The sequence below is a fragment of the Bacillus sp. Cr_A10 genome, from assembly GCF_029222665.1.
GTDB lineage: Bacteria > Bacillota > Bacilli > Bacillales_A > Planococcaceae > Psychrobacillus.
The window spans coordinates 115,344-173,014 of sequence record NZ_JARHXR010000013.1 but is presented as its reverse complement, the minus strand read 5'-3'; the positions used below and the strand labels follow the sequence as shown (position 1 = coordinate 173,014).

At 35.3% G+C, this 57,671-nt stretch carries 56 protein-coding genes and 2 other RNA genes (2 of these 58 cut by a window edge); 34 read left to right on the top strand and 24 right to left on the bottom strand.

Translation table 11 applies throughout. The features are described from left to right. On the bottom strand, nt 1-318 hold the 5' portion of the coding sequence (locus P2Q73_RS14950; protein WP_275788682.1) for a PucR family transcriptional regulator. It extends 576 nt beyond the left edge of the window; 318 of the gene's 894 nt are visible here — the first part of the coding sequence; the start codon lies at nt 316-318; its stop codon lies beyond the left edge, outside the window. Nucleotides 319-534: 216 nt separating this feature from the next. Here P2Q73_RS14950 and P2Q73_RS14945 point away from each other — a divergent pair, with 216 nt between their 5' ends. The 3 genes from P2Q73_RS14945 to ssrS (P2Q73_RS14935) all read left to right on the top strand — a co-directional run bounded on the left by P2Q73_RS14945 (nt 535) and on the right by ssrS (P2Q73_RS14935) (nt 1,643). After that, complete coding sequence (locus P2Q73_RS14945) at nt 535-1,068, top strand: YhcN/YlaJ family sporulation lipoprotein (protein WP_275788680.1); 534 nt, start codon at nt 535-537, stop codon at nt 1,066-1,068. Nucleotides 1,069-1,121: 53 nt separating this feature from the next. Then, nucleotides 1,122-1,316, top strand: a non-coding RNA gene (ssrS, locus tag P2Q73_RS14940) — 6S RNA. 132 nt (nt 1,317-1,448) lie between these two features. Beyond that, nucleotides 1,449-1,643, top strand: a non-coding RNA gene (ssrS, locus tag P2Q73_RS14935) — 6S RNA. 126 nt (nt 1,644-1,769) lie between these two features. On the opposite strand, the gene P2Q73_RS14930 is transcribed toward ssrS (P2Q73_RS14935), so the two are convergent. Continuing rightward, nucleotides 1,770-2,375 carry a TetR/AcrR family transcriptional regulator gene (locus P2Q73_RS14930; protein ID WP_275788677.1) on the bottom strand — a complete coding sequence of 202 codons (606 nt, stop codon included), beginning with the start codon at nt 2,373-2,375 and terminating at the stop codon, nt 1,770-1,772. Nucleotides 2,376-2,574: 199 nt separating this feature from the next. Between P2Q73_RS14930 and P2Q73_RS14925 the strand changes: the two genes are divergently transcribed. From P2Q73_RS14925 to P2Q73_RS14900, 6 genes are read left to right on the top strand one after another with little or no spacing between them, the layout of a single operon-like run. After that, a complete protein-coding gene (locus tag P2Q73_RS14925) occupies nt 2,575-3,261 on the top strand; it encodes a CoA transferase subunit A (protein WP_275788676.1) in 687 nt (228 codons plus the stop codon). Next, the gene (locus P2Q73_RS14920; RefSeq protein ID WP_056828661.1) at nt 3,245-3,898 is read left to right on the top strand and encodes a 3-oxoacid CoA-transferase subunit B; all 654 of its coding nucleotides are present in this window, start codon (nt 3,245-3,247) and stop codon (nt 3,896-3,898) included. Before P2Q73_RS14925 ends, P2Q73_RS14920 begins: the two co-directional genes overlap by 17 nt. A gap of 35 nt (nt 3,899-3,933) precedes the next feature. Next, nucleotides 3,934-4,896 (top strand): 3-hydroxyacyl-CoA dehydrogenase family protein, encoded by a 963-nt coding sequence (locus tag P2Q73_RS14915; RefSeq protein ID WP_056828658.1) that lies wholly within the window; start codon nt 3,934-3,936, stop codon nt 4,894-4,896. Continuing rightward, nucleotides 4,893-5,648, top strand: a complete 756-nt coding sequence (locus P2Q73_RS14910) for a 3-hydroxybutyrate dehydrogenase (RefSeq protein WP_275788671.1) — start codon at nt 4,893-4,895, stop codon at nt 5,646-5,648. The genes P2Q73_RS14915 and P2Q73_RS14910 overlap by 4 nt, the downstream gene beginning before the upstream one ends. Nucleotides 5,649-5,667: 19 nt before the next feature. Continuing rightward, nucleotides 5,668-6,846, top strand: a complete 1,179-nt coding sequence (locus P2Q73_RS14905; protein WP_056828655.1) for a thiolase family protein — start codon at nt 5,668-5,670, stop codon at nt 6,844-6,846. 56 nt (nt 6,847-6,902) lie between these two features. Then, entirely contained in the window at nt 6,903-8,210 is a 1,308-nt protein-coding gene (locus P2Q73_RS14900) for an MFS transporter (protein WP_275788668.1), read from the top strand. Between the two features lie 215 nt (nt 8,211-8,425). On the opposite strand, the gene P2Q73_RS14895 is transcribed toward P2Q73_RS14900, so the two are convergent. Continuing rightward, nucleotides 8,426-9,307: a LysR family transcriptional regulator gene (locus P2Q73_RS14895; RefSeq protein ID WP_056828651.1), complete on the bottom strand. Its 882-nt coding sequence runs from the start codon at nt 9,305-9,307 to the stop codon at nt 8,426-8,428. A 128-nt stretch (nt 9,308-9,435) separates the two neighbouring features. On the opposite strand from P2Q73_RS14895, the gene hutG reads away from it, so the two are divergent. Beyond that, nucleotides 9,436-10,398, top strand: a complete 963-nt coding sequence (gene hutG / locus P2Q73_RS14890; protein WP_275788665.1) for a formimidoylglutamase — start codon at nt 9,436-9,438, stop codon at nt 10,396-10,398. Next, nucleotides 10,395-11,585 (top strand): sodium/glutamate symporter, encoded by a 1,191-nt coding sequence (gene gltS, locus P2Q73_RS14885; protein ID WP_275788662.1) that lies wholly within the window; start codon nt 10,395-10,397, stop codon nt 11,583-11,585. The genes hutG and gltS overlap by 4 nt, the downstream gene beginning before the upstream one ends. 116 nt (nt 11,586-11,701) lie before the next feature. On the opposite strand, the gene P2Q73_RS14880 is transcribed toward gltS, so the two are convergent. Continuing rightward, entirely contained in the window at nt 11,702-13,225 is a 1,524-nt protein-coding gene (locus P2Q73_RS14880) for a solute symporter family protein (protein ID WP_275788659.1), read from the bottom strand. Next, nucleotides 13,222-13,611 carry a DUF485 domain-containing protein gene (locus P2Q73_RS14875; protein WP_082355274.1) on the bottom strand — a complete coding sequence of 130 codons (390 nt, stop codon included), beginning with the start codon at nt 13,609-13,611 and terminating at the stop codon, nt 13,222-13,224. Before P2Q73_RS14875 ends, P2Q73_RS14880 begins: the two co-directional genes overlap by 4 nt. A gap of 223 nt (nt 13,612-13,834) precedes the next feature. Between P2Q73_RS14875 and P2Q73_RS14870 the strand changes: the two genes are divergently transcribed. Then, on the top strand, nt 13,835-17,653 hold the full coding sequence (locus tag P2Q73_RS14870) for an AAA domain-containing protein (RefSeq protein WP_275788653.1): 3,819 nt from the start codon (nt 13,835-13,837) through the stop codon (nt 17,651-17,653). Next, nucleotides 17,646-18,404 carry a hypothetical protein gene (locus P2Q73_RS14865; RefSeq protein ID WP_056828642.1) on the top strand — a complete coding sequence of 253 codons (759 nt, stop codon included), beginning with the start codon at nt 17,646-17,648 and terminating at the stop codon, nt 18,402-18,404. The genes P2Q73_RS14870 and P2Q73_RS14865 overlap by 8 nt, the downstream gene beginning before the upstream one ends. A 145-nt stretch (nt 18,405-18,549) precedes the next feature. Here P2Q73_RS14865 and P2Q73_RS14860 read toward each other — a convergent pair whose 3' ends face one another. From P2Q73_RS14860 to P2Q73_RS14850, 3 genes are all read right to left on the bottom strand, one after another. Continuing rightward, nucleotides 18,550-19,356 carry a S1C family serine protease gene (locus P2Q73_RS14860; RefSeq protein ID WP_275788649.1) on the bottom strand — a complete coding sequence of 269 codons (807 nt, stop codon included), beginning with the start codon at nt 19,354-19,356 and terminating at the stop codon, nt 18,550-18,552. A 112-nt stretch (nt 19,357-19,468) separates the two neighbouring features. Further along, complete coding sequence (locus P2Q73_RS14855) at nt 19,469-19,642, bottom strand: hypothetical protein (RefSeq protein ID WP_275788646.1); 174 nt, start codon at nt 19,640-19,642, stop codon at nt 19,469-19,471. Between the two features lie 77 nt (nt 19,643-19,719). After that, entirely contained in the window at nt 19,720-20,103 is a 384-nt protein-coding gene (locus P2Q73_RS14850; protein ID WP_275788643.1) for an SLAP domain-containing protein, read from the bottom strand. A gap of 640 nt (nt 20,104-20,743) precedes the next feature. On the opposite strand from P2Q73_RS14850, the gene P2Q73_RS14845 reads away from it, so the two are divergent. The 3 genes from P2Q73_RS14845 (at nt 20,744) to P2Q73_RS14835 (ending at nt 27,236) form a co-directional block, all read left to right on the top strand. Further along, nucleotides 20,744-25,201, top strand: coding sequence for a S8 family peptidase (locus P2Q73_RS14845; protein WP_275788641.1), 4,458 nt, complete (start codon nt 20,744-20,746; stop codon nt 25,199-25,201). 203 nt (nt 25,202-25,404) lie between these two features. Further along, nucleotides 25,405-26,868: a hypothetical protein gene (locus P2Q73_RS14840; protein ID WP_253278868.1), complete on the top strand. Its 1,464-nt coding sequence runs from the start codon at nt 25,405-25,407 to the stop codon at nt 26,866-26,868. A gap of 134 nt (nt 26,869-27,002) precedes the next feature. After that, nucleotides 27,003-27,236 carry a hypothetical protein gene (locus P2Q73_RS14835; RefSeq protein ID WP_053590801.1) on the top strand — a complete coding sequence of 78 codons (234 nt, stop codon included), beginning with the start codon at nt 27,003-27,005 and terminating at the stop codon, nt 27,234-27,236. A gap of 22 nt (nt 27,237-27,258) precedes the next feature. On the opposite strand, the gene qoxD is transcribed toward P2Q73_RS14835, so the two are convergent. From qoxD to qoxA, 4 genes are all read right to left on the bottom strand, one after another. After that, nucleotides 27,259-27,540, bottom strand: a complete 282-nt coding sequence (gene qoxD / locus P2Q73_RS14830) for a cytochrome aa3 quinol oxidase subunit IV (protein WP_053590800.1) — start codon at nt 27,538-27,540, stop codon at nt 27,259-27,261. A gap of 1 nt (nt 27,541) precedes the next feature. Beyond that, nucleotides 27,542-28,138 carry a cytochrome aa3 quinol oxidase subunit III gene (qoxC, locus tag P2Q73_RS14825; protein ID WP_056828636.1) on the bottom strand — a complete coding sequence of 199 codons (597 nt, stop codon included), beginning with the start codon at nt 28,136-28,138 and terminating at the stop codon, nt 27,542-27,544. After that, nucleotides 28,135-30,084 carry a cytochrome aa3 quinol oxidase subunit I gene (gene qoxB, locus P2Q73_RS14820; RefSeq protein ID WP_056828634.1) on the bottom strand — a complete coding sequence of 650 codons (1,950 nt, stop codon included), beginning with the start codon at nt 30,082-30,084 and terminating at the stop codon, nt 28,135-28,137. The genes qoxC and qoxB overlap by 4 nt, the downstream gene beginning before the upstream one ends. Nucleotides 30,085-30,145: 61 nt before the next feature. Then, a complete protein-coding gene (gene qoxA / locus P2Q73_RS14815) occupies nt 30,146-31,069 on the bottom strand; it encodes a cytochrome aa3 quinol oxidase subunit II (protein WP_053590797.1) in 924 nt (307 codons plus the stop codon). A gap of 345 nt (nt 31,070-31,414) precedes the next feature. Here qoxA and P2Q73_RS14810 point away from each other — a divergent pair, with 345 nt between their 5' ends. Further along, nucleotides 31,415-32,104, top strand: a complete 690-nt coding sequence (locus tag P2Q73_RS14810; protein WP_275788633.1) for a YqjF family protein — start codon at nt 31,415-31,417, stop codon at nt 32,102-32,104. Between the two features lie 39 nt (nt 32,105-32,143). On the opposite strand, the gene P2Q73_RS14805 is transcribed toward P2Q73_RS14810, so the two are convergent. Beyond that, nucleotides 32,144-32,818 carry a hypothetical protein gene (locus P2Q73_RS14805; RefSeq protein ID WP_275788630.1) on the bottom strand — a complete coding sequence of 225 codons (675 nt, stop codon included), beginning with the start codon at nt 32,816-32,818 and terminating at the stop codon, nt 32,144-32,146. A gap of 140 nt (nt 32,819-32,958) precedes the next feature. Between P2Q73_RS14805 and P2Q73_RS14800 the strand changes: the two genes are divergently transcribed. Beyond that, entirely contained in the window at nt 32,959-33,885 is a 927-nt protein-coding gene (locus tag P2Q73_RS14800) for a serine hydrolase domain-containing protein (protein ID WP_275788628.1), read from the top strand. Between the two features lie 149 nt (nt 33,886-34,034). Continuing rightward, entirely contained in the window at nt 34,035-34,607 is a 573-nt protein-coding gene (locus P2Q73_RS14795; RefSeq protein ID WP_056828628.1) for a hypothetical protein, read from the top strand. A 47-nt stretch (nt 34,608-34,654) separates the two neighbouring features. On the opposite strand, the gene P2Q73_RS14790 is transcribed toward P2Q73_RS14795, so the two are convergent. After that, complete coding sequence (locus tag P2Q73_RS14790; RefSeq protein ID WP_275788624.1) at nt 34,655-34,864, bottom strand: small, acid-soluble spore protein tlp; 210 nt, start codon at nt 34,862-34,864, stop codon at nt 34,655-34,657. 187 nt (nt 34,865-35,051) lie between these two features. Here P2Q73_RS14790 and P2Q73_RS14785 point away from each other — a divergent pair, with 187 nt between their 5' ends. The 3 genes from P2Q73_RS14785 (at nt 35,052) to P2Q73_RS14775 (ending at nt 36,712) form a co-directional block, all read left to right on the top strand. Continuing rightward, complete coding sequence (locus P2Q73_RS14785) at nt 35,052-35,312, top strand: hypothetical protein (protein WP_275788622.1); 261 nt, start codon at nt 35,052-35,054, stop codon at nt 35,310-35,312. A 94-nt stretch (nt 35,313-35,406) separates the two neighbouring features. Continuing rightward, entirely contained in the window at nt 35,407-35,688 is a 282-nt protein-coding gene (locus P2Q73_RS14780) for a DUF3219 family protein (RefSeq protein ID WP_053590792.1), read from the top strand. A 19-nt stretch (nt 35,689-35,707) separates the two neighbouring features. Then, a complete protein-coding gene (locus tag P2Q73_RS14775; protein WP_275788620.1) occupies nt 35,708-36,712 on the top strand; it encodes an LLM class flavin-dependent oxidoreductase in 1,005 nt (334 codons plus the stop codon). On the opposite strand, the gene P2Q73_RS14770 is transcribed toward P2Q73_RS14775, so the two are convergent. After that, nucleotides 36,709-37,068, bottom strand: a complete 360-nt coding sequence (locus tag P2Q73_RS14770; RefSeq protein WP_231687580.1) for a hypothetical protein — start codon at nt 37,066-37,068, stop codon at nt 36,709-36,711. The two genes, P2Q73_RS14775 and P2Q73_RS14770, sit on opposite strands and share 4 nt — an antisense overlap. A gap of 117 nt (nt 37,069-37,185) precedes the next feature. Further along, on the bottom strand, nt 37,186-37,488 hold the full coding sequence (locus P2Q73_RS14765; RefSeq protein ID WP_275788617.1) for a YunC family protein: 303 nt from the start codon (nt 37,486-37,488) through the stop codon (nt 37,186-37,188). A gap of 333 nt (nt 37,489-37,821) precedes the next feature. Between P2Q73_RS14765 and cax the strand changes: the two genes are divergently transcribed. The 7 genes from cax to P2Q73_RS14730 all read left to right on the top strand — a co-directional run bounded on the left by cax (nt 37,822) and on the right by P2Q73_RS14730 (nt 45,939). Then, nucleotides 37,822-38,877 carry a calcium/proton exchanger gene (cax, locus tag P2Q73_RS14760; protein ID WP_053590788.1) on the top strand — a complete coding sequence of 352 codons (1,056 nt, stop codon included), beginning with the start codon at nt 37,822-37,824 and terminating at the stop codon, nt 38,875-38,877. A gap of 142 nt (nt 38,878-39,019) precedes the next feature. Further along, nucleotides 39,020-39,958 carry an MBL fold metallo-hydrolase gene (locus P2Q73_RS14755; RefSeq protein ID WP_275788613.1) on the top strand — a complete coding sequence of 313 codons (939 nt, stop codon included), beginning with the start codon at nt 39,020-39,022 and terminating at the stop codon, nt 39,956-39,958. A gap of 134 nt (nt 39,959-40,092) precedes the next feature. Beyond that, the gene (locus P2Q73_RS14750; protein WP_275788610.1) at nt 40,093-42,120 is read left to right on the top strand and encodes a Na+/H+ antiporter; all 2,028 of its coding nucleotides are present in this window, start codon (nt 40,093-40,095) and stop codon (nt 42,118-42,120) included. 195 nt (nt 42,121-42,315) lie between these two features. Next, nucleotides 42,316-43,413: a hypothetical protein gene (locus tag P2Q73_RS14745; protein ID WP_275788607.1), complete on the top strand. Its 1,098-nt coding sequence runs from the start codon at nt 42,316-42,318 to the stop codon at nt 43,411-43,413. A 1-nt stretch (nt 43,414) separates the two neighbouring features. Next, nucleotides 43,415-44,641 carry an amidohydrolase family protein gene (locus P2Q73_RS14740; RefSeq protein ID WP_275788605.1) on the top strand — a complete coding sequence of 409 codons (1,227 nt, stop codon included), beginning with the start codon at nt 43,415-43,417 and terminating at the stop codon, nt 44,639-44,641. A 153-nt stretch (nt 44,642-44,794) separates the two neighbouring features. Further along, complete coding sequence (locus tag P2Q73_RS14735) at nt 44,795-45,586, top strand: VLRF1 family aeRF1-type release factor (protein ID WP_275788601.1); 792 nt, start codon at nt 44,795-44,797, stop codon at nt 45,584-45,586. Between the two features lie 143 nt (nt 45,587-45,729). Then, nucleotides 45,730-45,939: an alpha/beta-type small acid-soluble spore protein gene (locus tag P2Q73_RS14730; protein WP_053590783.1), complete on the top strand. Its 210-nt coding sequence runs from the start codon at nt 45,730-45,732 to the stop codon at nt 45,937-45,939. Between the two features lie 36 nt (nt 45,940-45,975). Here the strand turns inward: P2Q73_RS14730 and P2Q73_RS14725 are convergent, their stop codons facing one another. The 4 genes from P2Q73_RS14725 to sda all read right to left on the bottom strand — a co-directional run bounded on the left by P2Q73_RS14725 (nt 45,976) and on the right by sda (nt 47,928). Further along, nucleotides 45,976-46,752, bottom strand: coding sequence for an alpha/beta fold hydrolase (locus tag P2Q73_RS14725; RefSeq protein ID WP_056828605.1), 777 nt, complete (start codon nt 46,750-46,752; stop codon nt 45,976-45,978). Nucleotides 46,753-46,859: 107 nt separating this feature from the next. After that, entirely contained in the window at nt 46,860-47,150 is a 291-nt protein-coding gene (locus P2Q73_RS14720; RefSeq protein ID WP_275788596.1) for a DUF2653 family protein, read from the bottom strand. Next, nucleotides 47,138-47,584, bottom strand: a complete 447-nt coding sequence (locus tag P2Q73_RS14715; protein WP_056828603.1) for a hypothetical protein — start codon at nt 47,582-47,584, stop codon at nt 47,138-47,140. The genes P2Q73_RS14720 and P2Q73_RS14715 overlap by 13 nt, the downstream gene beginning before the upstream one ends. 212 nt (nt 47,585-47,796) lie before the next feature. Then, nucleotides 47,797-47,928 (bottom strand): sporulation histidine kinase inhibitor Sda, encoded by a 132-nt coding sequence (gene sda, locus P2Q73_RS14710; protein WP_082355375.1) that lies wholly within the window; start codon nt 47,926-47,928, stop codon nt 47,797-47,799. Between the two features lie 672 nt (nt 47,929-48,600). Between sda and P2Q73_RS14705 the strand changes: the two genes are divergently transcribed. The 3 genes from P2Q73_RS14705 to P2Q73_RS14695 are packed head-to-tail and all read left to right on the top strand — an operon-like array spanning nt 48,601 to nt 51,366. Next, nucleotides 48,601-49,818, top strand: a complete 1,218-nt coding sequence (locus P2Q73_RS14705) for an ATP-grasp domain-containing protein (protein ID WP_275788591.1) — start codon at nt 48,601-48,603, stop codon at nt 49,816-49,818. Between the two features lie 17 nt (nt 49,819-49,835). Further along, complete coding sequence (locus tag P2Q73_RS14700) at nt 49,836-50,276, top strand: CotY/CotZ family spore coat protein (RefSeq protein ID WP_053590778.1); 441 nt, start codon at nt 49,836-49,838, stop codon at nt 50,274-50,276. A 49-nt stretch (nt 50,277-50,325) separates the two neighbouring features. Further along, nucleotides 50,326-51,366, top strand: a complete 1,041-nt coding sequence (locus P2Q73_RS14695; protein WP_053590777.1) for a YheC/YheD family endospore coat-associated protein — start codon at nt 50,326-50,328, stop codon at nt 51,364-51,366. Between the two features lie 32 nt (nt 51,367-51,398). Here the strand turns inward: P2Q73_RS14695 and P2Q73_RS14690 are convergent, their stop codons facing one another. From P2Q73_RS14690 to hutH, 3 genes are all read right to left on the bottom strand, one after another. Then, nucleotides 51,399-52,118: a YwaF family protein gene (locus tag P2Q73_RS14690; RefSeq protein WP_275788586.1), complete on the bottom strand. Its 720-nt coding sequence runs from the start codon at nt 52,116-52,118 to the stop codon at nt 51,399-51,401. Between the two features lie 340 nt (nt 52,119-52,458). After that, nucleotides 52,459-52,704, bottom strand: a complete 246-nt coding sequence (locus tag P2Q73_RS14685) for a hypothetical protein (protein ID WP_275788583.1) — start codon at nt 52,702-52,704, stop codon at nt 52,459-52,461. A gap of 165 nt (nt 52,705-52,869) precedes the next feature. Beyond that, nucleotides 52,870-54,366, bottom strand: coding sequence for a histidine ammonia-lyase (gene hutH / locus P2Q73_RS14680; protein WP_275788581.1), 1,497 nt, complete (start codon nt 54,364-54,366; stop codon nt 52,870-52,872). 243 nt (nt 54,367-54,609) lie between these two features. Between hutH and P2Q73_RS14675 the strand changes: the two genes are divergently transcribed. After that, nucleotides 54,610-55,500 (top strand): DUF4349 domain-containing protein, encoded by an 891-nt coding sequence (locus tag P2Q73_RS14675; protein WP_275788577.1) that lies wholly within the window; start codon nt 54,610-54,612, stop codon nt 55,498-55,500. Nucleotides 55,501-55,548: 48 nt separating this feature from the next. On the opposite strand, the gene P2Q73_RS14670 is transcribed toward P2Q73_RS14675, so the two are convergent. Further along, nucleotides 55,549-55,722, bottom strand: coding sequence for a hypothetical protein (locus tag P2Q73_RS14670; protein WP_275788574.1), 174 nt, complete (start codon nt 55,720-55,722; stop codon nt 55,549-55,551). Nucleotides 55,723-55,928: 206 nt separating this feature from the next. On the opposite strand from P2Q73_RS14670, the gene P2Q73_RS14665 reads away from it, so the two are divergent. After that, nucleotides 55,929-57,671 carry the 5' portion of a PrkA family serine protein kinase gene (locus tag P2Q73_RS14665; RefSeq protein WP_275788571.1) on the top strand. 153 nt of this gene lie beyond the right edge of the window, so the window shows 1,743 of its 1,896 coding nt (coding positions 1-1,743); its start codon is at nt 55,929-55,931; its stop codon lies off the right edge, out of view.

Here is a 57,671-nt window from a genome sequence, read left to right as displayed (position 1 = left end):
AGCTTCATTAACATTTTTCTTAAAATGAATTTGAATGACTCGAATATCAGTTTCAGTTTTTACAGGAGCAAGACCATCTCCAAGTAGAAAATTCATCCATTTCATGGAAACAGTTTGATTAGTTGATAGATCTAAACTTACTTCTGAATAGAGAGATGCAAGTAATGAATATTCACGTCGGGAGACTTCCGATTTGTTTATTTGTAACCAATTATTCAAATACGGATTGTGGAAAATATACACTTCTTCTTCTAATTTAGTAGGATATTCGGACAGAATTTGAATGGATGGAAATAGTATAGTTAGTTCGTTTTTCAATTAGTTGAATCTCCTTTCTTAAAAGTATTAGAGTAATTTCAGGGATAAAAAAAGAGATTTAGATTATATTATCATTTAATCATAATGAGAAAAATAACAAAAGACGATTAGCGAAAACGTAAATAAGCACTTTATAAAAATACTTTATTCTCCTAAGAATATCTCGGTTAAAAATACTCATCCTATCGTTATGACATGATGAAGGAGGATTTAAAAATGAATAAAATATTACAAGTAACGATGACTTTGCTTTTAATTAGTTCTTTAGTGGGGTGTGGAACGGCTAATAATGACGACAATAATGCAAATGATGATAATAATGATGTAACAACTAACGAAACGGTAGATACAAATACTGCTAACGATGAAACAGGTACTGAAACTAATGAGGATAACGGAACAAATGGAAATAATGGAGATCAACAGCTAGAATTAGCAGATGACGTTGCGAGTAAAATTGCAGAAATGGAAGAAGTGGAAAGCGCCAATGTTATTGTGACAAATAACAATGCTTATGTTGGGGTCCTTTTAAAAGAAGGAGTTAATGAAAATGACGATCTTAAAAGTAAAATTGCCGATCAAGCAAAAGCAACAAATGGAAACTTCGATAATGTATATGTGTCAACAAACCCAGACTTTGCTCAAGAAATAACTGAATATGGAGATAAAATTAGAGCAAATGAGCCTGTAGAGGGATTGATGGAAGGATTTACAGATACAATTAACAGAGTGTTCCCAGAAGCAAAGTAATTACTGGAATGCATTACCGTTGAAAAAAGTAATAAATAGGTTTAGTATATAAATACAAGCTGCGTTGTACGTATGGATATTAAGTTTTAACCTTTATGCTGTAACAGGGAGTTTTATATAGAAACTGGAATGACAGGCCTCATTCTCTTTAGACAATGAGGACATGCAGGATAGTTTTTGCGAACACCCACTTTGAGGAGTGGTGGTTTAAAACTTTCTTATGTAAGTACGGCAAAGGCGGCTTCCTTAAATGTACATTTCAAACACCATCTTAACGGATGGTGTTTTTTGTTTTATTGACTTAGGGACTCAGAAGGCTAGCATAATGTGTTGGTAGCAATTACCGTTGAAAATAGTTGAGAATAGGTTTATTATATGTATACAAGCTGCATTGCACGTATAAATATTAAGTTTTAACCTTTATGCTGTAACAGGGAGTTTTATATAAAAACTGGAATGACAGGCTTCATTCTCTTAAGACAATGAGGACATGCAGGATAGTTTTTGCGAACACCCACTTTGAGGAGTGGTGGTTTAAAACTTTCTTATGTAAGTACGGCAAAGGCGGCTGACTAATTATAAATAGTAATGACCGGTTCCCATGGGAGCCGGTCTTTTTGTATTCCTCTATGGATAGAGAGAAAAAAGAAAGAATTTTCCTTTCCATTTCTTTTTGATTGGCAATCAAGAGATTCCTCTTTCTAACTTTTCATCGTTAATCCGTCAAGAACTGCTTTAGTAATTGGGATGGAAAACGATTCTAAGCTACGATCGGTATTTTGTAAACCCCAATGATAAATTGTGCCCATATAGGATTGGGTGATTATTGTCGAAACATCATCTAAGGAAAGCTCAAGATGGAGTTTTCCCTTTGTAATAGCTTCTTCTAATAATGAGCGGATGATTTTAAAGAGTGAACGATTTGAATCTAGAAAATATTTATGCTCGTTGTTTTCTAATGCTGCACTATAAATTACTTTCATCAAGTCTTTTCCCATTTCTTCGTCTAGAAAGCGCATTAACTTTTGAGAGAAAATAGACAACTTTTCCATCGGATCCATGTCGTCGGGAAAGGATTTATAAACTTCCTCATAATAATGATCCACTTCGGTAAAACGTACTAAAAAAATATCGGATTTTGAACGGAAATGCTGATAAAAAGAGCCTTTAGATGTTCCGCTTTTTTTCACAATATCATCTACTGTTACCTTGGTGAACCCTTTTTCCGCAAAAAGTTTTAGTGCAACTCTTAGAATTTTTTCCTTTGTTTCTTCCCCTCTACGCTGTTTTTTTACACGTTCAATCATAAATTACCTCCAACTATTATTGACAGAATACTCACAAATATTTTAATATTAGACTGCGGTCTAATTTTGTGTATCTCATTATATACTAAAACAATTCGATTAAATTTTTTGTACAGTTAAAACTTATTTAATTCTATTTTAGTTTTCTAAAAAAAGAAAGCGCTTTCTATTAGTTGAACTATAAAGTGGAGGGATAACATTGAACAAAATAATTGATTCAAAGGAAATTCGAAAGTTATTTAAAAGTGGCGATCAAATTTTAACTGGTGGATTTGGTTTATCAGGAACACCTCTTACGATTATCGATGAATTATTAGAAACAGATATAAAAGATTTGACAGTTGTCAGTAATAATTTAGGAGACTTGGGGCAAGGACTTCATAAGTTGTTCATGCAAGGAAAGATAAAAAAAGCAATCGGTTCCTTTTTTTCTATTAATAGAGAGGCAGTAATTGCTTGGTCTAAAGGTGAATTAGATATTGAGTTATTACCACAAGGTACACTTGCTGAGGCAATTCGTTGTGGCGGGGCCGGCATCGGGGGGTTCTACACAAAAACGGCAGTAGGAACTGAATTAAGTGAAGGTAAAGAGGAACGTGTAATTGATGAAGAAAGATATATTTTTGAGAAGGCTATTAAAGGCGATGTTGCCATTATTAAAGCAGCAAAAGCAGATCGACTTGGAAACTTAGTATATTACACCACTGCAAGAAACTTTAATCCGATGATGGCAACTGCTGGTAAGATTGTCATTGCAGAAGTTGATGAAATTGTAGAAGTAGGGGAATTGGATCCTGAATACATTGTGACCCCTCATGCTTATGTCGATTATGTCATCCAAAGTAAATATTCCAAAGTAGGGAGTGAGTATGTTGAGTCTAGATAAAAAACATATCATTGCAAAGAGAATTGCGGAAGAGCTAGAAGATGGTCAAATCGTGAATTTAGGAATTGGTATTCCTACAATCGTATCCGAGTATTTAGAAGATAAAGAGGTATTTTTACAAACGGAAAATGGATTATTAGGAATGGGACCACCTGCAACAGAAGATAATTTGGACATTGATTTGATTAATGCTGGAAAAGAGCCTGTAACGTATTTAAAAAGTGCCTCTTTTTTCAGTAGTGCAGATTCATTTGCATTAATTAGAGGCGGTCATGTGGATGTTGCAGTACTTGGTATTCTCCAAGTTGATGTCCATGGAGAAATTGCTAACTGGGCAGTACCCAACCAACCCATTTTAGGTGTTGGGGGAGCAATGGATTTAGTGACAGGTGCAAAAAAGGTAATAGTAGCGGCTACATTGTTTGCGAAGGATGGAACTTCAAAATTAGTGAGGGAACTTACGTATAAAACGAGTGGGATTCGAAAAGTAGATTTGTTTGTATGTGAATATGCTGTTATTAAATTCACGGAAGAAGGTCCTAGAGTAGTAGAGTTATTGGGAGATATGTCTTTAGAACAATTGAGTGAAAAGGTAGGTATTTCATTAGATTATTTAAATAGTCCAATAGAGATTTAATAGTGAGCGAAACATTCAACGAGGGGGATAAACGGTTGATAAATCATTTAGGAGTTATTGGTGCTGGAACGATGGGGTTTGGAATTGCTTTTCAATTTGCTATTAATGGAGTGCAAACAACGCTAACGGATATTTCTGAAGAAATGCTTGAAACAGCAAAGGGGAAATTTCACATTTACTTAGATTTATTTCGTGCGGAAGGATATGACATTAGATACAGCGATCATGAAGTGTTATCTCATATTTCTTTTACAACGAACATTAATGATTTAGCGGATGTCGATTTAATAATAGAAAGTGTATCAGAAAATTTAACTTTGAAACAAAAGCTTTTTAAACAATTAGATGACATTTGCGCAGAACATACAATTTTAGCATCCAATACGTCAAGTTTAAAACTTTCAGACATTACGGTTGACGTTAAGAAACATAAGGATAGAACAATATTGACTCATTTCTTCAACCCTGCACATATTGTTCCGCTTGTGGAACTTCTAAGGTCAAATGAGACAAGTGATCATGTGTTTAATGAAGTAAAAGATTTTTTAGAATCAAACAATAAGGTGACGATTGAAGTGAAAAAAGAGATCGATGGTCTTGTAGCAAATAGAATCCAAGTAGCTATTGTAAGAGAGGCACTGGCTTTAATTGAAGATGGGATTGTAAGTGAAGAAGATTTAGATACAGCAATCTTCCAAGGACCTGGGTTCCGTTTTTCCTCTAGCGGTCTGTTGAAGATTTTAGACTTTGGAGGATTGGACATTTGGAAGGCTGTATTAGATGGCCTTCAATCGAAAATTGAATCGAATGTTAGAGAGTTTAAAGCAATTGAGGAAAGGGTTGAATCAGGAGCAATTGGTGTTAAAGCAGGTAAAGGATTTTATGAATATCCTGGTAAAAGTTTTGATGGATATGTAAAAGAAAGGGACTCTCAACTGATTAAACATCTTCTTAACACCCAATCCGAGTTAAAGGCAAAAGAGGAGGTCAACTTATGAGTAAGCAACGAGTAGTTATCGTGACGGGTGGTGCCGGGGGAATGGGATATGCCATCGCCCAAAAATTTGTTACTCAGAATGACTTCGTATACGTTGCCGATCTAAATCAAGAAGCAGCAGAAAAAGTAGCGAAAGAATTAGGAGAAAACACGAAAGGGATAGCACTAGATGTAACAAATGAAGAAAACGTTCAAGCTGTTATACAAGCAATTGTAGAGGAAAAAGGCTCCGTCGATGTTCTAATAAATAATGCTGGACTACAGTATAGATCAGCAATTGAGGAGTTTCCGTTAGATAAGTGGAATCTACTTATCAACGTTATGTTAACCGGAGTATTTTTAATGACGAAACATGTTTTTCCTTACATGAAGAAAAATCAATTTGGAAGGATTGTCAATATATCCTCTATTCATGGAAGGTTGGCGAGTCCTGAAAAAGTAGCATATGTTGCAGCAAAACATGGTGTGATAGGCGTAACAAGTGTGACAGCATTAGAAGGTGCACCATTTAATATTACCGCTAACTCCATATTACCAGGTCCAGTACTTACTCCTTTACTTGAAAGACAGTTAAACGATTTAAAAAGTGTTGGAAAAACAGAACAAGAAGCATTAGAGACTATTATGTATCCAAGACAAGCGATGAAACGCTTTATCTCCCCTGAAGAGGTTGCTTCAGGTGTGGCGTATCTTGCAGCAAATGAGGCAAGTGGAATTACAGGTGAACATTTAAGTGTTTCAGGTGGAATGTAAAGACAAAGGGGGATATTAAATGACAACTTATATTATTGATGGTGCAAGAACAGCTTTTGGAACTTTTGGAGGTTCACTAAAAGATGTGAGTGATATCGATTTAGGTGTAGCAGCTACAGGAGAAGCTATTAAAAGAAGTGGAATACCAGCTTCTGATATAGATGAAATCATCTTCGGAAATATTATCCAAACAAGTGGTAGCTCTGCTTACCTAGCAAGACATATTGGACTAAAAAGCGGAATGAAAGAATCCTCTAGTGCACTAACACTAAATAGACTTTGTGGATCGAGCTTACAATCCATTGTCTCAGGAGCACAGGCAATTGCGGTCGGGGATGCAAATGTAATAGTTGCTGGAGGAACTGAAAGCATGAGCTTAGCTCCGCATGTATTAAGGGGAACCCGTTTCGGCTCGCCTAACAAAGCGCCGTTAGTAGAAGATATGCTTTGGGATACTTTAACAGATAAATATGTTGGTTGCGGGATGGGGATGACAGCTGAAAACTTAGCAGTACAATATGATATTTCCCGTGAAGAACAAGATGCGTTTGCAGTTCAATCCCAGGAGAGAGCAATACAAGCGAGAGATAGTGGCCGCTTCGCGGAAGAAATAGTGCCGATTACGATAAAAGGTAAAAAAGGAGAAGTAACATTTGATACTGATGAGCATATTCGAGAAGGTGCAACAATAGATGGATTGGCGAAGTTAAAGCCAGCATTTAAGAAGGATGGCACGGTAACTCCTGGGAATGCAAGTGGAATTAATGATGGAGCTGCAGCTGTATTACTTGCTTCTGAGCAATATGTAAAAGAGCATAACTTAAAGCCATTAGCAAAGATTGTTTCTTGGGGAGTGGCAGGTGTTGATCCAAAAATTATGGGTATTGGTCCTGTTCCAGCAAGCAAAAAAGCATTAGAAAAAGCTGGTCTAACTTTAGATGATATAGGATTGTTTGAATTAAATGAGGCATTTGCTGCACAATCATTAGCGGTGATTAAAGAACTAGGCTTGGATACATCAAAAGTAAACGTGAATGGTGGCGCAGTTGCACTTGGACATCCTGTAGGTGCTAGTGGTACGAGAATTACTTATTCATTAGCAATTGAAATGAAGAAAAGAAATGTCCGTTATGGGCTAGCTTCGCTTTGCATTGGTGGGGGACAAGGTATTGCGATGATTTTGGAAAACGTGAACTAAAAAGCTGCGACGGGGAATGAGAATGTAGTAAAAGATCACACAAAGGGGAGAAAAAAATGACTCAAACAGTTAATGCACTTGAAAAAAGAACGATAAATAAAACAATGCTTCGCATTTTACCATTTATATTAGTTTTGTATATTGTAGCCTACTTAGATCGAGTGAATTTAGGTTATGCAGCGTTGCAAATGAACGCGGAATTAGCATTAACAGCGGAAGTTTTCGGACTTCTTTCAGGTATTTTCTTTATTGGTTATTTCTTCTTTGAAGTTCCAAGTAATATGATTATGCACAAAATTGGCGCAAAGGTTTGGATTGCACGTATTATGTTTTCATGGGGTATTATAGTTGTCTTAACTGGTTTTGCACAAACAACAACTCATTTGTACATTCTTCGTTTTTTATTAGGTGTTGCTGAAGCTGGGTTCTTCCCAGGTATTATATTGTATTTAACTTATTGGTTTAGAGCCCGTGAAAGAGGAAAAGCAACGGCCGTATTATTACTCGCTTTACCAGTTGGGGGACTCATTGGAGCACCTGTATCGACATGGATTCTAGATAATATCTCTTGGCTATCTATGTCTGGGTGGAGATGGATGTTTATTTTAGAAGGTATTCCAGCAGTTATTCTAGGATTCATTGTTATATTCTATTTAACAAACAGACCAGCAAATGCTAAATGGTTGTCTCAAGAAGAAAAGGATTGGTTAGAAGGAGAACTAGAGTCTGAAAGACAACAAAGCTTAATGGTAAACAAAGTTTCAAAACGAGAAATGTTAAAAGACTCAAAAGTTTGGAAGCTGTCGTTACTTTATTTCGCAGCATATACAGGAATATATGGATTATCTTTCTGGATGCCAACTATTATTAAATCTCTATCTGCAACAGCGACTACTAACTTAGAAATAGGTTGGTTGGCTATGATTCCTGCTGTTGTCGGTATACCTGCTATTCTATTTGTTGGTTGGAGTGCTGATAGAACGAATGCACATAAATCACATTTACTTGTATGTTTCCTTATTTCGATCATAGGATTTATAGGTTGCGGATTTTCCAATAGTGTATTTATGATGGTCCTTATGTTAGCCATAACTTCTGCTGGGCTATATGGATTTACTGGTTGTTTCTTTGCATATTTAACTTTCTTCTTTACAGAATCTACCGCACCTGTTGGAATTGCTTTAGTTAATTCATTTGCAGCTTTAGGAGGATTTGTTGGTCCGATGATTCTAGGAGCTGTAGCGTTTACTTCAGGTATGTTTATTATTGCAGGGCTGCTTGCAATAGGAGGAGTAACATTAATGTCATTAAAATTAGCTTCAGAAAGAAAGTTAGAAAAGCTAAAAGAAGTCCAAGCTAATTAAATTTCCATTATAAAAACCGGTTCCTTTTTGGGACCGGTTTTTTAATTTGTATTTGCGCCTTGCAAGCCAAACACAAGGACGTGCAGTCAGCGCGAGTCCATTCGTCGCACTCTTGCGGCGTGTAATGCGCATATCTTGGATACTTCCTTAAAGTGGTGCAATTTTACACACTGAAGCAGTTTAAGTGGAAGTAATAACATTTAAGACTCATAAATCTAATTAAAATAAGAGTTAGTTCGGTTAATAAAATCATGTATAGCAGGGGATACATAACGATTTTTTAAATAGGTCAAATAAACGGTCCGATCTATTTCTATAGAATCAATGGTTCTTTTAACTATTGAGTAATCATAAGGTCCTTGCAAATAGTTTTCAGGTATTAGTGTAATGCCTAAGTTTTCACGAACTAAAATTAATGCAGTTTCAAAACGTTCAATCTCATATTTTATGGTAGGTATAATATTTTCAGTTTTAAAGAAATTTAAAACATCATGCCTAGTTTGAAACCCCTCGCTACTTATTATAAATGGTTCTCCTACCAAGTCTTTTAGCTCTATATATTCAAGCTTTGCAAGTGGGTGGTTAGTATGAAGTAATAAAACAAGCTTTTCGTGATATAAAGGAATGGTTGTAATATCGTCTTCCTCGATAAATTGATTGGTAATAATAAGGTGTGTTTCATAGTTTCGTAAGGAGCTTTTTACATCAGCTCCACTTAATACTTCCGTTAATTTAATTCGAATATCTGGAAACTCTTTTATATATGGCCGAATCACTTTTGGTATCCAATGTTTTGCGGATTCTATCATTCCTATTTGAAGTTCTCCACTCCCGATAAGTTTGACTTCTCCCATTTCTTTTTTTGCAATTTCCATCTCGGATAAAAGATGCACGGCCCTTTTATATAAAATATGTCCCGCTTCAGTTATTCCTATATTCCTAGTACTCCGTTCAAGTATTTGAAATCCTAATTCACCTTCTAAGCTTTTAATTGCATTACTTAGAGAAGGTTGTGAAATATGAAGTATTTGAGCAGCTTTGGAAAAGCTCATTTGATCTACTATTGTTACAAAATAAGAGAGTTGTTTTAAGTCCATTTGGATTTCCTCCGTACATATATAGTTTAAAGCTATAGATTTATAACAATTATATATTAGAAATAATAAATGAGTTCTTATATAATTTAGAAAATATAAATAGAAAGAATTAAGAAGGGACGTGCAGCATGTTAAATAAAGTGAAGGACGGTATTTGGTCTGGTCGGACCGATCATCGTGAAAATAGATCTAGCTTTCGATATCACCAAATCATAGAGTTACCTCAGATGGATGATTATAAACCTAACAAAGAAACTTGTGTCATTATCGGATTTGAAAGTGAGGAAGGGGTTAGACGAAATAAAGGTAAAGTTGGTGCAGCAAAAGCTCCAGACGCTCTTCGATCTGAACTAGCAAACTTACCGTGGTTATTTCCCTCACACAAGCAACTTGCGGATATCGGGTCAGTTACGTGTATTGAAGAAAACTTAGAAGATGCTCAATGTCAACTTGGAGAAACAATTACAAAAGTTTTAAACAAACAAATGACTCCAATTATTTTAGGTGGCGGACATGAAACCGCTTACGGACATTATCTCGGTGCACGTAACTATATTGGCTCACAAGCAAAGCTAGGAATTATAAATATCGATGCTCACTTTGATTTAAGATCATATGATGAGCAACCCTCTTCTGGTACTATGTTTAAGCAAATATTGGATCAAGATTCAAACAGTAGTTATTGTGTTGTTGGCATTCAGCGTTTTGGGAATACGCAGGAGCTTTTTGACCGAGCGGATGAATTGAACGTTCAGTATATCCTTGAGGAAAGTATGAATGTAAGTCAAATAGACAAAGTAAATGAAACACTAAACGATTTTATAGAAGAAAATGATTATATCATTCTTACTTTGTGCGCAGACGTTCTGAACGCTGCTTTTGCCCCAGGTGTAAGTGCTCCATCACCATTTGGTTTAGATCCAAGTATTGTGCGATCTATTATAAGGAATGTAACAGCACATAAAAAAACATTATCCTTTGATATTTCAGAGGTGAATCCTCTTTTAGACGAACATAACCGTACTGTAAAACTAGGTGCGTATTTAGTAAATGAAGCAATCACAAGTTTTCTTAGGAGGGATATTAAATGACACTAGCATTAGATCAAGTTACTACTATCTTTCTTGCCATAGCTCTATTAGTGCTAGGTACGTTTTTAGTAAAAAATATTGGTTTCTTAAATAAGTTTTGTATACCTGCTCCGGTAGTAGGAGGATTACTTTTTGCTTTAGTTGCAACCATAGCGAAAGCTCTAGGGTTATTAGAAATTACTTTGGATACATCATTACAAGGAATATTTATGCTCACATTTTTCACAACAGTTGGGCTAGGTGCAAGCTTTAAGCTAGTAAAATTAGGAGGGAAATTACTCGTTATTTATTGGCTGGCATGTGGTTTTTTAGCCCTTGCCCAAAATACAATTGGAGTTTCGATGGCCTATTTATTTGATATTCATCCGCTTATCGGTATGATGGCAGGAGCAGTTTCAATGGAAGGTGGTCATGGAGCGGCTACAGCGTTTGGCCAAACTGTGGAAGATCTCGGTATAAACTCAGCGTTATCTATCGGGGTAGCTGCAGCAACATTTGGGCTAGTTGCTGGAGGGCTGGTAGGAGGACCTGTGGTGAAGTTCCTCGTTTCTAAGTATGGTTTGAAATCTACAGAACTTGAGGAAGTTGAGGAAGTAAACCCATTGGAAAGTAACAAGCCAATACAAACGAATACGTTTTTTACACAATTATTCCTCATCACTTTCTGTATGGCATTAGGAACTTATTTAGGTAGCTTGTTCTCTTCGGCAACTGGATTTGTACTTCCAGGATATGTGGGTGCAATGTTTGTGGCAGTAATAGTCAGAAATATAGTAGACAAAGTAAATCCTAAAATAGTAGATATGCAAAGTATAGGTTTAGTAGGAGATATTACATTAGGTATTTTTCTTTCGATGGCTTTGATGAGCATCAAACTATGGGAGGTAGCTGATTTAGCTTTACCTATTTTAGCTATTGTTTTTGTACAAGTTGTTTTCATCGTCCTTTTTGGTATATTCGTATTGTTTCGCTTATTGGGAAAAAATTACGATGCAGCTGTAATGGTTGCTGGTTTTACTGGACATGGACTTGGTGCAACACCAAATGCAATGGCAAATATGGCAGCTGTAACGGAAAGGTTTGGTCCTTCTAAAAAAGCATATTTGGTTGTACCGATTGTAGGTGCATTCCTAATTGACGTTTTTGCAATGCCAATCATTATCACGACTATAAATCTTTTTCAATAACAATAAAAGAAGCAAAGAGCCGAATTGCTCTTTGCTTCTTTTTATTTTATGTTTTAGATTATAGGGAACAAGTTTAACGCCACTTTCATTCTTAATTACATAAAACTATTCAGTAATTATTTTAAACCAATGTTTGCTTTAACATCAACTTCTGCATATTTCTTTTGATCAGCACGAGCACCGACTAGAGAACCAACCCAACCGCCGATAAAACCGGCTGGAACAGATATAATCGCAGGATTTGTTAATGGAAATAATGCTTCACCTGTAAAAGTCATAGAACCATCCGCTGCCCATAAGTTAGGGCTTAATGCTACTAAGATAAGGGCAACGACAAGTCCAGTAACAATTGCTGTCAATGCACCTGTCGTATTGAAGTTTTTCCAATAGATTGTATAAATAATTACAGGTAAATTTGCACTTGCTGCAATACAGAAAGCAAGTGAAACTAGGAAAGCTACATTCATGTTTTGTGCACCTAATGCTAATATAATGGAAATTACAGAAACACTAACTGAAGCTAAACGTGCTGCTTTCATTTGTTCTTTTTCTGTTACTTTACCTTTTTTGAAGATTTGTCCATATAAATCATGGGCAAAAGCAGAAGCGCCTGATAATACTAGTCCTGCAACTACTGCTAAAATAGTTGCAAATGCTACCGCAGAGACAAAAGACATTAAAATGTCGCCACCTAAGGCTTGTGCTAGAAGCGGGGCGGCCATATTTCCAGCTGCATTTGCTCCCATTATTTTTTCAGAACCTACTAAAGCTGCTGCACCAAAACCTAGGAAAATCGTTAAAATGTAAAAGATTCCTACGATCCAAGTAGCGTATATAACTGAGCTACGAGCAGTCTTCGCATCTTTTACTGTAAAGAAACGCATTAATATATGAGGCAATCCTGCAGTACCTAACACTAATGCAATCATCATAGATATCGTGTCTAAACCATTTGTATATTTTACCCCAGGATGTAAGTATGCTTCTCCGTGAGATGTTGCGCCTTTCATTTCTGTAAACATACCAAATATATTGAAATTGAAATGCCATAAAACTAAGAAAGAAATAATGACAGTACCAACCATTAATAGAACAGCTTTGATAATTTGAACCCAACTGGTAGCTGCCATTCCTCCCCATAAAACATAGACAGTCATCATAACTCCAACGATTAGAACAGCAATCCAATAATCAATACCTAATAATAATTGAATAAGTGCGCCAGCCCCAACAAGTTGAGCGATCATATAAAATAAAACAATTGTTAAAGTACTAATTGCTGCAGCCCCACGGATTTTCTTCTGATTAAAACGGGCAGTAATCATATCTGCGAGTGTATATCGACCCAAGTTACGTAAAGGCTCGGCAACAATATATAAAACAACTAAATAAGCTACTAAATAACCAATACTATAGAAGAAACCATCAAATCCGAAAAGTGCAATTGCACCAGCAATTCCAAGGAAGGATGCGGCTGATAAATAATCTCCAGCAATTGCGATTCCGTTTTGCCATCCAGACAAACCACCACCAGCAGTGTAAAACTCACTAGCTGAATTAGTACGTTTAGAAGCGATATACGTAACGTATAAAGTTAATGCCACAATACCTACAAAGAATGATAAACCAATTAGACTCATTTATATCCACCAGCCTTTTCCTTCTCTAAAATGTCATTTGCTTCTTGATCGAACGTGTTTGCCTTTCTAACATAGATCATACATAACGTCCAAGTCATAATGAATAGTGCAATCGAATAAACCCATACCCAAGAAACGTCTCCAAAAGCATTAACGTTTAAAATTGTTGTGTAGGAAGTCAAAATTGGTAGGGTGATATAACATACAAAAAAGAATAATGACATTGGTAATATGAATCTGTTCTTTTTTCTTTTTAATTCTTTGAATTCTGGACTTTGTGCAATAGCTGTGTAATTTGTTGATGTTTTTTGAGCATCATCTTTTGAAAGAGTTTTACTGTTTCTGTGGTCATCTGAAATGTAAACGCTTTCTAAATTCTTTGCCATTTTCCATACCTCCATTAATTCCGAATCAGTTTTTGGAAAATTCTGTCCTAAACTGTAATTTAATAATATGAAACTATTAAAAAAATATCAAATAAAAGTTCACAAAATATTCAATTTTAACAAAAACTTAATGATGAAAATTAAAATCCAACCTTCTCCATTCAAGATTTGCTCAAAAAGTGCTAACATAGATAGGTTGATTAATTTGTAAGGAGGCATGTGCATGGAGAAGGAATTAACTAGAATAGAAACGTTCCGAAGCAATCTTATTGTGACGAATAATGCACGTAAAGGTATTCTAGAATGGTCTACAGATGAACATGCCTTTTTTAAAATGCAGGAATCGTTTGCTATATATATGGAGAAGAGACCGGTCAATTCTCATGGAAACACGTCGCTTTCTCTTTACTTTGATAATGAAATGAATAGAATTCTATCAGATAAGTTAAATGGTAAAGTTGCTGTAATGGAATGTGTACTTCAGAATGATGGGTTTCTAGCTACTGGTTTTCATGTAAGAGGAGAGAAAACTAGAATCAGAACAAATCGCCGTTTAGCTGTAAATTTGAAGTTTGTTACAGCTCGAAATAATGGAGCGGGCCTACCAATTCAACTCCACACTAAAATTCGTGAATTGCCTATTGCTGAGGAAAGATCAGAATATGTAAAAAAACGAATTACAAGTTGGGAAGGATATTTAAAAATACAAGAACGAAATGCTGATATTGCAGATATTACTACAGAATTTTCTAAAATAATGTTAAATGAAGATTTTTCTAGAATGACACTCATTGGTACTACCTTAAACGGAAATGAGTGGAATAAAATAAAAGGTCTTAGCGTTGCGTTGAAGGGATATCAATATGATATTGGTGACGTTTTGAAGGTCGATCGTTCTAAGAAAACGATAGAAATTGATTTAAAGCCAAAGATCAGAGATATGGCAAGAAGAAATCAATTGAACCCCAAAACAAAAGAAGCTGTATTTAGTAATTTTGCTACACTGAGCCAAATTAGAAGACTTCGCAAAGGATTTGAAGATTTACAAAACGGGCTTGCAGCAAATGCTAATCTTGAAAAAATATTATTTGAAGATAGACCCGCTATACGTATTACAAATAAGACAGAGAAACTGAAATTTCATAATCAATTGAATGAGTTTCAACAAGAAGCTGTTACAGGTGCTATGTCAGCGAAAGATTTATATGTAATACAAGGTCCACCAGGAACAGGAAAGACCACCGTTATTTCCGAAATCTGTCAACAAAATGCAAAGGCGGGACTCAGAACTTTAGTTGCTTCTCAGTCCAATTTAGCTGTTGATAACGCACTTAGTAGATTACTCTCAAATAAAGACATTCGTATTTTGCGCTTCGGCCGTACTGAAAGCATTGAAGAAGAAGGTAAGAAGTTCATAGAGGAAAATGTAGGGCAATATTGGAAAGACCAGACACTTAGTGCACTACAAAGAGAGTTAAACTCTCATCCCGTAAAAAAAGAACAATTATCAATTGAAATTACTACCCTTGAACAACAAATTGATTCTCTTCAAACTCAATTGGTTTTATTAAAAGAAAAGATAACACAAAAAGAAAATGCCAAGATTGAGCATACGTCAATAATGGAAGAGATAAAAGGGCTTAAAAGAAGTTTGATACTTTTAAAGAAAGAACAAGAAGAATTAGAAAAAACTAAAACCACTTTAGAAAAAACGCTACAAGGACTGCAGATGGAAATTACCAAGATGGAAGAATTTATTCATGCCAATCCATCTGGTGAACAATTAAAAGAAAAACTAAAACTTTTAGAAGCTGAATTAGAGATTATTAAAAATCAGCTTTATTATCAGCAAATAATGCAAGAAGTTAGTGAAGCCGAAAAATTAGTAAATGACACAAGACAAAAGTTTAAAATGCGGCAGCTTAAAATAGACAGTTTCAAACAGTTTTTGACGGAGATACCTTCTACGCGTAAATTCGAACAGTTAAAGAGTTTGATAAAACACTATGAGTTTACACCACTTTCTATGTTAGAGAAGCAAATAGAAGAATTGGACAAATTAATAGAAAAAATACAGTCATTTGAAGACTGGGAAGAACTAAACAACAGGTTACAATCAGCTATTGTTTACATAGAGAGTATATTCAAAAAAAACAATATATCATTACAAAATGTAGGTAGTAGCGGAGTGTTTTTTGATTCATCTTACTCAGTAAAAGAAATTCATCAATTCATAGATATCATGAAACGAATGCTTACGTCAGGAGAAATCGATTTAGAGAAGCTAAAAGTGTATTGGGAAGGATTGAACGTAAGGAAAAAATTTGTTTGGAAGCAAGGAACAATTTTAAACAACTCAAAATCAGACTCAACTAAACGTTTTCAAACGATTAAATTAGAATTGGAAGAGCAACTTAAAAGAGCAATCATTCAAGCAGAACGAGATATATATGAATTAAAAAACAATGGTACAGCCAATAGCGAAAAGTTAAATGTATTAATGGAGAAAAGTAAAAATATTAAAATAAAACTTGAAGATATAGAGAATATACAGTCACCACAAAAACTAGAAGAAGAACTACAACAAAAAGAAATTTTATTTAATGACTTAAAGAAAACAGAAGAAACTTTAAAACAGTATATAAATCGACTAGAACTTAAAAAGAATGAAAAGCGGGTTAGCTCCGATCAATTGGAATCCTATAAAGATACTCTCTCAAAATCAGAGATAGAAGGTAAACGAATTAATTCCGAAGGATTAGAACAGGAAAGAAAGCTTAAAGCTTTAGATGAATTATTAAGGCAAAATTTAGAGGAAGAGCGCGAGCTAGTGGTAGTTGAAATTGAAAAACTATCTGAAAAGAAGCTCTCTTTAACGCGTGAAAAAGAACGTTTACCTATTACACAGGAACTTCAAAACGAATGGTTTTCTCTACTAAGTGAAGCAAATGACCATGATTTAGATGAAATTCGAAAGCTTTATGTCAGACATGCAAATGTAATTGGAACAACTTGTGTAGCTTCCGCAAGAAAAGAGTTTATGGACAACTATCCTGTCTTTGATGTTGTGATAATCGATGAAGTTTCAAAAGCTACACCTCCAGAATTGTTATTACCAATGCTAAAAGGTAAAAAAATAATTTTAGTTGGAGATCATCATCAGTTACCTCCACTTGTTGGGGAAGATACGCTGGATGAAACTTTAAAAGTAATTCTAGAAGAAAGTGATAGTTTTGAGGAAAAGGACGAACTGAAGAAACTCTTGAAGGAGTCTTTATTCGAAAGACTATTTAAAAATCTACCTAAGAGTAATAAAACGATGCTTGCCATTCAGTATCGCATGCACGAAAGTATTATGGAGACGATTACTCCCTTTTACGCAGAGGAGAATTATCGATTGCAATGTGGATTAGTCGATTCTGATACAGTACGTGATCATTTACTAGATTCACACTACGTTAAAAGAAGTGATCATTTAATTTGGATGGATATACCTAACGAAAGATCCTACTTTGAAGAAAAAGTAAAGGACGGAAAAAGTCGTTTTAACCAAGGTGAATTGAATACTATACGTGACGTTTTGATGGATTTAGACAAAGCTACAGAGTCTGCGAAAAGTGAAGGAAGAATGGGCTTAGATGAAAGAAAGAGTATTGGGGTAATTAGTTTTTATGGAGAGCAAGTGAAAAGAATTGATCGATTAATTCAACAAGAGACAAACTTTAAAAATTTGACTTTCCGAACAGGGACGGTAGATAAATTTCAAGGGATGGAAATGGATGTTATCATTTTAAGCATGGTACGTAATAACAAAGATAATAATGCCGATATAGGGTTTGCGAATGATTATAGACGTTTAAATGTAGCCCTTTCCAGAGCTAGGGAATTACTAGTTCTAGTAGGAAGTACTGAAATGTTCACTCAACGTGCTAAAAGAAAAGATGCTAGAGAAATGTACAGTGGCTTGCTAGAGGTTGTAAAAAATAAAGATGGACTAAAAGATATAAAAGGAAATGTAATAGGAGTTCTAGAAAATGCGTGAGTTGGAAAACCGATTAAAAAGAGAACTGCAACAGAATTTGAACGTCAAAATTATGCATTCATCTATGTGGAGCATACCAGTTCATTCGATTGAGGCTGAATTTATATGTGTGAAGCGAACAAAAATGGACGTGCTTATGAAGATGATGCTCATTGCTTTTCAAAAGACTACAAAGATAAATGCGGAAGAATTAAGTGAATTATTACTTGTAGAGCAACTTTTTATACAGGATTTAATTGATTTAATGCAAAGAACACTTCTGCTAGAAAAGATAGAGAGCGGATATAGGCTTACAGATAAAGGAAACCAACAATTAGCAAATGGCATATTTGAAGAGGAACAGAAGCCTGAGACTAACAATATACTATATAGCCCTTCTCATGAGGCATTCTTGGAAGGTGAACTTAAGGAAGCAACGGGTGAAGAAGAATTAGAAGTTTATAGATATGTAAAAGAAGGATATCTGGATGAAGAATTGTCTTTTGAGGATGAGACATTGATAAATGCACTCCGTATAAACGGTGCTGAATCAGGAGAAGGAGACGTTCAGACGGTACTATCTGAAATTGTCTCATCGACGGATTTATATATCGATGATATTCCTTGTATAGAATTTATTTTGTATGATAAAAAACAAGACATCATATATGCACGAGTATGGAATACATTATTAGAGCGGTGGGATGAAAAACTCGAAAACCAACTGAATGAGAAAGAACGCTTGGATTGGCGGAAAACTTATTTAGAATAGTATTTTACATTAAGTGGCAGAAAGAGACGAATGTAAATGTAAGCGAGACAAGTTTTCCGGTAACCGAGACCAAATTTCAAAAATCGAGACCAATTCTCACACAACCGAGACCCTTTAGTTTCCTGCACTAAGGGGTCTCTTTGTATTATTTTGTATTAAGATACTCATCTATAGGCACAAATAATCCGACCCTGCCATGTTCATCATGATCTAATGTGGCGAAAATAACCCCAATTACTTTACCATCTTTATTCAAAACAGGGCTTCCGCTATTCCCTCGATAAACCGGTGCTTTCATCATGACTACAGGTACGTCCCAATCACTTAACTGAGTATAATCAATAATTGTTCCTTCATTTGCAATACCAGTAAAACCTAGTGGATTACCAATAAAGTATATAGATTCATCAGCTTCAAAAGTAGTTCTCTCCGCAAGCTCCAAAAATGGGAGATCCTCCTCCTTAATATCTAATACAGCAAGATCGACAGAAGGATATGTATCTATTACTTTAGCACGAAAACGCCTGTCATCAGGAAAACCAACTGTTACAGTTTCATTACCTTCCACAACATGATAGTTAGTCAAAATCATACCATCGCTTGATATAGAAAAGCCGGTTCCTTTGCTATCATCTGTTAATATGACTACGACAGACTTTTTATAAACTGCTATCTCTTCCTGAGCAGACAATTTTGCAGACGTTTTAATAAATTCAATAGCTGGAATAGAGTAAATTTGAAAGATTGATGCAAATGTACTGACAAACAGAATAGAAGCCATCAAATAGAATACCCATTTTGGAAAAGGTCTCTTTGGTCTATTACTCTTATTTTCAAGAGCTTCTTTCTGAAGTGCTTCCCTCTGTGCCTCTAATACAAGTTCGAGAAACTCTTCTTCGCTTAGCTCTTCCTCTTTCCAATCATCCTTATGTTGTTTTTCATTTGGATCCATACGCACCCGCCTTTGTTTCAAACACATGTTAAGAAGTATTATACACAAAGTTTAGCTCTTTCTACATAACACAAAGCAGCCCATTCTTATAGGACTGCTTTGCATGTTGTAGTTAGTATGATTTTTCTCTCTCGCTTTTTTCACGTTGATTTGGGGTCATTGGTTCATGCTTTGGTTTTAAGTTTCCGAGTTCAGCTAATTCTAGAGATATCTCTTCTTTCTTACTACTTGGATTTTTTGCCATAGAACCGTTATTGTTGCTAGCGCCCCTGCGATTTTCACTCATAAAGTAACCTCCTTTAAAATTTTTCATACCTCTTTAACTTGGTTCAATAGGAGTAAAAGATGTATATCAAATATGGACTAATTATTAATAATGACTAAATGACCGTTTTGAAATGTAGCATAATTCTTTAGGCTCTCAACGGGAAATATGAAAGTCCATGGCATACTAACTTTGGGTTTAATTTTCAATGTTTGTAGTGTAAAAGTATGCTCAACAAGAAAATTTTCATTTTCCATATAAGCTAATTTTTTATTATAAAAAGTAATCTCTTCTTCAGAAAAATTATGTACAAGTACAGTAATCAATAATTCACTCTTATGATTCACTGCTTGCCAAATTGGTGTTAGAAGAATATCTTGAGACTCCGTTTTGTATGTTTGGAGGAAAATTTCTTCGATTTCTTTTCGATCCTTACTGGATAAGGACTTATCCCATGATGCTTCAAACTCAAGCTTTTGCATTCGTGAAACCTCCTTATATTAGTATTGGCCTATTATCGAACAGTTAATTAAGACTACATTAATAACTATAATAATTTTGGAAAAAATAACCTAATAAAACAATCCATTACTATCCAATATATGAATAATAGCAGATTTTTAAGTGTATGTTCTATAATTACTAATTCCTTCTAAACATAAATTAGAAATATGGATAAAAAGAACTAAATAATGATTAATAAAATTAGTAGTCAATATGACTACAATGATTAAATAGGATGAATGAAGTATTTTTAGAAAAAATAACCAAAAATTGTAGTTATGATAAAAATTTGATATTCTCTATAATGCCAATGATACCAATGCTCTATTAAACTAATATTAATTTTTCATAGATAAATAGAACTATTGATAATTTAGTGTAAAATAGTAAACAGTTATTATTTCCGAAAATTCTGAAAAATAACGACAAAGTACGACAAATTTCACACTTCATTTCAAATATAGTGATACTTAACAACAAGAGATTCACGAACGACACCATTGATTCTGTTTGCCTAAGTAACTTAGGAAAGGAGGTAAAGGTGTTTTTTATTTAGTCTTTTTTAAACAAGGGCGAGCAGCGGACGTTAATTTAATTTTTGTGAAATTCAAAGGAGGAATGAAGTTGAGGAAGAAAAGTAGTTCAGTCAAAGCTCTTAGTGTTGTAGCATCTTTACTCATGACGTTTTCGCTAGTAGCACCAAATGTTGTAAGCGCAGAAACAACTAGTAAGCTTCATCAATCGTTCAGAGATTCAAGCTCTAATAACATTTCTGTGAAAGACAAATTAAATAGCCGTCTGCTTGAAAACTTTAAAAACGATGAGAAGGTTACATTCCTGATTAAATTCAAGGAAAAATCTGACTCTCTTCAAGTGGCTGAAGAAGCAAGAAAAAATGCAGATGAAGCAAACCTATCAGCTCATAATACAAAGCTTATTCAACGCTCTGCTGTTGTGTCTGAGTTAAAGGCAACGTCTATTGAGTCTCAACAAACGGTTAAACAATTTTTAGAACAAGAAATAGCGAAAGGAAATGCCGAAGATCTTACCTCCTACTACATCGTAAATGGGATGGCAGTTACTGCGACACAGGAAGTAGCTGAAAAGATAGCAACTTTCGCAGAAGTAGAAAAAATATTGCCAAATGAAACTCGTCAACTGTTTACAACAAAAACAGAAAATGCGGTCGTTCCTAAAGCAGAAACTGCAAATATCGAGTGGAACATTGAGCGTGTGAAAGCACCAGATGTTTGGGCGATGGGCATTGATGGTTCAGGAACGGTAGTAGCAAGTATCGATACAGGAGTTCAGTGGGATCACCCAGCTTTAAAACAAAAATATCGTGGTTACAATGCAGCAACTGGACAAGTCACACACGACTATAACTGGTTTGATGCAACAGCTGGACGAGCTACTCCATATGATGATATTGACCATGGGACGCACGTAACAGGAACAATGGTTGGTAGTGAACCAAATGGTGCAAACCAAATTGGTGTAGCTCCGGGAGCAAAATATATTGCAGTAAAAGCTTTCTCAGCAGCTGGTGGTACTGATGTCGACTTGTTAGAGGCGGCACAATGGATTTTAGCACCAACTGATGCAGCTGGAAACGCACGTGTTGATATGGCTCCGGACATTGTTAATAACTCTTGGGGTGGCGGTCCTGGTCTTGATGAATGGTACCGTGACGTAGTTATTAACTGGCGTGCAGCAGAAATTTTCCCTGAATTCTCTGCAGGTAACACAACGCTTTCAAATCCAGGTGGTGCAGGATCGGTTGCAGCACCAGCAAACTATCCTGAATCATTTGCGACAGGTGCAACTGATATTAATAACAAAGTGGGTAGCTTCTCACTACGTGGTCCTTCGCCTTATGCGGAGATTAAACCAGATATCTCAGCACCAGGTGTAAATATCCGTTCATCCGTACCGGGTGGTGGCTATGAAGGTGGTTGGAATGGGACATCTATGTCAGGTCCAGCGGTATCTGGTGTAGCGGCACTTCTTCGACAAGTAAATGCGAACTTGACGGTTGATGAAATGGAGGAAATTTTGCTTAATACAGCTAATCCTTTGACAGATGCTCAATATCCAGCAGTTCCTAACCATGCATATGGATATGGGTTAGTGGATGCTTATGAAGCAGTATCCTCGATTATTACTGGATTAGGAACATTAAAAGGACAAGTAACCCAACAAGGTGATGACAATGAAGCACCAACATTCGAACATACAGCTCCAAGCGAGACGTATGCGGGAATGGATTTAGAATTGACGATAGATGTTAATGATAACATTAGCGTTGCTTCAGTTATTCTAAACTATAAAGATGCAGATGGAGCTTGGCAAGTAATTGAAGCTGGTCGCAAATCTGGTGATTATAAAGCTGGAGAGTTCGGTGTAGTAGTTCCTGGTGAATTAATCACAGGTAACTCATTTACGTACAAATGGATTGTAAACGATTTTGGTAATAATGAAGTAAGCAGTGAAGAATATGTTGTTCAAGTGAAACCAGGAATTACGGTTGGATACTTTGAAGACTTTGAAGGACAGCCAACGGGTTGGTATTCATTTGGAGAACAAAACAGTTGGGAATGGGGCGTGCCTACATCTGGACCAGGAAATGCTGCATCAGGTGAAAAGGTATATGCAACAAACTTAGCTGGATTATACGCGAATCGCATGAACGCGACACTTGTTGCACCTCCAATTGACCTGCCAGAAGGAAACTCATACTTGCAGTTCAAACATTGGCACAATTTTGAGCAATCTTCCTCAGGAAGAGCTTGGGATTATGGACATGTATTTGTTTCGACTGACCAAGAAAACTGGACGCAATTACTAATGGTTCAAGGTCAATCGAATGGATGGGTAAGTGCAGAGGTTGATCTGTCTGCTTATGCTGGTCAACGTATTTACATTGGATTTAATGCATTCTCTGATGGAAGCGTTCAAAGAGATGGCTGGTATATCGATGATGTATCTTTAGCTAATATCTCACAAACTGGAAAAGTATCAAAAGGAAATAAAGGAACAATCGTAAATAACGGAAATAATGGAAATACAAATAACGGAAATAACAAGGATAAAGACAAAGATGCATTAAAAGAAGCGGTTGATCCAAAGACAATCAGACCTGTATTACCTGTAAAAGAAGCACCACCAGTAGAAGAAACAATTGTTAATCCTACCCTTCTACCATTAGGTGCTCAAGTTAGTGTACTAGAATCAGGACGCTCGGTTTATTCAAATCCAGCTGATGGTTCTTATTCATTAACACATGGTGCAGGAACGTTCACCGTAAAAGCGGAAGCTTATGGATTCACCTCAGAAGAACAATCTGTAACGATTGAAGCTGATGGTACAACAACTGCTAATTTCACTTTAGATGAAGTAGCACAAAATACAGTAAGTGGTACAATTACGGACCAATCGACAGGTGAAGGTGTTGCAGGAGCAACAATTTTACTTGTGGAAGATGCAAACATCACCCCTGTGGAAACGGATGCATCGGGTAACTATTCACTTACAGCATACGAAGGTGATTACACATTAAAAGTAGTTGCTCGAGGCTACCATAGCCAAGAAGTTTCCATTACTATTGGTGATGAAGCAATTACGCAAAATATTGCACTAGAGCCATTCTACACGTATCCTGGTGGAGAAATAGGTTATGATGACGGTTCAGCTGAAAATGCTCGTGCTTTTAATGCAGCAGGAAATGCATGGGCGGTAAAAATGTCTCTACCTGAAGGCAAAGAAAACGGTATCGTGACAGATGGCGTATTCCGATTCTGGGACACTGAATGGCCAGTCCCTGGTGGAACTGCATTTGCTGTTGAAGTTTGGGATGCTACAGGTGCAGATGGTGCACCAGGTAAGATGCTTGCAGGCCCGATAGATGCAACAGCTTTACGTAACGGTGAATGGACAGTTGTGAATTTAACTGAACACAACATTGTCGTAAATGGCGACTTCTTCATGGTATACCGCCAAACTTTTGCAAACCCAAATACACCAGGTTTAGCAACAGATGAAAATGGAACAAATGCAGGAAGAAGTTATCAAGGAGTTTCTGGTGCTTGGTCTCCATCACCAACTGCTGAAGGTAACTATATGATTCGTGCTCGAGTAAGCTATGAAGTAAGCGCGCCAGTCATCACATCTCCTGCTGCTAATTTGACAACAAGTCAAGAAGCGTTGACTGTTGAGGGGACAGCATCACCGACTGCTACTATAGAGTTGAAACAAAACGGTAAAGATTCTGGATCTGTTATTGTAGGCAATGACGGTAAATTTGCAATCCCTGCGACACTTACGGAAGGTGCTAATGAGTTCAAAGTGGTTTCAGTGTTAGATGGCAGAACTACAGGTGAATCTGAACCAGTTACAGTGATTTTAGATACAATAAAACCTGAAATGACTATAACAAGCCCAAAAGATGGTGATAAAACTAATCGTGAATCGGTAACTGTCGAAGGTACCGTTACAGACGCAAACCTTGACTTCGTAAAGGTTAACGGTCAAACTGCACAAGTTGTTAATGGAAAATATTCAAAACGTATACTTCTTGAGAACGGTGCGAATGAAATTACAGTCATCGCTCAAGATAAAGCTAAAAATAAAACTTCCAAAAAAGTGACAGTAACTGCACAATACGATGCACCTGTCATTGAGAACTTAAAACCTGCACAAGACCTTCAATTGACAACAGGTAAAAGCGTTAAAATTGAATTTGATAGTGAGCCAGGATTGAAGACAACATTTGTCATCCATATGCCACTAACAAATGTTGGAGATGTTCAAAACGCTACGGAATTACCAATGATGGAACAATCTAATGGTCACTATGTCGGATACTGGACAGTACCAGCAGATACTGTTGCCAACGGAGCAGTTATCGAAGTAAAAGCTGTTGACAGCTTCGAAAACGAAACACGCGAAAGAGCAGCGGGTAAATTATACATCAATGTAGCAGCGCCTTCAGCTCAACCATCAGTTGAGACACCTGCAGAGACTCCTGTGGATGCGCCTGCTGAAACGGAAACACCTGCTGAAAAGATGGCGGAATAAACGATTCTATTGAATGCCGAAGAGGATAAAAATCCTCTTTGGCATTTTTTAGTTTTATAGTTAGTTGAAAAATAAAAACTTTAGATGGAATAAAAGAGCTTTTAGTTGGAAAAATGACCCTCTTTGTTGAAAATAAAACTCCTATAAAAAACTAGTGTAGTCCTTTCATTACTCCGCATATGATGTGTTGAAAGGGGTGTGCGATGAATTATTATGTAAATGTGTTTAAGAACTTTTTGCCTCTAAATGCAGAGATTCTAGAGTTACCGGAACCCCAAGATATACCGGCTGTAATTCTAGCAGATATCGATGGAGATCGTTTGGAAGAATTAATTGGCGCATATAGACATGAAGAACAAAACTATCTCTTAATATTAAAGAACAATCATGAACAATGGCTTCCATTAATTCATATTCAAGGTAATGGTTATGGCATAGCAAATTTAATGGCAGCGCCAATAACAGATAGTTGGATCAATACATTGATAGTAGGTTGGCAAATAGGTAGTATATGGTCTCAATTAGATCTGTTGCAATGGACAAATAGTGGATTTGTACAGCTATCTACTGAGGATCTTGTATATAGTAAGTTGGAAGTAGAAGATATGCCAGGTACTTATGGAGAGGATGGTCAATATGAAATGGCGGTTTGGACTCATGATACTGGAGAAGCCTATAAAGTAGAAGTATATCGATTCACCGATAGTGGACTAGTACGAGCAAAGGATGTCTATCCTTATTACTTTAAAAAAGTGGGGGACTACTACAAGAGATTATTACAAACGAATGATTTCTCCTATTACTGGTACTATTTGGCTGATGCACAGAAGAAAGCTGGTGATTTGGAACAAAGTTTAGCTTCCATTGATAAAGATTTGTCCTTTCGCTCCCCATACCCTTCAAGAGATATGTTGCTAGATAAAAAACAACAGATTCTTAGACTCTTACAAGATAATAAATCTAACGGTCAAGGTATTATTACACATACTAGAGGAGATGTGACAGGTGATGGTATTATGGATACCATCTACCTTACGGGTGAGAAGAGAGAAGATAGCCCGTTTTGGCAAAACATTACGTTAAATATTCTATATGGAAAAGACAATATAGTAGAGAGAATTTCACTAAAGCAAAATGCTGGCTATAATCCTACCTTATTTCTCGGAGATTTTACTGGAAACCAGGTATATGACATTTTGATTGTCATAGATACAGGTGGAAGTGGTGGTACGATTTACGCTTATATTTTTTCTTATATGGAAGGGAACATGCGTCAAGTGTTTGATGTAGAAGAATATAACGAACAGTCAAAATATGAGGTTAACTATCAAAATCAATTTAAAGCGACTGTAACTAGTAGTTATCCTTTGAAGAAATATACATTGGATTTAACTTATAAGGGGGAAGAATATTTATCGGAGATCTATAACGAAAATGGAACATTAAAAGAGCCGATTGAGGGTTGGGTAGATCCCGTGAGTGGTTTATATCCAATCGATTTCGCTAGAGACGGAACTTACGAGCTTACTGCATTTCAAAGAATCGCGGGAAGATATCATGCGGATGCATTAGGGTATGTTCAAAATGTATTAAGCTGGAATGGAAGCGAATTTATCACCGAAAGACAAAGTGTATCTATTTTTGGCGAGGATTTATCTAATAGATAATAGGATAAAGAACTACTACAAGTGACATTTTTGTAGCAGTTCTTTTTTATTACCGATTGTTCATATAATTGACAAAAAGTATTTGACAAATTTGTGAACACGTTGAATAATATAGAGTAAGAGGGGTGTTTTAAATGGAATCATACGTGAAAATGTTACATGCTACAAAATTTGTAGGTGCAATTTTGTTAACTGTAGGAATAGCTACCTTTTTATATGGATCATTAATAAGCGAATATAGTACTGTTATGGGTGTAGGTATTGGAATAGTAATGGGAGCAGTCTTTATTTTTCTAATAGGGATGATTCTAGTTGCTTCGGAAGAAATGGTATTAAACTCTAAAGAATATAGAAAAGAGAGCGTCTAAAATGACGCTCTCTTTTTTCTGTTTACATATCCCAAACCAACGTCAGCAAGGTGCCTAGTATGGTTAATATAGCAAGGATTAAACCATAATATATATTTACATAAATAGAATTTTTATCGTTGGTCTCACCTGCGTGCATAAATACTACCAGCTGAAGACCAGCCTGTATAAATGCCGTAAGGAGAAGAACAGTCATACCAATTGAGTAGGACATATCAGTAAAATACACTAATAGTGCCACTGCTGTAAGAACTAATGAGAATGCAAAGCCCATTACTTGTTTAAGAGGGAATAATTCTTTCATATTACATCATTCCTTTCAAGTAGATGAAGCTGAAGATGAAAATCCAAATAATATCTAAGAAATGCCAATAGAGAGAGAAAATAAATGATTTATTGGCTGTTTCCGGAGTCAAGCCACGTTTTTTGATCTGCAATAGGATAAATAATCCCCAGAAGAAACCAAGTGTAACGTGTAATCCGTGTGTTCCTAAGGTCGTTAACAAAATGGCAGTAAAAGCACTAGTTTGTAACCCTGCTCCAACATGCACATAGTGAATGAACTCATAAATTTCGAAGCTTACGAATGCTGCCCCAAGTATAAGAGTAACCGCAAAGAATGCCATTGTCGCTTTTTTATTGTTCATTCGCATAGCATGAATGGCAAGTCCAATCGTAAAGCTACTTGTTAATAGTAAAATCGTTTCAACTAATACTGGTGTAATTTCAAAAATTTCTGCCCCAGAAGGTCCATTGCCAATACGATTTTCTAAAGTAAAATAAGATGCAAATAGTGTCGCGAAAAGCATAATTTCCGCACCAATGAAAATCCAAAAACCTAAGATTTTTAAGCTATTTTCTTCCGTGCTGTATTCAAGTGGAAGCGAGTTATCTACCTTCATTTTTTAGCACCTCGCAATTTTCTTTCAGTTTCTTCGATGTCCTCTACAGAAATATATCTTCCATGGTCTTTCTCGAATGAACGATAAGTCAAACAAGCTAAAATACCGATCAATGACACTATGGCAAGTGGCCAAATGCTGAATATCATCGCAAATCCAAAGACAAAGAAGATACAGCTCATGATAAATGGTAAACCACTGTTATTTGGCATGTGAATTTTTTCAATTTTTCCATTGAATAATTCATGACCATTTTTCTTTGAATCCCAAAATGCTTGTGTCGATGCAACTTGTGGTGTAATTGCAAAATTATATTCTGGTACTGGAGTATGTGTTGCCCATTCAAGTGAACGTGCATCCCATGGGTCACTAGCAATATCCCTTGAAGCATAACGAGTACTATAGTAAATATTGTAGACAAGAAGGACAAAACCTACTGCCATAATTGCTGCACCAATGAAAGAAACCATATTTAACGCACTAAAACCGGTTGATTCAGAGTAAGTGTACATGCGACGTGCCTGACCATCTAAGCCTGTAATATACATTGGAATGAAGGCTAGGACAAATCCGACTGATAAAATCCAAGCTGTCCATTTACCAAGCTTTTCGTTTAACATGAAACCAAATATTTTTGGCCAATAGAATGTAAGACCAGCTAGCATAGCGTAAACCACACCTGGAATAATTACGTTATGGAAATGAGCTACTAAGAACATCGTATTGTGATATTGATAGTCAGCAGCTGACATTGCAAGCATTACTCCGGTAACTCCACCTAATGTAAATAGTGGGATAAACATTATGGAATAAAGCATTGGGGTAGTAAATTCAATTTTCCCTTTCCAAAGGGTGAACAGCCAGTTAAATATTTTAACCCCGGTCGGAACAGCTATTGCCATCGTTGTGATGGAGAATATACTATTTGTTAACGCACCTTGGCCCATTGTGAAGAAATGGTGAGCCCAAACTACAAATGATAGTAAAGAAATGACTACCATTGAAGCAACCATGGACTTATAACCATAAAGGTTGCGTCGTGCAAAGGTTGAAATAATCTCACTATATAGACCGAATGCAGGTAAAATCAAGATATATACTTCAGGGTGTCCCCAAACCCAGAACAAGTTAGCCCAAAGCATATCCATACCACCATTGGTGGTTGTAAAGAAGTTTGTTCCAAATAATCTATCCATTGTCCCCATTGCAAGCAATACTGTTAATACAGGGAAAGCAAAAACAATGATGACGTTTGCGATAAATGCAGACCAAGTGAACATTGGCATTTTCATAAGAGTCATGCCAGGAGCTCTCATTTTTAAGATAGTCGTTATAAAGTTAATACCAGTCATTAATGTACCAATTCCGGCGATTTGAATAGCAATCATGTAATAATTCGAACCAACGGATGTACTAAATTCATTCCCTGCAAGAGGGAAGTAAGAAGTCCAACCAGCATCAGGTGATCCACCCACTATAAATGAAATGTTGAATAATCCCATTCCCATAAAGAATAACCAGAAGCTCAATGCATTTAGACGAGGAAATGCAACGTCACGTGCTCCGATTTGTAATGGTACTAGGTAATTAAAGAAAAATATAATGAACGGCATAGCCATAAACAGAATCATTACGACCCCATGTGTTGTGAAAACTTCATTATAATGCTGAGAATCTAGAAACGTGTTCTCCGGCATTGACAGCTGATAGCGCATCATAATTGCATCAACGCCACCTCGGAACAGCATAAGTAAGGCTGATAGCAAATACATGATCCCTATACGTTTGTGATCAACAGTTGTGATCCATTCGCGCCAAAGGTATCCCCATTTCTTAAAGTAGGTAATTCCTACGACTATAGCAATCATCGTAAGACCAATACCAACCATGGATGCGTATATTAAAAAGCTTGGATGTGGTACGGCAAAGCGATCAAAGAAATCCATACTTTTGTAACTCCTTTCAGGAATCTATAGCTTGAACTATAGTAATCTAATAAACTTCTAATTAATGATGAGCGTGACTTGATTCCTCATCGGTATTAGTTGATTCGTGATTTTCGTGTTCTGATTCTTCTGCGTCCGTTTCAGTAGAGCCATGGTCATGGTTAGGCGCAGGTGAGAATTCTAAATGTGTTCCTGTGTAAGTAGAACGTCCAAGATGGCCTGGTTCTAATAATTCCTCAAACTTTTCTTCGGTTAGAGGTTTTGCTGTTTCATGTACTTCTTTCACCCAATCATCGTAGTCTGCCTGAGACATAGCTGTAACTTCAAATGTATTTTCTGCAAATCCTGCTCCACTGAAGTTAGCATTTCTTCCAACAAACTCACCTTGTGTATCTGCTGCTAAGTGCAAGGTGGTGACCATATCAGCCATGGCATATTTTTGTCCACCTAATTGTGGAATCCAAAAACTAGTAATTGGTCCATAAGAATATAATTTAAACTCAATTGCACGGTCTTCAGGGATGTACAAGTAGTTAACAGTCTCGATATCTTCTTCTGGATAACTAAAATGCCATTTCCAGTTAGAAGAAGAAGCATAAATTATTAACGGCTCTTGATCTTCATATCCTGCTGGAGTCGCCTCTACTTCATAATTACTTTTTACAGAAACGATTGAAAGAAAAATGACGATCAAAATAGGAATACCGATACAAATTGCTTCAACGATTGGACTTCCTTCTATATGAGGTGGCTCGTAATCTTTACTTTGATTAGAAGCGCGATATTTTATTAGCACAAATACTAAAATAGCTAAAACGACAATAACTATACCTGACATCAGCCAGATAGAAAGCATAATATCATCAGCCTGAGTTTTAGCCTGAGGACCTTTCGGGTCTAAAACTAGTAATGGTTCACAACCTGTTAACACAGTGGCAATAGTGAAAACCATCGTCATTAGAGCCCACTTCATTTTTAATTTCATAGTTGTACCCCTTTCAATTCTGTTTATAAAAAGTTGTGGTAACTAATTCATGCGAATACTGATTGGAGGAATTCCTATCCGTGCCTCTATCTTATTACCGCAACTTTAAAAAACAAACTAATAGAATCGGGCTTCACAAAATGTTCATGAAGATATGAACAAATTAAAATAGTTCCGTAACACAATTGTGAAAACAGAGGTAAAATGTCAAAAAGTATTCATTATTGTGGATAATCTTGGTTCAAATCAAAAAATTAATAATATCAAACTTTTGCAAGTTTGAAGGTTCACCTATTTGGAAATAATTCTTAAAAGATCCTAGGCAGAAAGGAGACGAATTTTGGAATGAGACCATGGGTTATGACGCAGGAATGGCGGGATGTCCTTTTCCTTCATTGGCCAGTTTCGGCAAAGGATATACGTGATCACATACCTTCGGAGCTAAAGTTAGATCTATATGACAATATGGCTTGGCTTGGTTTAGTCTCTTTTCAGGTAAAAGGTAATCGCCCGAGACTTGTCCCCCCTATTCCAGGATTGAGTTCTTATTTAGAACTAAACGTTCGTACATACGTCAGCTATAAAGGGAAATCAGGTGTTTTTTTCTTTAGCTTAGATGCGAATAATCCAGTAATCGTAAAATTGGCGACCATAGGAAACTTTTTACCTTATCGTCAAGCTAATATCCATTTACAAAAAAGAAACAACATTTTTTCAGTTTCTAGTAAAGTGAGTAATGCGAATTCAATTCCCGAAACGCTAATCACTTCATTTGAGCCGATGCCAGAAATTATGGAAGGAACTTCATTAGAACGTTGGCTGACAGAGCGTTATTGTTTATGGACAAAAATAAATAATGATTTATACCGTGTGGATATTTGGCATGCTCCATGGAAATTGCAAAATGTTAAAGGGGAAGTTGTAGAAAATTCTATGGCTTCTTTTCTAAAAGGTGATTATCAAAAAAATCCACCAATCGCTCACTACTCAAAAAGGAAAAAAGTTCGATCTTATTTACCTATCAAAGAGAAATAAAAGGTTTCAGAACGTTTTATTGTTCTGAAACCTTTTAAATTAAAAATATTGAGGGAATTGCTTGATGATTGCCTCGGCAATCATATCTCCCATTTCTAAAGCTTGCTCTTCGATTTTGTCAAAAACCTCAATGTCCACTTTATAATTTTTTTCAATCATATTAACTGCCTCTGATTTTGTTAATGTCAAATGAGTATAAAACATTTCTTTTAATTCTTCTTTATTAATATAAGGGTTAATACTGCTCCAAAATGCAACAATTTCATCTGCATTTTTAAACCATGCTTTTTCTTTTTCCTCCACAGTTGTTGAATCACCTTTTACTGCAGCGGTTACTAGTTGCGCTGCTATTACTAAATGCTCCTTTAATAACCCCTCATATTGATTTGCAATTTGGTCTCCATAATAAGGACGAATACAATTCGCTAAATCGGTTGCGTTTCTTAAAAGCCGTTCTTGGACGAATGGCAAATCAGGTAAGTTAAATACAATGCTTGTAATTGTCATTCTCGTCCAGTTGACGTGCTCCATCCACAAAAGACGATTCATACTTATAAAATCGAATTCATTTTTACTAATAAATTGATCATGATCAGCCTCTTGATTCAATATAAATCGAACTGGAGCTGTATATTGAGAAAAAGGAGTCTTATAAAACGAGCTTAGGGGATAAGAAGAATAACGGAAATACAAAATATCATCATTCCTTTTCATTTTTTAATTGCCTATAAGTTACAATACTCGAAAGGATTCATTCTTGTGATTAGTAGTAAAAGGTTGAGTTCCCAAAAGTTACTTATTATAATAATAGTAAGTAATTTTTTGAATAGTAAGAATCAATAGAGGGTAAAAACATGATAGATTTTGACTACTTAAAAAGAGAAATAAAAAAGGAGAAAGTTACTTCCTTACTTGTATATCAAAAGGGAAATAGTATTTTCGAATACTACAAAAACAATAAACAACGTGAAAAGGTTCATAAAATGAATTCCTGTACCAAAAGTGTACTTTCAATCTTAGTTGGAATTGCACTAGAGAAAAAGCATTTAACATCCATTCACTTACCTGTCTATACCTTTTTCCCAGAGCTTTTTAAAGAACAAACGGATAGTCGTAAATTAGATATTACTATTTATCATTTGTTAACGATGACAGATGGATTGGACTTTCCCGAATTTGGTGAATGGAATAGCTTTGCACCAATGGTCTATCATCCGAATATAATGAAGTTTGTTCTAGAACGTCCAATAATCCATCCTGTTGGCACATATATGAACTACAACTCGGGTTGCTCCCATATATTATCTGCTATTCTCCAGAAAGTAACCAACATGAAAACGGAGGAATTTGCCAATAAGTATTTGTTCAAGCCGTTAGGTATTAAAGAATTTAATTGGTATTCAGATAATATGAACATCAATAAGGGGGCAGATGGGCTCGTTTTAAAAGCGACAGATATGATGAAAATCGGCCAACTAATGTTGCAAAATGGTGTTTATAACAATAAAAGAATAGTTTCGGAGGAATGGATAAAGACTTCTACTACACCATATTTTAAAACATATGAATTAATTGGTTACTACGGGATGCATTGGTGGATAAATAAACTGGATGATAAACAATATTTTACATACGAAAATACGTATCATTTTGCATTAGGATTTGGCGGGCAATATATATTCATTTATCCAAAAGAAGAGATAGTCATAGTGATCACGAGTGAAATATATGAAAATAGCTTACTGCCATTAAGAATAGTCCAAAAAAGTTTTTTAATTTAAAGCTTGTGTTTCTGTCTTCTTCAGCACCAAATGCGTCTAAGGGTATCTTCTGGATATGGGAGCGACGAAGGTGTAATTTATTCTGCGGAGGCTTAAGCGCAGCGTGCGCGTTTAATAGGTTATTGATTTAAAAAAAGGGGACTATTGGGATGCATAGAAGATACGATAAAAAGCATATCTTTTTGGCTATTGGGGCTTGTATCGTTTTGTTTTCACCTGTTTATTTGCTTATTATACCTTTAGCGGTTGTGAATACGCTCTATTACAAAAAAGGTATTTGGATTACGTATGCACCAACGGAAAATTATGTGACATTTGGGGTAAGCTTGTTTTTAATCGTTCTGGCCTGTTTAGTATTGGGATTTCTCGGTATACGGAAATGGACGGTTGGAGCAGGGGTGTTTTGTGTACTTCTTAGTAGCTTGGTTTTTTATATTGCTTCTTTATCTTATATTACTTTATCAGGGGAAGAAATTTCTTATCGGACTCTTTTTTCAAAAGAAAAACAATCCTATTCTTGGGAAGATCTTGAGAAGCTCGTTTATTATGTAAAGCTACCTGAGGATGATGAATTATCCTATTATGAATTTTATTTTAAGGATGGACAAATGATGACGATGAAACAAAATAGTTACGTAACAAATTTACAAGGAAATTTAAATGGTACAGTGAGAGCAATGCAAATACCTTTACAGTATGTCGAAGAAAATGGTGTTGAATAATTCAATTAGCCCAGTAATCTAACGATTATTGGGCTAATTTATGGCTTTTAAATATACCCATTAATTCGGGATTTTTCTTCTGCCACAATCTCATCTTTCAATTCTTCCATACTTTCTTTACGTCGTTCGTTTTTCTCCTTGATTGCAGCAAGTTCTTTTCCTTCAGCGAATTCCATCGCTGCTTCAGCTGCTTCCATATTATGAATTGTTTTTTTTAATATTTCTTTATTATCAGCAGAATCATTATGCTTTGGCATTATATTTCCTCCTCGATTAATTTAGAATCTTTCATGAAATAGTATTTCCAAATTCAACAAAACTATTTGAGGATTATATTACTAAAGGAAAACTTTTGGTAGAAAACTTTCAGATGAATAAAAATGGTGTTAAATTGCCATAGTAAAGACGTATTGAATTAGAGAAAAACCTAAGGAGGACGTTACTTTGGTAGATCACACCCAAATGAGCTGGAAAGAAGATAATGTCATTTCTCAACTGCACAATTCTGTTGATAATGTTACTTTTGCGGTAGGGCAAGCTCTAACTAATCCCACAGAGCAATTTATTCAAAATGCACAGGATATGATTGACCGTGCGGAGCGTTCTGTTAAAATGGCTTTAGACAGTAGAGGGAATTTGGAGCCTATTAGTTCACTGCAGGAGCAGTTGAATCAAGATAAGGAAAGATTAAACAGATTAAGTTAACAGGAAGTAACAAGCTAAAGAATAGCGGAATAGAGTACAACACCTTTGAAGATGGTACACTGGAAACAAGTACTGAATTCGGAGGTGTTTTTGCATGGTTGTAAAAGAAATTATGCTAGATAATGCTTGTATAAAGATAGACAGTTATAAGGAAGAAATAGTAAATGGTTTACAACAAATTTCGATCGTTTTTAGTGTAACGAGTGAAGAATATCATGACATTGCAGTTTTACTATACAAAGGTACTTTTCATGTAAAAGTCCCTGAGAGAGATTTGTCCTTTACGGGCACCATTAATAATTATTCTACTTCTATTACAAATTTATATGAAAAAGGTCAAGTGGGAGAATATAAATTAAGTTTAATCGAAGAGTAATTGGAAGGAGACTTGTTTCATGAAGTTAAGTATTCTAGATCAATCGCCTATTTCGTCCAATAAATCTGCTAGAGAGGCATTATATGAATCGATGAGGCTAGCACAAGTTGGTGAGATGCTAGGGTATACTCGATTTTGGATGACAGAGCATCATGATTTACCTGGTCTGGCAAGTTCTGCACCTGAAGTGATCCTTGGATTCATTGGATCAAATACTGAAAGGATTCGGTTAGGTTCGGGTGCTACTTTATTACCGCATTACAAACCTTTTAAAGTGGCGGAGGTTTTTAATACACTTGCTACATTATTTCCTGGTCGAATCGATTTAGGTCTTGGACGTGCACCTGGTGGGTCAGCCGAAGCAACAAACGCTTTATCAGAAAATTTTTTGCAGAACGTGTATAATATGCCAAGTTTATTAAAAGACTTACTCCATTTTTTAAATAATGATTTTCCTGCTGACCATCAGTTTTCAAAAATTTCTCCTTCACCTGTTCCAGATGAATTACCAGAAACTTGGCTTCTCGGGACAAGTAGAAAAAGTGCATTACTTGCTGCGGAATATGGACTTGCCTATACATTTGGGCAATTTATGAGTGATAAGGATGGAACAACTATTATTCAGGACTATCTTGATGCTTATGTACCTAGAAAGGGTGGACAAGTTCCTCAGGTGATGGTAACTGTCACAGTTTTCTGTGCTGAAACTACCGAAAAGGCAGATGAAATTTCATTAAGCTCGTTTATTTGGTCTTTACAAAAAACAAAAGGGGAAGGTCAGCAAGGTGTACCTTCTATAGAAGAAGCAAAGCAATATAAACTAGACGTTCGTGAAAGAGAGACTTTGGTTAATATGAGACAGAATAGTATTATTGGTAATCCCCAAGACGTGAAACAGAGGTTAATGGAACTTCAAGCTAGTTATCAAGCAGATGAAATCATGATCAACACAGTTACATATTCTGCGGAAGACCGAATTAACTCCTATAAATTAATTGCAGCCGAATTAATACAGAAGGATTAGACTACTTCCATTTCATTTAGAGCAGTACATACATTTGATTCTTGTATTTTTTCGGTTGCTTCGTCTATTAAGTGTTGAATGAATGACTCATCGTCAAAGTCTTCGGGATCAATCTCATATTTTTCTAACTCAATATACACATTTGCTCGTACATTGGATTCGATTTCTACTAAATCTGTAAAGAAAAACCCCCATCTCTTTTCTTCGAATCGTTTACCGTTAACATGAATAATGGAGGAAGTCACCATAGAGGATGGAACAGAATAATTACTTTTAATCGCAATAACTGTATCGCCATTATTTGCAGTAAAAATCATTTCTTTATAACCGATATCAAAATATTGTTTGAACTCCACTTTATTCAAGGATAACCCTCCAAACTAATAGATATATGGTAAGTATATAAATAGATTAGAAAGATTATGACAGATAGATTTAAAGAGAGTTAGGCATTCAACTGCCTAACTCTCTTTTTATATCATTTTTAACAGTGCTTCTCTCCCAATCATTCCTTTTGTGATTCCCAGTTCTTCTGCTTGGAAAGTAATTGACTCCAACGGCGCATTAATTAGTTGTTCAATGGTCTTTACGCCAACCGCTCTTCCTGCTATTACTTTCCTGTCCTTTAATTTTTCGTTCAACAATGCAACATCTAGGGCACCGCACATAATATATCCTTTTTCGTTTGAAACGGTAAGTAGGTTTGTTTTAGGTAACTCCACAGAAACTGCTATAAATGTATGACCTTCAATATCGATTGGGTACATCTGAATCATCTATACATCACTCCTTTTCTTCTCACTTAACTTATGTAAGTAGAAGGAAAAGTGTTTACTCGTCGATTTTCTGAGATACTCCGGGGATTTTCTGAGATACCCCGGAGATTTTCTGAGATACCCGGAGATTTTCTGAGATACTCTGGGATTTTCTGAGATACCCCGAGATTTTCTGAGGTACTCTGAGATTTTCTGAGATACCCCGAGAAATTCTCCAGCACAAGTCCAAAGGCCGTTTAAACTGATTAGAAATATAGTTTCCGTATAGAGTTGTTTTTTTATTTTCAAAATGGGGAAGATAGAAAGGAAGTATACTTTGATAAAGAGGTGATTTTGGTGGACAAATTGTTTGCCATTCTCGTTTTTGGGGGTGTGCCACTAGTTCTGGCTGGCGCATTTTTTGATTGGTCAGATATGATTATGTTCTTACTTTGTTGTGCAAGTATCGTCGGGCTTTCCGGATATATAGGGAAAGCAACCGAGAGTTTAGCTATTGTAAGCGGACCAAGAATTGGTGGATTATTAAACGCAACATTTGGTAATGCGGTTGAACTTATTATTTCTATATTTACATTGAAGGCTGGTATGGTTGGTATTGTACTCGCATCGCTTACTGGTTCGGTTTTAGGAAACCTGCTACTTGTGCTTGGACTTTCTTTTTTTGTAGGAGGATTAAAATTTAAACGTCAAAAGTTTAGCGTACATGATGCAAGATACAACTCAGGCTTGCTTATTTTTGCGGTAATTGTTGCATTTGTTATCCCAGAAGTATTTTCTATATCAATGGATACACAAGAAACATTGAGTTTAAGTATTGGAATTGCAGTGGTTTTAATTGCTCTTTATCTTGCAGGATTATTTTTTAAACTTGTTACCCATCGAGGTATATTTGCTTCCACTGATCAACCTCAGAAAGAAGAAGAGATACCTGAATGGACAAAGGGTAAATCAATTTTAGTGCTTCTTATTGCAACTGTAGCGGTTGCTTTTGTTTCAGAGCAGCTTGTTCATACATTTGAAATGCTAGGAGAAAAGTTTGGTTGGTCTGAGTTATTTATTGGTGTTATCATTGTTGCAATTGTTGGGAATGCCGCGGAGCATGTTTCGGCAATTACGATGGCTGCCAAAAATAAGATGGATATATCAGTTGAAATTGCGGTTGGTTCTACGCTACAGGTGGCAATGTTTGTAGCTCCAATACTAGTTATCATTTCTTTATTTATGCCAGAAGCAATGCCGCTAGTTTTCACGTTACCTGAATTGGTTGCGATGATTACTGCTGCATTACTTGTCATTAATCTTTCTAATGACGGGGAATCGAACTGGTTTGAAGGGTTAACACTTTTCGCAGCATACTTAATTATGGGAATTGGATTCTTTCTTCTTTAGCAGCAAAATAATAAGTCGGCACCACTAACTGTGGTGTTGCTTTTTTTTGTGCCAATCTATGTATGTTTATACTATTAATAAATGATAAAATATTGAAAAGGCTGAATATTGTAGTCAATATTTAAATAAAGGGGAAATGATGATGCAAAATGATTATCCAATCCAGTTAAACGATAGAATTTATTTGATAGATGGATATGACTTAGGAGTGGCTGAGCGAACGGGTACATATGTCATTCTAGAGGAAGAGATAACGATTGTTGAGACAGGACCAAGTCCATCCGTAAAGCACGTTAAAGCCGGATTAGAAGCGCTAGGAATTACATTGGATCAAGTAAAATACATTATTGTTACACATATTCACTTAGATCACGCGGGCGGAGCGGGCTTACTAATGAGAGAATGTCCAAAAGCTAAAGTAGTAGTCCATCCGAAAGGTGCAAGACATTTAACGAATCCTGAAAGACTAGTTGCTGGTGCTAAAGCGGTATATGGAGAAAAGTTTTCGAAGTTATTTGATCCGGTAATTCCTATTCAAGAGGAGTTACTACTTGTAAAAAATGATGGAGACACTTTAAAGATTGGTCCAAATTGTATGTTAAAATTTTTAGACACTCCAGGTCATGCAAAACATCATTTTAGTATTTATGATCCTGTTAGTAATGGTGTGTTTACAGGAGATACAGTAGGAGTTCGATATGAACAATTGATTTCAGAAGGGGTTCATTTGTTCCTTCCGTCTACTTCACCAAATCAATTCGACCCGGAGGCAATGCAAAGGGCAATCGATCGTATTAAGGATATAAATGTAAATTATATTTATTATGGGCATTTTGGTATGACTGACATTCCAGAAAAAGCTCTAAACCAAGTATCTAATTGGCTTCCTATTTTTTTGGAGGAAGCAAGAAATATAGTTGCAGAACAAAAAGGGTACGAAGAGCTTGCACTAAAATTATTAAGCATAGTGAGGAGCCATCTTCGAGTGGAGAATATTCCAGACGACCATGAGGTATATAATTTAATTCAGCTTGATATGGAAGTAAGTGCAATGGGTATCATCGATTACTTATCAAAATAATAGATTAGAAGGGATTAGCTACAAACAATGTTTGTGAAAAGTTAATCCCTTTGTAGATTTTAAGACGGTAATTTGTAATAACTCCATAATCTCTTTAAAATTAATAGTGTAAAAAAATAGAGAGGGGACACGGGATGGAATTTTTTTTAATCATACTACTTTTGCTCATCACCATCGGTCTCTCAAATTTTATTAATCATTTTATGCCATACATACCAGTGCCAATTATCCAAATTGCACTAGCAGTTTTGTTAGCAGCCTTTCCTTTAGGAATTCATGTGCCTATGGATCCAGAGCTATTTTTTGTTCTATTTATAGCTCCTTTGCTTTTCCATGATGGCAAAAATGTTTCGAGACATGCATTATGGAAATTACGCAAACCAATTCTATTGCTTGCACTTGGTTTAGTGTTTATCACTGTATTAGTTATTGGGTATTTAATTCATTGGCTGATTCCGTCGATTCCTTTATCTGCATCTTTTGCGTTAGCGGCGATTCTTTCACCTACAGATGTAGTGGCAGTAGCAGCTATTTCTAGCCGTGTTAAGATGCCAAAAACAATTATGCATGTATTAGAAGGCGAAGGTCTGATGAATGATGCCTCTGGTTTAGTTGCGTTTAAATTTGCGGTTGCGGCAACCGTGACGGGTGTATTTTCATTAGCAGAGGCAAGTTGGAGCTTTTTAGTAATTGCAATTGGAGGATTTGCAGGAGGTGCAATACTTGGATTTCTCATTATTCGCCTGAAGATATTTATCCGACGACTTGGGATGGAAGATGTCACACTTCACATGCTAATTCAAATTCTTACTCCATTTGTTATCTTTTACATCATCGAGCATTTTCATCTCTCTGGTATATTATCGGTCGTTGCAGCTGGTATTGTGCATGCTATCTATAGAGATCGAGATCAGTCTCCTTTAATGCAACTTCAAGTTGTTTCTAAAAGTACTTGGAGTATTCTCATTTATATTTTGAACGGCTTAGTATTTGTATTGTTAGGCTTACAGATTCCGAGTGTCATGAATGAAATTTTTGAGAACCCAATGTTTAATAATTACGAGGTAATTAAGTTCATCTTAATAATTACTGTAGCACTATTAATATTACGATTTTTGTGGGTGTACTTAGGATGGTGGGGAGGGTGGTTGCATAAAAAGCAAATTCCAAAACCTTCTCTGCGAATGATCGCAATAACAACTATTTCTGGTGTACGAGGAGCAGTTACATTAGCTGGAGCCTTTACTATCCCATACGTTCTAGCAGATGGAAGTCCTTTTCCTGAACGATCACTAATCATTTTCATAGCTGCAGGAGTAATATTAGTTACTTTAGTATTAGCAAGTATCCTCTTACCTCTTCTTGTAGAATCGGATAAAGGTAATTCAGAAGAGTTGAAAGATGAGATGGAAAGGACTGCGAAGATCAGTTCTATAGATGCTGCCATTGGTTTTATCCGTGAAGTGATAAATGAAGAAAATAATGGCGCTGCTGTATCCATCATTTCTAATTATTCTCGCATGCGAAATGCTCTGAAGAATGTAAATGCAGCGGATACCGAGCAATTGAAATTGATGGAAACGGATATTCGTATGAAGGCACTTGCGGAGGAAGAAAAATTTATTGATGGATTGAAAGAAGAGGACCAAATAGACCGGGAAATTATTTATTTGATGGATGAACATATTCAACGGATGAGAGTAGCGGTTACAAACCGGATGCACTACAGAGGATTATTTATTTGGACAATTTTTAAAAGAACTTTTTTCAATTTCATTCAATTATTTACACCTAAAAAAAATAAAAAACGATCTGTTGATCATCAAAAAGTTATTCAACTTAAAGTGAATATGGCAAAAGCTGCAATCAATTATCTGAAGTCACAAATGACTCTTGAAAACGAAGAAGTTTATTTGTTGATTATCGGTGAATATAATGACATGATTATGAAATTTAAGCTAGCCAAAAAAGGTGCAGAGCCTAAGAAATATGCCCAAATAAAAAGAGAAATACAAAATAAGGCTTTTCAAGCGGAGCGAGATGAAATTCAAAACCTTTTCGAAAATCGAGAAATTACTGCCGAAGTCACGAGAAAACTTCGTAAACAGATTAATATTAGAGAAGCGTATTGGATGGAAGAGAATAGTTTACAAAAGCATTAACAGTAAAAAGCAGTCAATTAATGATTAATTGACTGCTTTTTACTATACAAACCCTACAAGCCTATTTGTTGAGCAACGATGATTGCAGCTGTAGAAATTTCGTACCAGATGGCAACATGTTAATTAAACGATAGATGGTATTCACACATAATTCTTTGAGTACATAAGGTATAAAAAGTGTGAGGAGGTTGTTCGTTGAATAAAGATCAATTGTCTAATTCAAAAATAAAAACTTCTCGATCTAAATGGCATTATTTTGAAGTAATAGGTTTAATATTAGTAGTTGCATCCTTACTAATTCTATTAGTTAATCCAAATTCGTTATCCGATTTCTTTAATGCAGTGATCTCTGAAGTTAAACCGATTGTTGTAGATGTCTTTTTAACTAGTGAGATAGGTATTGCTATTATTATAAGTGTTATATTTGGTCGTATAATTGAAAGGCTTGGATTTACGGATGGTTTAATTCGGCTTTTTGTCCCAATTATGAAGGGTCTAAAAATAAATCCATCAGTCATTATTCCAAGTGTTTATAATATCCTTGGTGATATTAATGCGGCTGGAAAAATTTCTGGTCCGGTATTAGTTAAAGCAAAAGCAACAAAAGCGGAACAGAAAATTGCAGTAGCTACAATGATTCAATCACCTCAATCTTTTGCGACATTAGTATTAGGGCTTATAGCATTATCCGTGTTTAATATTAATGCATTTCCTCTTATAATTATCTCCATATTCCTTCCAATTGTTGTTGTTCCATTCATTTTATCCAAAACAATATATCGAGACACCAAAAAAGTTGAGTTAGAAGAGCTACCTCGCTTTACTCCTAAGACTAGATTTCTAGAAACAATTTTCACATCTGCTAAAGAAGGTGCCGAGCTCCTTTTTTTAACTATTATCCCTGCAGTAGCGGCGGTATTTTTCTTTATAGGTGCTTTAAAATTCTTTGGAGCATGGAACGTAATTGAATCAAGTTTATCCTCCATATTAACCTTTCTCAGTATCGAGCCATCGACTGGAATTGTTTCCATATTAGCAGCACCTACACTTGCTGTTGCTCAACTTGCAGAACTGGCTAGTACAATTGATCCGCGTCTTATTGTTGGATCATTTGTATTAGCTAATTCTGGCTTACCTTTATCCGTTATCTTTGGTCAGATTCCAGTGACATGGGCAGAATCCTCTGATCTGAATGAAAGAGAAGCTTTAATTGCTGCAATTGTTGGAATGATTATCCGAGTTTTAACTGCTTGTATATTGGCGTATTTTTTAACTCCATTATTGGTGGGCTAGTATGAATAATTGTTACATCATTCGAGGTCAAAAAATTGTCACTGTTAGTAAACTTGGAACTTTAATGAGTGGTGCAATGGTTATTAAGGATGGAAAAATTTTAGATGTTGGATTATGGGAAGATTTTCGAGTACGATATCCATCTATTCCAGTTATTGATTTTTCAAACTATATAATTACGCCAGCATTGGTGGATTGTCATACACATTTATTGGAATTTGCTCCAAGTTCACTTTATCCGATTACATCCGAAACGCACTTTCTAGCAGCCAAGAGTATTCTATTACATGCCATTTCCTCTGGGATTACTGCGATAGGTGAACAGATTTGTGGAAACCCGTTTTGTGACTTTTCAAAAGAAGATTATCAACAGGCAGTTCATGGGTTGCCAATAAATGTTTCATTTGCTACAACGAGTATATCTATAGGTTTTGAAAATTTAGCGCATTTTTCATTCGTAACAAAATCTCAAAGTATCCAAAAAGAGGATTTAATTAATCCGTCGTTAGTGAAGAAAATTGCTTTAGAGAGTGAATATCCAGGGGAGAACATTTTTATCAATGCAACACCTGCTAATTTTACAAAAGAAGAAGTACCAAAAGCTGGGGTAGTTATTTATTCTCTAGAAGAAATGAAACAGATTACAAAAATATATCATAGTTTAAATAAAAAAATTGGAGCCCATGTAGCTGGAGAGGAAGGAATTGAACTAGCGTTAGAGGCAGGGGTAGATGTTTTGCATCATGCACATGGAATATCTGACATACAATTAGAAAAAGTTTCACAAAAAGGGAAGGACATTGTGGTAACTCCAATGGGTGGTACTCATTTATGTCCAAATTCTCCTAATGAAATTCTTCGAATGGTAAGTAAAAATATTCCTGTATCTATTTCGACTGATGCATATCTTCCGCCATATTTAGGAACTTCGTGGTTGCCTTTTGAAAATTTATCTTTGAGGGGACCAGAAGTTTTAATGTTGATCGCACATCCATCCATGCAGCTTTTAAAGAATAACCACCATAATGAAAATGAAATTTTAGCCTTAATTACCGACAATCCAGCAAAAATATTAGGGAAAGATCATCAATTTGGGCGTTTAGAAAAAGGGTTGGATGCAAATTTCCTTGTTGCAGAAGGTATTCCTGGTTTGGAAATAACGGACGTAGAAAAAATAAAAAAAGTTTTTTATTTAGGGAAAAAAGTGATAGATCGAAAAGTACTTTAATATACTGTTTTAATGGAATCAGCCAATTTATTTTGGTTGATTTTTTTTATTATATAAGTAAAAATTCCATCCAAAACATAACACTTCTCTGTCGTATTATCTAGAACATTTGAGGGGAAAGCTAAAGTTGTGCAAAAAAAAGGAGGATAAAAAATGACAATTAACAAGGAACTTCAGGCATTAAAAGAGTATAGCTGTAGTGATCGGTGTGTATTGAGTGTTTATTTAAACACCAATCCAGGTGATCCGCAACAATTAAATGGCGGTTGGAAAATCCATTTAAAGAGTGGTCTGAAGAGACTTGGTGAGTATTTAGAGGGCTCAGATGAAAATGAAAAAAAAGCTTTTAATAAAATAAAGAAAAAAATAATAAATGAATTGGAAGACAATCAACAGGAAATGCGAAAAGGAGTAGTCATTTTTGCAAGTGCCACTGATGATCTATGGTCTGTCCATTATGTTCAAGTTCCAGTAAAAACAAGTTTTTATTGGGAAAACCATCCTGTGATTGAACAGTTAGAGTATATGTATAAAGCATATCCAGAAGCAGGAATTATCATGCCTAGCTTTGGGGAAGTTCGCATTTTAGATACTGCAATGGGATTCGTGCGAGATGATTTGACGTTTAAATACGATCCAGTTTCTGAAGTGTGGGGAGAAATGAAAAAAATGGACGCACAGGGTAGACGTCCAGTGGCGGATAGTAAAAGTGCTGTGCTAGATCCGAAATATAAGGTGAATAAAAACAGTTTCTTCAAAGGAATGAGTACGACTCTCGAGCAATTGAAGAAAAAAAGAGGATGGCGCGAATTCCATGTAGCTGGGGAAGCTGAAATGGCCAATGCTTTTTCCGAAAGCATAAGAGATACTCCAGCAAGTTGTATTTACAAAAATCTAAATAACAGCAAAGCACATGATGTTATTCATCAAATATTTGAAAAATAATAATTTAGGGGTGCTGAGTAAAAACATATTACTCAGCACCTATTTCTAAAAAGTATAATACTCATTGTCAAATTTCACCTTCAACTTTTTTTGCATAATCGTTTCAAATTTACACAATCTATTCTCACAGGGAGGTGAATAACATGGCAAATTCAAATCGTAATCAACTTCTAGTACCAGGAGTGGAACAAGCTCTTAACCAAATGAAATATGAAATTGCTCAAGAATTCGGTGTACAACTTGGAGGAGAAGCTTCATCGCGTGCTAACGGTTCCGTTGGCGGAGAAATTACTAAGCGACTAGTAGCTCAAGCCCAATCACAAATGAGCGGTTTTCAAAACAACCAACAATAATTAATTAAGCCGGTGGGTAAATTACCACCGGTTGTTTTATGTTATTTTTATACTGTCTATTGGTGTTCTTTCATAAGTAATCCAATTTTCAAGTAGATTATTAAAATAATCCGGGTCAGCTATTGGTATGCCATGACCTACATTTGGAATAATTAAACCATTGCAATGAGGGTTACTTTTTACGAGGTCTACTGCTGATTTTTTCATAATACTTTTTTCTTTTTCGCCAACAGTAACTAATATCTTTGATTTAGCCTTGTTAAAATTATGCGGTATTTTATAGGACATATTCTCTTCTAAAATTTGTATAAGCGTTTCTTTCTTCATTTGAGTGCTTTCTGTATAATACTTTTCAAATTGGTCTTCTCTGATATATAAAGTTCTTGATTGGAATTTAGAAAATGCTTTATTTTTTATTAATGGGAAAGTTAATCGAATGGAAGGGCCAATTAATGATTTAGCGACTGTACTTGGTCTAACTAAGGCACTATTTATAATTGCATAATCAATTAAGTTAGGCTTTAAACTTAGCATCTCGATCAGTACTTGAGCTCCTAAAGAAAAACCGGTAACAATAATTTCTTTATCCTTTGCTTTCTCTTCAATTAATTCATTTAGTTTTTCAGCACTACCTTTAATAGAAAAGCTATTCTCACTACTAATACCTTGTGCGGGTAAATCTGGAACTAAACAATGGTATTGTTTGAAATAACGGACTTGCTCATCCCACATCCAACCACTAACTCCACCACCATGTAGGAAGACTATTAATGGAGCATTTTTATCCCCATATTCAACATAATGTATTACCAAGTTTATCATCTCCTTGTATTATGACGAATATTATTACTATTTTATTATTATTAGATAGGTAAAAAAAAGACCAAATCAGTAAGTGACTTGGTCTAATCTATTATTATTTAATGTATTGCAGCAATAATACCTTCTTCGTCATCTAATCTAAGTTCTATTCCAGCGGAGATTGGATCTATATTTAGAAATTCCTCCATACTTTGACGCAAAGCTTCTATTAAGTTGAATGTAGTAAGAACTTCAGTTTCTCCTTTAATATATGCTTCGGCTGAAAATCCATTTTCATCGTCATACATTAATTCTACTTCGATTTCTTCCACTTCCACATTCTTTTTACGTGAAATATAAACGCAAACCGCATTTATAATATTTTGCTCCGGAATGATTAGCTTCTCCATGAGTTAGCTTCCTCTTGTTTTTTCTTTTTAAAGATGTCAAAGATTTTACGAATAACAACGACGATAAAAATGATCGCTGCAGCATTGATAGCGAAACCAAGAAGAGAGCCTAATGCACCCATATTAGCAAACATGCTACCAAAGAGTAATCCAGCAATTCCTCCAACAAATAAACCTTTCATAAGACCACCTGAGAAAAAGCCACCTTTATTGTTAGTAGTCGTATTTGATTTGTTTGTTGCAGTAGTAGAATCTTGTTGTTTCTTTTGAATATTAGAATTGTTGTTAGTACTATTATTATTCGTGTTGAAGCTTTTCTTTCCAGATTTATAAGATTTAGCCTCTACAGTCGTTGATTGATCATTGAATACAAAGCTACCAACTGATGAAAATACAAGTGTTGCTGTAAGCAAAGCTGCTACTAGTTTTTTCAATTTATATACCCTCCAATATGGAATGTGAGATTTTTTATAAGAGATTATCATCTTACATCTATTATATACGATATAAAGTGAAAATAGTTTCACTTTACCTCTGATTTTTCTCCTATCTCCATACATATGTCTAAAATGCGTCTAAAACGGCACTTTACTTCGGAAGGGCCAGCAACTGTAAGTGAACTTAAAAGTAAAAGAGATGAGATCAATCATTTTAGAATTAATTGTTCAATCACTAGAGAACGACGGCGAATTTCCATTTCTAATAAGAATATAAAGTCTGGAGATAGCTTGAGTTCCTTTGCTGCAACATAAGATTCTATTAATAATTCATCCGACATCTTACTCACCTTAAATCCACCTCCTATAATTTGATAAAAGTACCACCATTTTATGTAACTTAAACCTTTTTGTTAGATTAATTAATCTACTATAAATCTACCAAAAAGATTAGTTTGGAACAACCGTTCGTTTATCCACAGATAAAAGTGGATAAACTGTTATTAACTTGTTTATATTTAATGAAAGGTCATAGTTTACGCTTGGGATAATGTGTATAACTTTATCCACAGTAGTGGAAAACATCGAATTTTGTCGAAACATTTTAACTGAAAATATGAATTTTTTGTGCTTTTTTATGTATAAATACAAAAAATATATATTTCCATTCGTATTCTTATGTATTTATCCTAAATAAGAATCTATTTAATAGATTTTACTGAAATAATGAACACCTTATCCACAATTATTTGTGGATAAGGTGTTAATTATTTATATTTATTCTCTATTAACGTCTGTTTAATAGGGAATGTAGTGTTGATAACGTTATCCACAAAATAAACATACACCAATATTCAAGACCTTTTCATTTTCAGGCAGGGTAAATATTTCATAAAAAAAACTATGTGTTTATCTGAATCATCGTCCCAATCATAATAATTTAAGTTTGAATACTATATTGGGAAGATTAAATATTTGCCTAAAAGCAATTGAAAGGTTGATGAAAATAAACTATGAAGACAATCATATTTGTCGGAAGTAATAAATCTGGATCAAGCAGAGAAGCACTAAGAGCGGCTGCAAGGCTAGGTTTTTTCACTGTGTTACTAACCGATAGAGAAGTTTTTCTAGAAAACAGACATGATTTCCCCGAGGTTCACCAAATGGTTTTAACAGATTTAACTAATTATAATTTATTAAAATCATGTATAGGAAAAGTCCAAGAACAAGGTAAAAAAATTGAAGCTATTTTAAGCTTTATTGATCCATTTGTCCATGTAGCTGCAAAATTATCTAAGGAATTAAATATAACCAAAGTTCCCCCAGAACCATTAGAAAAAATGGAAGACAAAGTATTGACACGAGAACTATTGAAAGGTCTCTCTGCATCTCCGTACTTTGAAACATATAAAAAAGGGGAATCCATAGAAACGTTTATTGCAAATCAAAAAAATCGTTTTCCCCTAATTGTAAAATCTCCAATTTCCACAGGATCTAAAGATGTTTTATTAGTCAAAGATGTAAAACAATTTACTCAGTGTATAAATAAGTTAATAGAGAAAGGATGCGATGAAATTTTAATTGAGGAATATTTAGAGGGTCCTCAATACTTAATCGAGGCTTGTATGTACGATGGCGAAGTTCACATCATAGCAGTTCTTGAACAAGAAATTAAGCTTTTTGAGCGTTTTATTGTTACTGGTTATTGTCTGTTGGCAGAAATGGATACAAACTTCCATAACAAAATTTATGAAACAGTTTGTTCTATTTTAGAGCGATTTAGTATGGATAATGGGTCCTGTCATTTAGAAATGCGTTTAGTTAATAATGAATGGAAGTTAATCGAGATAAATCCGCGCATATCAGGAGGAGCGATGAATAGAATAATTGAGATAGCGTATGGATTTAATTTAGTTGAAGAAACAATAAAGATATTTTTAGGACAAGAGCCTAATTTTAATAGGAAGATTAAAAGGTTTGTGTTTGCTCAATATTTAACGAGTGATTCTACTGGTACTCTAATAAAAGTAACAGGTAGAAAACGCTGTTCAGGGCTACCGGGTATAGAAGAGGTCTTTATAAAGCCTAAAAAAGGGAAACTACTTCATCCACCTTTATCAATGGGAGATCGATATGGATATATCTTAGCTTCTTCAGTTGATAAGGAACAAGCCATTAGTCTTGCTAAAGATGCTGCAAAGGAAATCCGTTTTTATATTGAACCTGTATAGAAGGGAGTGAATGTGTGATGGGTGAAAAGGAGCAAGATAAAATAAAAATAGACGATTCTCTCAATAATCTTGAATCTATTTTAAAAACAATTTATGAGACACAAAACAAGGCTAAGCTAGTAATATTCAAAGGAATCCTGCATGAAACTATTCCAATTGTGTTGTTTACAACCACGACATACGAACCTTATTTAGCCTACGGAACAACCTCCTCATCCCAAACTGAGTTTAGAACACGTTTCTTTCGGATTGAAGATATAGTCAACAAGCTTGTTTACCTATCGTTATTATGTCCCATGGACGTAGAAGGTAATTATCTAGACACGATGCGTATTCCTTATCGACTGGAAAAAACGAAGATTATTGTGAGTGCATCCTTACAAAACTTTTGTAGCGTTCAGTGTATCGATCCGAAATTAGTAAATAGATTAAGTATTAATATTGGAGATAAATGGTAAGTGATAATTAAATTATTAATAAAAAAGAGAAAAGGGAGTTGGGAATTAAATGACTTTAATTGGTATGCTGCATCATAGAGCAGAACCCGAGAAAGTAAAAAAGGCATATGCATATGCTGTAGTAGCAAAAGCAGAAGGTGTAGATTTTTTTTACTTTACGCCTGGGAAAGTTGATATTAAGAACGAAAAAATTTTAGGGAAATACTATGAAAATGGTAAATGGATTGAAAAGGAATATCCTTTTCCTGATGCCATTTATAATGCAAGTTTTCCTTTAACTGACAAAGCAGAACTAATCGTTGATTATTTATCTGAAAGAATTCCATTTACAAGTCATTCCATAGGTAATAAATCTGATGTGCAAAACAGAATTAAGAAAGGAAAAGATTTTAAGCACTATTTAATTCCGACAGTCCAATTAAAGAAGGAAAAAGACTTACTTGATATGATTGAATTGCATGAGCAAGTTATTATCAAACCTGTTTCTGGGAGTAGAGGATCTGGAATTCTTTTTATTGAAAAAGAAAATGCCAATACGTTTATTATAAATGATTCCGGAAAAACCACGATTTGTAGTAAACAGGATTTAATAGACCTTGTATTACTTAAAATAGAGGAAGAAGAATATATCATTCAAAAATTTATATCAAGTAAAATAAAATCGGGCCAGGTCTTAGACTTTCGATTGCATGTCCAAAAGAATGGAGATGGTGAGTGGGTAACCACATCCATTTACCCTCGTATAGGAGCTTTGGGTAGCATAACCTCAAATTTAGGTAACGGAGGTTTTACTGCTTTTCCGGATCCTTTTTTGCAAATAGAGTTTGACAATGAATGGTTCGATGTAAAAAAAACACTTGAGTACTTTTCAGTAAGTTTTGCAACTCACTTTGATTCTTTATATGATGAATTTTATCTAGATGAACTAGGAATAGACGTTGGAATGGATGAAAATCAAAGAATATGGTTGTTTGAAGTAAACTGGAGACCAGGAATCCCTGTAATATTTAACGGAGAATTAGATGTAGCGAAAAACACAATTAAATATGCTGAATTTTTAGCTAATAACAATAAAAACTTACCTTCTTGAAATAAAGAGGGGAGTTTTTTTGTTTAGAACAATCATTCAAGTAGTTCTTTTAGATGTCGATTCCATCTCCTGAAGATTAACCAGAAAGCCGAAAACATAAAAAATGCTACCAATTCAAAAGATAAAATATACCACGGGTATGGTCCTAAGAAGTCAAGCAGACTACCATTTATAGGTTTTTCTCTTAGAAACATGTAGTTACCATGAACAACTATGTTAATAGCAAAAATAAAAGGAAACATACAATTTAAGTAAAACATCGTTTTAAGAAGTCCTTTAAATGTAGGGGTATATTTTTTTACCCACAAAACGTAAAATGCAGTCACTATTATCCCAGAGTGAATGAAAAAGAATTGAATAAACTTAAAACTTGGAAACCCTATTTCCAAAGATGGTGTTAGTAAAGCTTGAAGAGCACCTCCAAAGCCTGCAAAGAAGATGAAATCATAAAAACGTTTGCTTCCAGTCCATAATATAAAAATTGAAAAAAACAAACTGAAACTGCATAAATGGAATGGCATAGATTCACTTAAATTCCACTCTCGGGTAAAAATGAGTACAAAATGATAAGAGATTTCCATCATCAATAATGAAAGTGCAAAGAGACGTTCGAATAAGTTGGAACTCATGGTTGAATCAGATAATCTATTTTTTAACATAAATAGGAAAAATAAAATTACAATTAATAAGACAATTGCTATTATGTGTTCAAATGAGAACATGATGAATACATTTTTGTTGTTTTCTTCCATGAAATTTCCCCTTTCCATGAGTTCTTAATTATTCTATTTGTATGGAAATAGCTATAAAAAGTTCCTATAAAAATAGGTAAAGACACGCCTTTTATAAACGTGTCTTTACCTATGAATGTATATATTCGAACCAATTGAAACGGGAAGAAGCTTTGAGGACGTAGGAGCAGATTAATATTGTAATTAATTTTTGAATAGGACAATCCCGCTTTCTCATATTCTTTATCATTCGATTAAAGGAGTGATGTATTTGGCGAATAAGAAATGTAAAACATGTAAAAAAACAGGTTTAGGACCATGTAAGTGTGGAAAATAAAAAACCGCCGAGAAGGCGGTTTTTCTATTCTCGATCTTTATCCATAGCTTCGTCATCTGTATCTTCAACGTCCTCTTTATCCTCGTCTGATCCATTGTATTCGCTATTTTCGTCATTATTATCATCCACGTTTACATCAACATCTAGATCCTCTTCCACTGGTTCGTTTGTATCCGTGTCATTTCCATCACCACATCCTGCAAGCAAAGCAATGGAAAGAAAGGCTGCTATACCAATTTTCAGCCATTTATGCTCTAAAGTTAAGTTCATATTAAATGTCCTCCAATTATCAATTTAACTTACTTTGTCTTATCTACCCTTTTTGAAATGAAAGATAAACGTTTCTCCTTAAGATTTTAGGGGGGGTGTACACCACTTAAAAGAAACAAAGAAAACGGCGAATGATCGTTTTCCATTCGCCGTTTTCTTATTTAACTATATTGTTATAGCTGTCTCTGATTTTAAGTATTTATTCAAGTTTTCTATATCTAAACTAAAAATCCTGTCTTTCGTAATGGAAGGAACAAATTCTCTTATATCATGCCATTTTTTAGACAGTGATGGAGCCATTAAATCTATACCTCGATATTCAATGCCTTGGATGGCACAAATTAATTCGATAGCAAGTACTCTTCGTGCATTTTGAATAATTTGGTTAGCATGTCGAGCGCCTATTGTTCCCATACTTACATGATCTTCTTGGTTTGCAGAAGAAGGAATAGAATCGACAGAAGCAGGATGAGCAAGTGTTTTGTTTTCTGATACTAAGCTTGCAGCCGCATATTGCATAATCATGGCACCGGATTGTAGTCCAGGTTGTGGACTTAAAAAGGGAGGAAGACCCTCATTCAATTGGGGGTTCACTAATCGTTCAATTCTACGCTCCGAAACGTTTGCTAGCTCTGCTATAGCAATCTTTAAGAAATCCATTGCAAAAGCGATTGGTTGCCCGTGAAAGTTGCCTCCAGAAATGACTAATTCACCATCATCAAAAATTAAAGGGTTATCTGTTGCAGCATTCATTTCAATTTCTAATTTTTCTTTGACATAACTTAGTACTTGCCAGCTGGCTCCATGAATTTGAGGGATACAGCGTAGAGAATATGCATCTTGTACACGTTTTTCTCCTTGCTTTGTAACAAGTTTGCTCCCTTCAAGCCATTGAAGAACACGTTTTGCAACAGATATTTGCTCAGGATATCCACGTGCCTCGTGGATTGCAGGATGAAAAGCGTCTGTTATTCCTTGAAGTGCTTCAATCGTCATAGAAGCAATCCACACACTTTGGTATGCAAGTGTTTCTGATTCCAACCAGTTTACTACTCCTTGTGCAGTCATTGCTTGGGTTCCATTGATAAGTGCAAGACCTTCTTTTGCTTCAAGAACAATAGGTGTCAAGTTATGTTTAGCCCATATTTCATTAGAAGGGACATGTTTATCTCCATCCCAAACAAAACCTTCACCAATTAAAACCAGTGCTAAATGTGAAAGGGGAGCTAAATCACCCGATGCCCCGAGAGAACCTTGCTGAGGAATTACAGGGTGAATATGATTATTTACCATGAATGCAAGTCGTTCAAGTACCTCAAGTCGAATTCCAGAAAATCCTTTTAATAAGGCATTTAGGCGTAGAATAACCATTGCACGAGACACTATTTCATCAAATGGTTGCCCGATACCACATGCATGGGAACGTATGAGATGGAGCTGTAGCGCATGAACATCCTCTTCCTCAATGCTAACATCACTAAATTTACCAAAACCAGTATTAATACCATATACAGTGCTCTTCTCTTTTACGATTCTTTCAACAGCTTTCCGGCTATTTTGCACTAGTTCTATTGCTTTTTGATCCAATTTCACTTCTTTTGTTTGATATAAAATGGCTCTCATATTTTCTAATGTAAGCCCATGTCCTTTTAATATTATCATTTTAGATCACAATCTTTCTTTTTTAAGTTAATGTCCATGAAAACCCTCCTTAATTCTTATCTATATTCTATCTAAATATTTCAATAAATTAAGTGTTTTTGTGAAAAAAGTAAAAATTTCTCATCTGCTAATTTGGTGCTACATTAGCATAGTAGACTGATAAATAGAAAAATTTTCTAGATATTGTGTAACGATTCTTAGCCGAAATCGTCTGATTGTTCAAAGATAGGGGGCAAATTGGCAATGAAAAAAATAGTTTTGCTATTATTTTTTATCGGTTTATTTGGTTTTCTCATCGCTTGTAGCAATAAGGAGATGGCAGAAGAAATTAAAACAGAGGAAGCGAACGACTCTGCTATATACTCTGTCAAAGAGGAGAAGAGTTCACTCGAAGTGGTAGAAGAGGATAAACCAGTGGATGATTCAGAAGTTATATCTGAAACTTCAACTGAGCGTATGATTATTCACAAAGCAATTATTAAGGCAAATGTAAAAGAACTTGCGAAGGCGCAGAATAATATTGAACAAAAGGTTAAAAAGTATGGTGGATATATTGTGAGTTCGGATGTGTATCAGGAAGATGATCTATCAAGTAGTGGTAATATGATTGTTCGAATTCCAGAACATTATTTTGAAACTTTCTTATCCGAAGCAGAAGGAGAAGCTTCAAAAGTGATAGAACGTAATGTTACTGGTCAGGATGTGACCGAGCAATTTGTCGACTTAACCTCTCGCATCAAGTCGAAGAGAGTTGTGGAGGAACGTTTGCTAACATTTATGGAAAATGCAGAGAAAACCGAGGATTTATTGAAAATTTCGTCTGATTTAGCGAACGTTCAAGAAGAAATTGAAGTCCTAGTTGGTAAGGTTAACTATTTAGAAAATCAAACATCTTTTTCAACAATCGAAATAGCCTTGTATGAAAAACGTGTAATCGTTCCTGAGATAGAAAACAAAGATTTAAATACATGGGAAAAAACAAAGAAGCAATTTGTCACGAGTACTAATGTGATATTGACTGCTGGCTCGGGAGTTATTGTATTTTTCATTGGGAACTTACCTGTGCTCCTCATTTTGTGTGTTATAACTTTTGCTGTGTATTGGACGATAAAAAGAAAAAGAATAGAAAAATAATAAAATGCGGTGTTCTAAATTTATTTTAGAACACCGCATTTTTATAACTTATTCACCGTCTTTGTCTTCTTCTTCAAGCTCTTGTTCTACATCTTCTTCCATATTGTCATCCACATCTGATTCATTTTCACCGTCTCCACAACCAGCCAATAAACCTACTGAAAGAAATGCAGCAGCCCCGATTTTCCACCATTTTTCCCCTGCAATTGATTTCATCGTCATAATAATTCCTCCAATTCTACAATTAGTGGTGTTTCGACATACTTACTGAGTAGATACCCTAAAACAAATTGATATTAAACATAAATCGTAATTAAATAATGTGTAGTTCATGTAAGAAAGAATTAGCATCTACAAAATTAATAGGTATCATAAATTCTCTCTTTTCATACTATGTATAAAACAATGCCCCTGAATGGAGGGAATAAATGGATATTTTGAACAAGGTTAGGAACTACCGTGAAGAAGAGAGTAAACTTAAGTGGGAAGGCACGTTCGAGGAGTATTTAGCCATTGTGAGGGATAGACCAGAAGTTGCCCAAACTGCACATTCTCGTGTATATAACATGATTAAAAGCTCAGGGCTAACGGAGAGAGATGGACTTAAGATGTACCATTTCTTTGGGAAAGAAATATTTGGATTAGAGACAGCGATTGAACGCTTGGTAGAAGAATATTTTCATCCAGCTGCAAAAAGATTAGACGTTCGAAAACGAATTCTTTTATTGATGGGACCTGTTAGTGGAGGTAAATCCTCCATTGTTACATTGTTAAAACGAGGACTAGAGCAGTATTCTAGAACTGATGAGGGAGCAGTTTATGCTATACAAGGGTGCCCTATGCATGAAGATCCGCTCCACCTAATTCCACAACATTTACGGGAAGATTTTGTAGATGAATATGGAATCCGTATTGAGGGTAGTTTGTCGCCACTTAATACGATGAGACTAGAAAAAGAATACGATGGACGAATTGAAAATGTTATAGTAGAGAGAATTTTTTTCTCAGAAGACAAACGGGTCGGAATAGGAACATTTACTCCATCTGATCCTAAGTCGCAAGATATCGCTGATTTAACAGGGAGTATCGATTTTTCAACAATTGCTGAGTTTGGCTCAGAATCAGATCCACGTGCATATCGTTTCGATGGTGAATTAAATAAAGCGAATCGTGGAATGATGGAATTTCAAGAAATGCTAAAACTTGATGAAAAATTTCTATGGCATTTATTATCGTTAACGCAAGAAGGAAATTTTAAAGCAGGAAGATTTGCTTTAATTAGTGCAGATGAGTTGATAGTAGCGCATACAAATGAAACAGAATACCGTTCTTTTATTTCCAATAAAAAGAATGAAGCACTACACTCAAGAATTATCGTTATGCCTATTCCGTATAATTTAAAAGTAAGTCAGGAAGAACGCATATATGAAAAAATGATTAAGGAAAGTGATATGACGCATGTTCATATTGCACCACATGCATTAAGGGCAGCTGCTATCTTTTCCATTTTAACAAGACTGGAAGTTCCTAAAAAGCAAGGCATTGATATTGTAAAGAAAATGCGACTTTATGATGGAGAAAGCGTGGAAGGATTTAACGAAATTGATGTGGAGGAATTGAAAAAGGAAACTGTTAACGAGGGAATGCATGGAATAGATCCTCGTTACGTCATTAATAGAATATCTTCTGCAATCATACGGAAGGAAATCCCTTCTATTAATGCGTTGGACGTATTAAGAGCTTTAAAAGAAGGTCTTGATCAACATGCATCTATATCTCAAGAAGATCGTGAAAAATACATGAATTACATTGCTATTGCCAGAAAAGAATATGATGAAATCGCGAAAAAAGAAGTTCAAAAAGCGTTTGTTTATTCATATGAAGAGTCAGCCATTTCCTTAATGAACAATTACTTGGATAATGTGGAGGCTTATTGTAATAAAAACAAAATGAGAGATCCACTTACGGGTGAAGAAATGAATCCAGATGAAAAATTGATGCGCTCGATTGAAGAACAAATTGGTATTTCTGAAAACGCGAAGAAAGCTTTTAGAGAGGAAATCCTAATTCGACTCTCTGCATATGCTAGAAAAGGAAAACGTTTCGAATATAATTCTCATGAACGTTTGCGTGAAGCTATTCAAAAGAAACTTTTTGCAGATTTAAAAGAT

Coding starts and splice junctions, on each gene's coding strand:
- P2Q73_RS14945 (WP_275788680.1), top strand. CDS start 535: ATGAATAAAATATTACAAGTAACGATGACTTTGCTTTTAATTAGTTCT.
- P2Q73_RS14930 (WP_275788677.1), bottom strand. CDS start 2,375: ATGATTGAACGTGTAAAAAAACAGCGTAGAGGGGAAGAAACAAAGGAA.
- P2Q73_RS14920 (WP_056828661.1), top strand. CDS start 3,245: ATGTTGAGTCTAGATAAAAAACATATCATTGCAAAGAGAATTGCGGAA.
- P2Q73_RS14910 (WP_275788671.1), top strand. CDS start 4,893: ATGAGTAAGCAACGAGTAGTTATCGTGACGGGTGGTGCCGGGGGAATG.
- P2Q73_RS14905 (WP_056828655.1), top strand. CDS start 5,668: ATGACAACTTATATTATTGATGGTGCAAGAACAGCTTTTGGAACTTTT.
- P2Q73_RS14900 (WP_275788668.1), top strand. CDS start 6,903: ATGACTCAAACAGTTAATGCACTTGAAAAAAGAACGATAAATAAAACA.
- P2Q73_RS14895 (WP_056828651.1), bottom strand. CDS start 9,307: ATGGACTTAAAACAACTCTCTTATTTTGTAACAATAGTAGATCAAATG.
- hutG (WP_275788665.1), top strand. CDS start 9,436: ATGTTAAATAAAGTGAAGGACGGTATTTGGTCTGGTCGGACCGATCAT.
- gltS (WP_275788662.1), top strand. CDS start 10,395: ATGACACTAGCATTAGATCAAGTTACTACTATCTTTCTTGCCATAGCT.
- P2Q73_RS14880 (WP_275788659.1), bottom strand. CDS start 13,225: ATGAGTCTAATTGGTTTATCATTCTTTGTAGGTATTGTGGCATTAACT.
- P2Q73_RS14875 (WP_082355274.1), bottom strand. CDS start 13,611: ATGGCAAAGAATTTAGAAAGCGTTTACATTTCAGATGACCACAGAAAC.
- P2Q73_RS14870 (WP_275788653.1), top strand. CDS start 13,835: ATGGAGAAGGAATTAACTAGAATAGAAACGTTCCGAAGCAATCTTATT.
- P2Q73_RS14865 (WP_056828642.1), top strand. CDS start 17,646: ATGCGTGAGTTGGAAAACCGATTAAAAAGAGAACTGCAACAGAATTTG.
- P2Q73_RS14860 (WP_275788649.1), bottom strand. CDS start 19,356: ATGGATCCAAATGAAAAACAACATAAGGATGATTGGAAAGAGGAAGAG.
- P2Q73_RS14855 (WP_275788646.1), bottom strand. CDS start 19,642: ATGAGTGAAAATCGCAGGGGCGCTAGCAACAATAACGGTTCTATGGCA.
- P2Q73_RS14850 (WP_275788643.1), bottom strand. CDS start 20,103: ATGCAAAAGCTTGAGTTTGAAGCATCATGGGATAAGTCCTTATCCAGT.
- P2Q73_RS14845 (WP_275788641.1), top strand. CDS start 20,744: ATGAAGTTGAGGAAGAAAAGTAGTTCAGTCAAAGCTCTTAGTGTTGTA.
- P2Q73_RS14840 (WP_253278868.1), top strand. CDS start 25,405: ATGAATTATTATGTAAATGTGTTTAAGAACTTTTTGCCTCTAAATGCA.
- P2Q73_RS14835 (WP_053590801.1), top strand. CDS start 27,003: ATGGAATCATACGTGAAAATGTTACATGCTACAAAATTTGTAGGTGCA.
- qoxD (WP_053590800.1), bottom strand. CDS start 27,540: ATGAAAGAATTATTCCCTCTTAAACAAGTAATGGGCTTTGCATTCTCA.
- qoxC (WP_056828636.1), bottom strand. CDS start 28,138: ATGAAGGTAGATAACTCGCTTCCACTTGAATACAGCACGGAAGAAAAT.
- qoxB (WP_056828634.1), bottom strand. CDS start 30,084: ATGGATTTCTTTGATCGCTTTGCCGTACCACATCCAAGCTTTTTAATA.
- qoxA (WP_053590797.1), bottom strand. CDS start 31,069: ATGAAATTAAAAATGAAGTGGGCTCTAATGACGATGGTTTTCACTATT.
- P2Q73_RS14810 (WP_275788633.1), top strand. CDS start 31,415: ATGAGACCATGGGTTATGACGCAGGAATGGCGGGATGTCCTTTTCCTT.
- P2Q73_RS14805 (WP_275788630.1), bottom strand. CDS start 32,818: ATGAAAAGGAATGATGATATTTTGTATTTCCGTTATTCTTCTTATCCC.
- P2Q73_RS14800 (WP_275788628.1), top strand. CDS start 32,959: ATGATAGATTTTGACTACTTAAAAAGAGAAATAAAAAAGGAGAAAGTT.
- P2Q73_RS14795 (WP_056828628.1), top strand. CDS start 34,035: ATGCATAGAAGATACGATAAAAAGCATATCTTTTTGGCTATTGGGGCT.
- P2Q73_RS14790 (WP_275788624.1), bottom strand. CDS start 34,864: ATGCCAAAGCATAATGATTCTGCTGATAATAAAGAAATATTAAAAAAA.
- P2Q73_RS14780 (WP_053590792.1), top strand. CDS start 35,407: ATGGTTGTAAAAGAAATTATGCTAGATAATGCTTGTATAAAGATAGAC.
- P2Q73_RS14775 (WP_275788620.1), top strand. CDS start 35,708: ATGAAGTTAAGTATTCTAGATCAATCGCCTATTTCGTCCAATAAATCT.
- P2Q73_RS14765 (WP_275788617.1), bottom strand. CDS start 37,488: ATGATTCAGATGTACCCAATCGATATTGAAGGTCATACATTTATAGCA.
- P2Q73_RS14755 (WP_275788613.1), top strand. CDS start 39,020: ATGCAAAATGATTATCCAATCCAGTTAAACGATAGAATTTATTTGATA.
- P2Q73_RS14750 (WP_275788610.1), top strand. CDS start 40,093: ATGGAATTTTTTTTAATCATACTACTTTTGCTCATCACCATCGGTCTC.
- P2Q73_RS14740 (WP_275788605.1), top strand. CDS start 43,415: ATGAATAATTGTTACATCATTCGAGGTCAAAAAATTGTCACTGTTAGT.
- P2Q73_RS14735 (WP_275788601.1), top strand. CDS start 44,795: ATGACAATTAACAAGGAACTTCAGGCATTAAAAGAGTATAGCTGTAGT.
- P2Q73_RS14730 (WP_053590783.1), top strand. CDS start 45,730: ATGGCAAATTCAAATCGTAATCAACTTCTAGTACCAGGAGTGGAACAA.
- P2Q73_RS14720 (WP_275788596.1), bottom strand. CDS start 47,150: ATGGAGAAGCTAATCATTCCGGAGCAAAATATTATAAATGCGGTTTGC.
- sda (WP_082355375.1), bottom strand. CDS start 47,928: ATGTCGGATGAATTATTAATAGAATCTTATGTTGCAGCAAAGGAACTC.
- P2Q73_RS14705 (WP_275788591.1), top strand. CDS start 48,601: ATGAAGACAATCATATTTGTCGGAAGTAATAAATCTGGATCAAGCAGA.
- P2Q73_RS14700 (WP_053590778.1), top strand. CDS start 49,836: ATGGGTGAAAAGGAGCAAGATAAAATAAAAATAGACGATTCTCTCAAT.
- P2Q73_RS14695 (WP_053590777.1), top strand. CDS start 50,326: ATGACTTTAATTGGTATGCTGCATCATAGAGCAGAACCCGAGAAAGTA.
- P2Q73_RS14690 (WP_275788586.1), bottom strand. CDS start 52,118: ATGGAAGAAAACAACAAAAATGTATTCATCATGTTCTCATTTGAACAC.
- P2Q73_RS14685 (WP_275788583.1), bottom strand. CDS start 52,704: ATGAACTTAACTTTAGAGCATAAATGGCTGAAAATTGGTATAGCAGCC.
- hutH (WP_275788581.1), bottom strand. CDS start 54,366: ATGATAATATTAAAAGGACATGGGCTTACATTAGAAAATATGAGAGCC.
- P2Q73_RS14675 (WP_275788577.1), top strand. CDS start 54,610: ATGAAAAAAATAGTTTTGCTATTATTTTTTATCGGTTTATTTGGTTTT.
- P2Q73_RS14670 (WP_275788574.1), bottom strand. CDS start 55,722: ATGACGATGAAATCAATTGCAGGGGAAAAATGGTGGAAAATCGGGGCT.